The sequence below is a fragment of the Streptomyces sp. AK02-01A genome, assembly GCF_033795305.1.
Lineage (GTDB): Bacteria > Actinomycetota > Actinomycetes > Streptomycetales > Streptomycetaceae > Streptomyces.
In genome coordinates this window covers 1-50,239 of record NZ_JARBAE010000048.1, presented here as the reverse complement: position 1 = coordinate 50,239, position 50,239 = coordinate 1, and the positions used below count along the sequence as shown (strand labels likewise).

Sequence of the window (50,239 nt, the reverse complement as noted above, 5' to 3'; positions counted from 1 at the left end):
ACCCGCGCCGGCGCACCCGCCTGGTCCGTCTCCGGCCAGGCCGGCGACTTCACCGGCGGACTGTCCGGCAAGTACCTCGGCTGGACCCCCTCCGTCCTCGCCGAAGGAGCCGGCGCCCAGCCCGGAACCACCACCGCCCCCGGCATCGACACCGGAAACGGCCTCGCCGACTCCGCCACCCTCGGCTCCGCCACAACCGGCCACACCAAGGGCACCGCAACCCTCGGAGCCACCCTCGACCTACGCCTGCCCACCACCACCCAACCCGGCACCTACACCACCACCCTCACCCTCACCGCACTCAGCTGACCAACACACCAACACACCAACACACCAACACAACCCCGCACAGCCGCCACTCCAGGCGGCCCACCGGGGCCGTGAGACATCGCGTGCGGCCGACCGCGCTCCTTTCAGGGCGCGGTCGGCCGCTCGACGACGACGGAGAGAAACCATGACCAGGAGATCCGCCACACCGGCCGTACCGCGCCACATTCTCGCCGCCATGCTGATGGCGCTCGTGACACTGCTGTGGACTCCGCCGAAGGCCACGGCCGCACCGACGACGACGGCATCCACGCCCGTGGCGGCAGGAGACCAGATCTCCTGGGGCGCCGCGCCCGCGGACACGCCTGTCGGCACGGGCCGTAACCGCTTCACCTACACCCTCGCACCCGGCTCTCGTGTCACCGACGCCATAGCCGTGGTCAACCGCAGCGACACCACCATCAAGCTCCGGGTCTACGCCAGCGACGCCTTCACCACTCCCAGCGGCGGCATCGATCTCCTGCCCGCGGACAAGAAGCCGAGCGACGTCGGCTCCTGGATCACCATGAGGTCCAGCACCCTCACACTGAAGAGCCAGAAGTCGGCGGTCGTGCCCTTCACCCTCACGGTCCCCGCCAAGGCCACACCCGGTGACCACTCAGGTGGCGTTGTGACCTCACTGATCACCAAGACCGACGGGAAGACCGTCCGGCTGGACCGCCGGCTGGGCTCCCGCCTCTACCTCCGGGTCGCGGGACCGCTCTCGCCGGCCCTCACCGTCACCGATGTCCACACCGCCTACCGCGGCACCCTCAACCCGGTCGGCAGAGGCAGCACACATGTCACCTACACCGTCGCCAACACCGGAAACGTCCGGCTGAAGGCCCACCAACTGATCAGGACAAGCGGACTGTTCGGCCTGATCAGCCAGAACGCCCGCGTCGCCGACCTGCCCGAGGTCCTGCCCGGCAGCTCACTGACCCGTACCGTCACCGTCACCGGCATCTGGCCCGCCTTCCGGCTGGACACCGACGTCATCCTGCGGCCGATCGCCTCGGACGACCTGCCTCCTCTCCAGGCAGACGAGGCCACCGCGTCCCACTCGCTGTGGGCCTGGCCCTGGGGGCAGTTGATCGTGCTGGCGGCCGTCATCGCAGCCGCATGCGGCTGTCCGCTACTGCGCAAGCGGCGCAAGCGCAAGGTCGAACAGGCCATCTCCGACGCCGTCACCAAGGCACTGCGCAGTTCCACCACCGAGGCGCGGTCGTCCCAGGACCAGCCCTCTTCACACTGACGGTCCGGCCACACCCCGGAGGAACCCTGGACCGGCTCTGTCACCCGTGCGCGGGCATGCCTGTCCGTGCCTGGAGCCGGTCGAGCACCGAGCCGTACACGTAGAGGAATTCCTGCCGAATCTCCCAGGTTTCGCCGTCTCTCACAGGGAGCGACCAGAGCTGCTCTCCGGAGTCCGGGCTCATCGCGACCAGCTCCTTCCTCGTCTGATCCTCGCTGATCCATGTCGCGTAGAGCGTGTCGTTCCCCGCTATGACAGGTATTCCCATGGCCTGCCTTTCCCAGGATCCGCGCGCCGCTCCAGTGGCGTCATCGAGCAACAGGAGCCGCACCCCGGTGCCGGATCCGTCCGCGGCGGCAGGCCCCGTGAACTCAGCGGTGAACAGCAGCTCTCTGTAGAGAAGAGGCTTGTGGGGTACGGCATCTCCGCGCAGCGCACGAGACCAGATCTCGCGGCCGGTGTGCGCGTCGAGCGCGATGAACCGCCCGTCGGCCACCGCGTGTACCTTGCCTCGCTCGCTCAGTGCCGTCTCGGGCTCAAGAGTGTTGAAGGTACGGGTCCACAGTTCGGCGCCGTCGGAGACCCGCAGTGCGGTGAGCCGGCCCTCTCGGCCGGGCAGGGTGTTGGTACCCACCAGAATCCCATTCCGGACCGGGGCTCCCGAGGGGTAATTCATCTCGACAGGTCTGCTCCACAACAACTGCCCGGTGGTGGGGGCGATGGCGTGGACTCGGCTGTTCCAGTCCGCGTCGACGCACATGATGAGAACCGAGTCCTCCAGAGGCATCACTCGACTCATGTTGGGAACCGAGGCCTCCCATACGGCTTTTCCCGTGGCTGCCCGCAGGGCGCGTACCCGCGCTGTACCGATGTCCGGAGGCGCGCTCGCCTCGCCGTTCTCCCCGTAGATCACCAGGTCCCGCCACCGAGTGAAGTACGGGGCAGCGGAGGTGGGGCGGGACCACAGTAAAGTGCCGTCAGACGCATCCAGAGCGAGAAGTGCGGGTAGGCCGGAGCCCGACCTGACCGTCACGACCACTCCATCGCCCAGTAGCGGCGTGTCCTGCTCGACATCGTTGTGGCGGACGACCTCAGGCGGTGGCGTGTACCGCCAACGCTCCTTCCCCGACACGTTGTCGAAGGCGCGGATCCGGCCGCCCCATTCGGCGCTGTAGAGCATCTTGTCCCCAAGAGCGGGAACCGCGGAGTTCGGGGCACGTTTCACAGGCCAGCCTGGCGCCGTCCCGGCGGGTTCCGCGCTCGGGGTCAGCGGAATCACCCTGAATGGAGGCTCATCCTTCCCGGTAAAGGTCGCTTTCCCCTGTCCGGAGCGGTAGAGCCAGGTCCCCGCGCCGAGCGCCGCCGCCATGGCGCCGACCACGAGGAGCCGTCGCGAGAGCCCTTGGCGGCTCCGCCGCGTGCGGTCGTTCTCGTCCGCGCCCGTATCCATGCCTACGGGTGCTCCGCCCCTGCCCGCGTCTGTTCCGCGGCGGTCCGAAAGGGAGCACCGTCAAAGTCAACCGTATGAGTCTCCGGGTTCTCCCCGGCGACGGCCCAGACCAGTTGGAGTTCCCATGCGTAGTAGCCGTCTTCGGCCACCGCCAGGATTCTCAGACTCTCGGGGTCGTCGCTCGACATGGTGAGCGGGAGCTGCAGAGGACGGGCACGGTCCGCGCCGAGCTGGTCGAGTTCGGCGCCCGCCATCGCCTCGGCCCCCAACGCGACTTGGTCCGGCCACCTCTGATACATCTCCCGTACCGAGACGGCCCGGCCGACCGGGAGTTGGCGCAGAGGAATGCTGAAGGAATGGTAGTAGCCCGGGCCACCGCAGCCGGGACGGAACGGTTTCAGCCGCGGAGTCTCCTTCCGGCTGATCACCTTGACCCGGATGTCATGAAGTGTCGCCTTCTTTCCGGTGGTGGATGTATCGAGATAGAGAGTGAACGTGTTCTGGGCTACGGCGTCATGCTTCTTCAACCAGGCGATAAGGCTCTCGGTCTGCCAGTCCCCGTCCGCGCGCTGCCGGAATTCGTCGAGTGCCGCGCCGTATCGCCCGGGAGGTATGGCCCACTGCTGGTCGCACGGAGAGACGACCGGCAGAGCCACTATTTTGACCTCGGCCTTCCCGAGACCAAAAGCGTCTTCTACCCATGAACTCAGAGCGGTGCCCCACGGTCCGTAGAGAGACCCAAGGACCAGAAGAAGCCCGCTTCCCAGCAAACCGGCGATGATGTCCCATCTTCGCGACGGCTTGTCCTCCCGCTCCGGCGAAGCTCCGCCGGGACCTGGGTCCCTCGGCTGAGACGGATGCCTCTGGCCGCTGCCGGAGGTTGTCGACGGCGTCCGGGTGGGCGGGACGGCCGCCGGGCCCTCCGAGGGCGGGCCGGGAGGTACGCCAGGAGGCGCCCATCCGCTGGACGCCTGGGCCTGCCGGTCCGACGCACCGTCATCTTCCGTTTCACGAGCCATCGTTGCCCCGCCCCCTCGGTCGACAACTGGGCATCCTAAGGGCTCGCCGGGAATCAAGATGCCGCTTGCCGTCCTGTTCGGCAGCAGCGGAATGCCCTCGGTGGGCCGTGGTGGGTGTGGTCGAGCAGCATGAGGCGATGCATCTGAATCGACCGCCGCCTCGCGAGTTGAAGATCATTGATACGGCTTCGCTGCTCGGCCTGGAGGAGCGGGCGCCCGAACTCAGCCTTAACCAACACTTGGATCGGGCGTGCGTGCTGGAGAATGCGGCGCCCGACGGAGCCCACTACCTGCGGGTGGGAGCACTTGAAAGCCGCGACTATTCTCCGGTGGTTCCGTCGATCCGCTCGCGGAGCAGGTCGGCGTGGCCGTTGTGACGCGCGTACTCCTCGATCATGTGGGTGAGGACATAGCGGAGGGAGAACACCTCAGCACGCCATTGAACGGTGGCGTCGAGGGACTCGGCGGCTTCCACGATCGCTTGGGAGCGCGCGGACGCTGCTCGCCAGACTGCGAACGCTTCGTCAGGATCGGCTGCCTCGCTGTCGAACTCGGCGAACGTGCCATGCACTGTCCCCGGCCAGTAGGCCCGCACATCTTCGCCGTTCCATACGACCTGAAACCAGCTCCGCTCGACCTCGGCGACGTGGCGGATCAGCCCGAGCAGGGAAAGCCCCGACGGCGGAACCGCCTTCTCCCGCAACTGCTCGGTGGTCAGCCCCGCGCACTTCAGGGCCAGAGTCTCGCGCTGGTACTGCAGGAAACCGGTCAGCGAGGTGCGCTCGTCGGCCGTCCGCGAAGGTTCGGTCCGCTGGTGATCACTCATCCCGGCATCATGCCAGGGGGCTACTGATGCAGCTCGGCCGTTGAGGACGAGGGCGGTAAGCCCGCCCGAGTCGCGTCGAACGACAGCGGCCCACGCGCCCGCCCTGCCGCACGGCCGAGGTCACAGGACCCGCTCGCCCGATGGTGAGGCCCGAGGCGCAGCGCACGGCGAGCGCGCTCGCTCAGCGTAACGGCGATACCAGGCCCGGCTCGTAGGCGACGATGACCAGCCGGACCCGGTGACGGGCCGCCGGCCTGGTGAGCAGCCGACCCACGTGGGCCTTGGCCGTGGGCGGGCTGATGAGACCTCAGATATGGGACAGCCCTCGGTCGGCGACGCCCGGCACGCACGCTCGCCGCGTTGTCGAAGCCGTCCGAGTGCGTCCAGTACGAGGACAATCCTCCGCCTTGCGATCGCACGCGCCGGACGCCGTCGGCCCCACCCTCCGGGCAGACGGCGCCACTTGCGCAACACGTCCTAGAGTGCCGCGAGGGGCATTAGTACGGCTGGGCCCGCGCCGCGAAGGCCGGTGCCATCTTGTCCTGCGAGGTGCGTGGGAAGGAGACCTTCTTCGGATTTCCGTCCGAGACGTACCAGTTCTTCCCGGCGGCGAGCTTGTCCAGCCAGCGCGACGAACCGAACTCCGCGTCCTGGTCCTTGGGGCCCGCCGAACGGATCCGTGGGATCGCGTTGGGTGTGAAGGCATTGGCGAACGGCGAGACTGACGGGTTGGCCCCGACGAGGTACACACCGTCGTAGCGGTAGCCCGTTCCCCGCGCGGCGACCTCGGCCGGCTGAGGCATGGCCCCGAAGGGCAGGGCGAGGGACGTGACCCGGGTCCCGGGCGCGGCCTTCTCGATCGCCTGCTGTCCGGCGGCGATGGCTCCCGAGGCGCCCGCCTGGTCCAGGGAGCGCAGGTTCTGGTGGCGGTCGGTGTGGTTGCCGACCTCGTGTCCGTGCGCCTTCAGCCAGGTCAGCGCCCTGGCGGAACCGGTGGCCGAGAAGGCGTCCGCGTTGACGAAGAAGGTCGCCACCGGCTTGAACGCCGGATACTTCTTCGCCGTCTCCGCCAGGATGGCGACGGCCGTGTCCGGTGCCGGATTGCCGTCCTGGCCGAGGCGCATCTGGCTGTTGGTCGAGTCGTCGAACGTGAGGACCACCGGGTGCGTTCCGGCCGGGATGTCGATGCGGCCCGTCTGGAAGTCCCGGGCGGTGACCGGCACGTACTTTTCCCGGGCGAGGCGCTCCAGCTCGGCCCGGAAGTCGGCCGGGGTGCGGTCGTAGACGCTGGCCGGTTTCTCGGTGAGCTGGTGGTACATCAGCACCGGCACCTGGCCGAGCTCGTCGGCGCCGACCTCCGCCGGGTTCTTCAGGGCGACAGGGCTGGACGCCGCCGGTGAGGCGACCGGTGACGACCCCGGGGAGCAGCCCGAGGCGAGCAGAGCGGCGCCTGCCAGGGCGCAGAGCGGGACGAGTGGGTGGCGCATGAGGGACCTCCAAGGCGAACGTGTCGCGCCATCCCTACCGGCCGCGGGAGCCCCCGTACCGCACCGTCCCCTGGATGGCGCAGTCACCACGCCGGGCCCGAACTCGGCTGTTCGTGTGAAATCCGGTCAGAACAGGAGGACCGACACGCCGTGCGGCAATCAATGGAGAGACCACCCGGCCACAGCACGAAGGGCGCCATGATGGCTAAGAGACACATACCGCACTCCGACTACTCCTACCGCCACCGCCGGCCGGCCCGCCGGCGCGCCCTGATAGCGACGGCCGTAGTGCTCGCACTGGGCGGAGTGGGCTGGACCTTCTTCGTATCGGGACCGGGCGTGCAGGGTCTCGCCGACGGCGCCGTCCTCGACGGGCGCAGGGCCGCACGGGTCAGCGCCTACCTCGACGCCAAGGCGGCCGGCGCTCAGGAGAAGGTGCGCGCCACCCTCGACGGAGCGGTGGTCGCGGTCAAGCCCGAGGGTGCCCGTCTGAAACTCGCCCTCCCGCCTCTGGCCGAGGGCCGTCACACCCTGGTGGTGGAGGGCGCGAGCAGTCTGCCCTTCGCCTCGTACCGGGAGGTCGTGGACTTCATGGTGGACACCACCGCTCCCGACCTGAAGGTGGCCGAACCCGACGTCAAGAACGTCACCGGACCCGTGACCATCACCGGCAAGGCCGCCACCGACGCCAAGGTGACCGTCGACGGCAAGGAGGTTTCCGTCGACAAGGCCGGCGCCTTCAAGATCACAGTGCCCAAGGGCACACCCGTCGTGCAGTTCACCGCGGTGGACCGGGCCGGAAACACCACCACCAAGGCCGTGTCCGCCCGGGGCCGTCGTCCCATGATCCGCGCCGCGCACATCACCGCCATCGGCTGGGGCAACGACACCCTGCGCGGCAACATCCTCGCGCTGGTCCGCAGCGGCAAGCTCAACGCCGTACAACTGGACGTCAAGGACGAGGACGGCGAGGTCGGATACGCCTCCCAGGTGCCGCTGGCCCGTCAGATCGGCGCATCCAAGGGCTACTACGACGCCCGCAAGGCGATCGCCGAGATCCACGCGGCAGGCGCCCAGGTCATCGGCCGCATCGTCGCCTTCCGCGACCCCAAGCTCGCCACGGCCGCCTGGAAGGCCGGCAAGCACAACCAGGTCGTGCTGACGCCCGAGGGTCAGCCCTACGGCGCCGGCGGCCACTACGGAGCCCTGGCCTTCACGAACTTCGCCGACGTCACGGTCCGCAAGTACAACCAGGACCTCGCCGTCGAAGCGTCCAAGCTCGGCTTCGACGACATCCTCTACGACTACGTGCGCCGCCCCGACGGACCGCTGTCGAAGATGCGCTTCCCGGGCATCGGGACCGCCACACCGGAGCAGTCCATCACCTCCTTCGTCGCCGACACCCGGACCGCGATGCGCCCGCACGCCAAGTACCTCGGCGTCTCGGTCTTCGGCATAGCCGCCACCCGGCCCACCGAGATCGCCCAGGACATCGCCGCCCTGGTCAAGGTCAGCGACTACATCGCGCCGATGGTCTACCCGTCCCACTGGGGCCCGGGAGAGTACGGCGTAGCCAACCCCGACACCGCTCCGTACGCGATCGTGCAGCGCTCGCTCGCCGACTTCGCCCGCCAGGCGAAGGGCACCCAGACCGCGATCGTCCCGTGGCTCCAGGACTTCTCGATGGGCAGCACCTACGGGCCGACCCAGGTGGCCGAACAGATCAAGGCCGCGGCGGCCAACAAGATGGACTCCTTCATCCTCTGGAACGCCGGTGCCCGCTACCAGGGCGCGGCGCTCCAGCAGATCGCCGCTCACTGACGCGGCAGACGAGAGCCGTGTTCCCGGCATAGATGGTGGCAGGGGCGGACTCGCGGCAGGTCGCGAGTCCGCCTCTCCGGCCGGTGAGACGCGTCCCAGGATTGCCCGGTGCGAAGCGGACTACAGGTTGTAGCCGCCCGACACCTCGATGTTCTGGGCGGTGACCCAGCCGCTCTCCGCGGAGAGCAGGGTGGCGATCATCGCGCCGATGTCGTCGGGTTCGCCGACCCGGCCGAGAGCGGTCTTCGCCGCGAGGACCGGGATGACCTCAGGAAACCGGTCGAAGGCGTCGTCGGCGATCCGGGTGCGGGTCGAACCCGGCGAAACGGCGTTGACGCGGATGCCTCGCGTGCTGAACTCCTTGGCCATGTAGCGGGTCAGTACGTTCAGGCCGCCCTTCATCGACGCGTAGGCCGAGTAACCGGGCTCCAGGCCGGACGCCATGGCCGAGTTGCTGCTCGTGTTGACGACGGCCCCGCCGTCCTCCATCCGCGGCAGCAGGCTTTGGGTCAGGAAGTACGGACCCTTGAGCAGGACCCGCATCAGCCTGTCGAACGTTTCCTCAGTCGTGTCCTCCAGCAACGACGTATGCGCGAAGCCGGCGTTGTTGACCAGGTAATCGAATGTGTCGCGCTGCCAGGTGTCGCGCAGCACGCCGACCACGGACTCGTGGAAGGCCGGGAAGGTGCCCGTCTCACCGACGTCCAGCTTCAGTGCGACGGCCGTGCCGCCTTCCTTCTCGATCGCGGCCGCCGTTTCCAGCGCTCCTCGCGGATTGTTGCTGTAGGTCAGAATCACTCCGGTGCCGCGCCTGGCGATGTGAATCGCCGCGCTCCGCCCGATACCGGAGCTGGCGCCGGTGACGACCGCGACCTTCATGCTGTTCCTCCTGTTGTGGTGGAGCCTCTGCCGATGCCCGGTGTGGACACCGACAGGACGGTGGTGACATACGAATTGCTCTGAGTGGCTCGGCAGTTGTGCTGCCGGGATGTCCAAGGACGCCGGACGGGACCTGATCCGTCGGTGTCCTGTGCTCGATGGCGCGGCGCTATACGGCGGAAGCCGGGGTCAGGACGCGCCTGAGCCAGTCGTCGCGTGTCCGGCGCGCCCCGGCCGAGATCCGGGCCTGTGGATAGAGCGCGTCGAATCCGTGGAACCCGCCGGCCCAGACGTGGAGTTCCGCCTGGCCGCCGGCCGCCCAGATCCGGCCGGCGTAGGCGATGTCCTCGTCGCGGAAGACCTCGGCCGAGCCGGCGTCGATGTAGGTGGTCGGCAGGCCCGAGAGGTCGTCGGCCACGGCGGGCGAGATGTAGCCGGACACCTGCTCGTCCGTGCGGCCACCGAGCACGGATCGCCATCCGAACTCGTTCATCTCGCGGGTCCAGACGCCGGGCGTGCCGGAGTACTGCCGGCTTGAGGTGGTGATGTTGCGGTGGTCGAGCATGGGACAGATCAGCATCTGGGCGGCGACCGCCGGAGTGCCGAGGTCGCGTGCCATCAGAGCGACTCCGGCGGCGAGGCCACCGCCGGCGCTGGCGCCCGCGACGATGATGCGGGCGGGATCAATGCCCAGGTCGTCGGCGTGCTCGGAGATCCAGAGCAGGCCCTGGTAGCAGTCCTCGACCAGGGTCGTGCCGGTGGCCTCCGGCGCCAACCGGTAGTCCACGGAGATGACGACGGCGCCGAACAGGTCGAGCCACTCCAGCGGGATGTCGATCTGCGAGAAGCGATCTCCCATGATCATTCCGCCGCCGTGCATCCAGTAGACGCACGGCGCCGCGGTGGAGCGCTCGGTCCCGGCGGGACTGAAGATCGACAGTGGGATCCGCGCACCGTCCGCGCCGGGCACGGTGACCTCGCGCCGGTCGACCGAGCGACCTTCGAGAAGCGGCTCGACCGGCGTCGGCGGGAGCAGACGAAGCTGCGCGAGTACGTCGGGGCTGAGCCGGGTCATCAGCGGCATGTCGGCGAGCAGCGCGCGCAGCTCGGGGTCCAGGTCGGGGCGTGCCAGGGTCATGGTGGCCACCTTTCGTGTGCGGGGTCGAGGGCCGCGGGGCCGTCGGACCGGATGGAGGAGCGAGGAAGGACGGGCCGATCGGTCCACGGGTCTCAGAAGGCGGCCTTGCCGCGGACCGGGACGTAGTCGGTGTACTCGGACTCCTTGGCCAGCATTCCGTCGATCCGCGACACGATGCTCTGAGCGGCCTCGCCGGCGAAGATCCGGTGATGGTCCTCCTCGCTGGTCCAGCCCTCGGTGATGTGGACCACGTCGGGGTTGGACGCCGAGCGGCTGACGAGGTAGACGACGCAGTATTCGCTCGCGCCGGGACTTCCTTCGTCCAGGCCGGTCAGCAGCAGGTCGACGAGCTGATCAGCCAGTCCGGGCTTGGCGGTCAAAGTGGCGTTGAATCCGTAGGTGGCGATCACGGCTACCTTCTTCTGCGGTCGGCGGAATGTGCGTGTGCGGTCCTGGAGCGGGAGCTCTTTGGTCCCGCCCTGGGCTCCAGTGATTCCATTCAACCCGCCTGACCTGCGGAAACGATAGAACGATGCTCGCGAGGACTTGCACGATTCTCTTCCGCCTGGGAGCAGGCGACCGGTGGTGTGCTGCAATGAAGGCATGTACCTCGACGAGCTCCGCACCTTGCTGGTCCGGCACGCGCGGCCCGACTGGACCACCGCCATCGACGGCGTACTCATCTCGAAGGTCGAGCGGTCCGATCCACCGGCGCCGTCGATGTCCGGCACGGTGCTGGCGGTCATCGCGCAGGGCGCCAAACGCCTCGCGCTGGGCAACCGGGTTTTCGAATACCACGCCGGGCAGTACCTCGTCGCCTCGGTCGACCTGCCCGTCACCGGCCAGTTCACCGAGGCCAGTCCCGAGTATCCGGCGATCGGGTTCGGGCTCACGCTGGAACCGTCCGCCGTCGCCGAACTGCTGCTGCAGGCCGGGCCGGGAGACGCTCCGCGCGCCGGCGGAAGCGCGGTGCCGGGCATCGCGGTCAGCGACGCTCCGGACGCGCTGCTCGACGCCGTGGTCCGGCTGCTGCGCCTGCTCGACGAGCCGCGCGACCGGACGGTGCTCGCGCCGCTGGTCAAACGCGAGATCCTGTGGCGGCTGATCACCGGTGAACAAGGCGACATCGTGCGCCAGCTCGGGCTCGCCGACAGCAGCCTCAGCCATGTCGCGCGCGCGGTGCGGTGGATCCGCGAGCACTACGCGCAGCCGTTCAAGGTCGAGGATGTGGCGCAGCTCTCCGGCATGAGCGTCTCCGCCTTCTACCGCAACTTCCAGGCGGTGACCGCGATGAGCCCCATCCAGTTCCAGAAGCAGATCCGGCTCCAGCAGGCCCGGCTGCTGCTGGCCACCCGTCCCAACGACGTCACCGGAGTCGGTCACCGGGTCGGCTACGACAGTCCGTCGCAGTTCAGCCGGGAATACCGCCGCCAGTTCGGCGCACCGCCCAGCCAGGACGCCGCCGGCCTGCGCCACGCCGTGCCCGCCACCGCGGGTGTCCTTCCCTGACGTATCACGCGTACGGCGAGTTACGCGTACGACGAGTTACGTTTCAGTCCTGCGCCGACGGGTGCGCGCGATGCGGTGTGGCCGGCTCGCTGGTCCAGGCGGCGAGCAGGCGCAGGGCCTGCTCGGAGGGCGTGCCGGGTTCGGCGGTGTAGATGCCGAGGACCTGGTCGTGGTCGCCGGTGACGTCCAGGGCTTCGTAGTCGAGAGTGAGGTCGCCGACCAGCGGGTGGTGGAAGTGCTTGGTGCCGTAGGTGCGGCGCTGGATGTCGTGGTCGGCCCACCAGGTGCGGAAGTCGGGATCGCGCAGCGAGAGCTCGCCGATGAGCTCGGCGAGCTGAGGGTCGTGCGGGTGCTGGCCGGCGTACAGGTGCAGGGCGGCGACGCTGGTGCGAGCGATGCCTTCCCAGTCCTGGTAGAGGGTGCGGGCGCCTTCGTCGAGGAAGATGAAGCGGGCCATGTTCCGCTCGCGGTGGGGCAGGGCGTCGAAGTCGGTGTAGAGGGCGCGGGCCAGCGCGTTGGAGGCGAGGATGTCCGTCCGGCGCCCGACGACCAGCGCCGGGACCTCACTCAGGGTCTCCAGGATCCGGTACAGCCCGGGTCGGACCCGCTGCGGCGCCAGTGGGCGGGGCCGCGTCCGGGCGGGCCGGGCCACGGCGAACAGATGGCTGCGCTCGTCTCCGGTCAGCCGCAGCGCGCGAGCGATGGCGTCGAGCACGGCCTCGGAGGCGTTGACGTTGCGGCTGCGCTCCAGCCGTACGTAGTAGTCGACGCTGACGCCGGCGAGCTGCGCGACCTCCTCCCGGCGCAGCCCCGGCACCCGGCGGACCGTCGGTGCGGGCGTCAGGCCGGCCTGCTCGGGAGAGATCTTGGCGCGGCGGGTGCGCAGGAACTCTCCGAGCTCGCTGCTCCGGCTGCTCGGCGTGGGCCGGTGGTCATCCATGTCTTCACGTTACGGCGCCGACCGCGTCGGCCTCGACCGTAAAGGGGTACTGCCGGACCCCCGGCTGGGCCATGCCTCTTCCGGCGCTCTGACCAGCCGCTTCTGGTGCTTGTCTGGAAACAGAAGGGCACGATTTCCTCCTGCCGCCGGGCGGCGGGACGCACAGAGAGGCCAATCCCATGACCGACCACGGACGCGTCACCACTCCGTTCGGCGCACGGACCACCGCCGCGGAGGTCGTCGCGGGCGTCGATCTGGCCGGCCGCCGCGCGGTGGTCACCGGCGGCTCCTCGGGCATCGGCGTGGAGACCGCGCGGGCCCTGGCCGCCGCGGGCGCCGAGGTCACGCTGGCCGTCCGCGACACCGAGGCAGGTGCGAAGACCGCCACCGACATCACCGGCACCACGGGCAACGGCCGGGTCCTGGTCGCGCCGCTCGATCTGTCCGACCAGGAGTCGGTCGCCGCGTTCGTGACCGCGTGGCAGGGCCCGCTGCACATCCTGGTCGACAACGCAGGCGTCATGGCCACGCCGGAGACACGCACCGCCGAGGGCTGGGAGCTGCAGTTCGCCACCAACCACCTCGGCCACTTCGTCCTCACCACGGGCCTGCGCGAGGCCCTCAAGGCGGCCGGGGACGCCCGGGTCGTCGTGGTCAGTTCGGTCGGCCACATCAACGGCGAGGTCCTCTTCGACGACATCAACTTCGAGCACCAGCCGTATGACGCGTGGGCCGCCTACAGCCAGTCCAAGACCGCCAACATCCTGTTCGCTGTCGAGGCCGCCAGGCGCTGGGCGGCCGACGGCATCAGCGTCAACGCCCTCAACCCCGGCCGGATCGCCGACACCAGACTCTCCCGGCACATCGGCTCGGCCATCAACGCCCCGGCCTCCTTCGAGCCCGGACGGAGCGACGGTGTGTCGGTGAAGAACACCGAGCAGGGCGCCGCCACCTCCGTACTGCTCGCGGCCTCACCGCTGGTCGAGGGTGTCACCGGCCGGTACTTCGAGGACTGCGACGAGGCCGGCCCGCACCAGCCGGGCATCCGCCGCGGCGTGGCCGCCTACGCTCTCGACGCGCGGAAGGCGGCGCGCCTGTGGCAGGTCTCCCTCGACATGATCGACGCCGCCCGCCGCGGTCACTGACCAGTACCGGACCCGCCCGCCTGTGAGCGCCACCGGTCGCACCTGACGGCACACCACCGAGCCGCCTCGTAAGAGCGGTGACGCAGGTCACGTTTTACCTGTTGCTTACCTTGTTGCTCCCTCGACATGATCGCATTTGGTCACCAATGGCTCTGACAAGGACTCAACTATGCGTTTACATAGGTGAATTGGATCCATAGCCGCCATCCTCGGCCTCACCGTCGCCGGAATGGCCGCCACCACCGGCACCGCACACGCCGCCTCCTACAACGGCGCCTGCGGCTCCGGCTACAGCGTGATCGACTCCATGGACACCTACGACGGTCACACGTTCCTCACGTACAACAGCTCCAACGGCTACAACTGCGTCGTCACCGTCAGCGACTATCCGGGCACCGCGATGTTTCTGGACGCCCGACTGCGGCTCTCCAGGAACGACACCGTGTGGAGGGCCAACGAGATGAACGCGGGCACCTTCAGCTACTACGCGGGTCCTGCCGAGGCCCTCTCCCGAGGACGGTCAGCGGAGAGCCGTGGGGTCGGAGAGGAAGTGGATGCCGGTGAGGCGTTCGCTTTCGGTCCACAGGAAGGCGCCCTCGGCAGGGTCGTCGGCGCCGCGCGGCAGCGGGACAGGCTTGGGACTGCCGGCGGTCTGGTCGCGGCCGGCCGGCGCGATGAACTGGCCGCTGTGGGCGTCGAGGCTGGTGGCGGCGTAGAGCGAGGGCCAGGCCGCGCCTTCGGCCGAGCCCATCACGGTGCGCGAGGTCAGGGCGACGATCAGCTGTGACAGCGGACCCTGGCTGTGGCGCTGGAGGTTTGTCATGGCGGAGCCGGGATGGACCACGAGGGCCTCGATACTGGTGCCGGTCAGGCGGCGGGCGAGTTCCTGGGTGAAGACGACGTTGGCGCGCTTGGACTTGGCGTACGCGCTCATCGCTCCATAGCGGCGGTCGCTCATCAGGTCCTCCAGGCGTCCCATGCGCCAGGTCGCGGCGATCGCGCTGACCGTGACGATCCGTGCGGCCGGTGACCGGAGCAGGGCCGGCATCAGCCCCGCGGTGAGGGCGAAGTGCCCGAGGTGGTTGGTGCCGAAGGTCAGCTCGAAGCCGTCGCTGGTGGTGCGGCGCTCAGGGATGTTCATCACGCCCGCGTTGTTGAACAGCAGGTCGATGGTCTCCGTCTCGGCCAGGCGCTTACTCGCCTGCTGGAGCGAGGCGAGGTCGCCGAGATCGATGACCGCGGTCGTGATCTTCGCGTCCGGCTGCTCGCCTCGAAGCCCGGCGGCAGCCTCGTCGAGCTTGTTCTGGCTGCGGCCGGCGAGGATCAAGCGGGCGCCGTGGCGGGCCAGCACGCGGGCGGTCTCCAGGCCGATGCCACTGTTGCCGCCCGTGATCAGAGCGGTCCGGCCCTGCTGGTCGGCGATCGCGTCCGGCGTCCAGGGTGCGGCAGAGGCGCGGGAGGTGGAATTCATGGTGTGTCCTTTCGAGTCTGTGTTCGTCCGACGGCGGGGCTGAGGCATGCCGTGCCCGGATCGCCTCTCGGCCGTCGGATGTCGGCGGGTCGGTTCCGCGCCGGGCCGGGGCACGGATCGAGCCTCGGCGGGATCCGTGTCTCCGCCGGGGCCGGCCGCGTCCGGGCCCGCTGAGGCGCTGTCAGTTGTGCAGTAGCGCGGCGACGTTCTTGGCCGCGTCGGCGCCGTCCCGCGTTCCCAGCGTGACCGCCAGCGGCTTGATCTTCGGGTTCAGGGCGTCACGAATGAGCTTGTCGGTGCCTTCTCCGCCGGTGATCCGGACAACCTTCAGGCCCTCGTCTTCGAGCGTGGAGAGGGCTTCCTCCTCCACCGTGTTCGACAGGTTGGGCGTGGGCATGCCGATGTAGATGATGGCGTCGAGCTTCTTCTCCTTGACCAGACCGGCGGAGAAGGTGGCACGCGGCGCGTCGGTGTAGTGCTGTCCGTCGATCTCGATGGCGGGCAGGAAGCCGGGAACCGCCGCGGAGGAGGCGACCGCGGCGGCGAGAGGGACGTCGTCGCTCTTCTTCCACAGCACGGTCTCGCCGGTCCCGGCATTGACGGAGGTGGCCCGGAAGTCGAGTGCGGGCCATTCCTTGTCCGGGAGCGCCGAACCGACGTAGGCGACCAGGTCCGGGCCGGAGATGAGGGTCTTGGCCTTCATCGCCAGCGCTCCGATCCTCCTGCCCCGTTCCTCGATGGTTCCCTGGGTGGAGCTGAGCGCGGCGATGACGTCCTTGGGTAGGGGATCGCCCTTACCGGCCGGTACCGGTGCGGAGACACCCTTTCCGGCACGCTGGGCTTCGACGACCTGGCCGAGGTCGTCCACCGCGCTGAAGTAGGCCCCGGCGATCGCGCCGGCCGAGGTGCCGACGACGACATCGACGGTGTCGCGGGTCAGCCGCGCCTTGTCGTCCAATGCGGCGAGCACGGCGGTTTCCCAGGCGACGCCACTCTCGCCGCCGCCTCCGAGGATGATCCCGACGCGCGGCCGCTCCGGCTTCGACGCGGTGCCGGATGTGCCGGACGGCGTGGAGGCGGGAGACGAGCACGCGGTGACGACCAGCGCCACGGTGGCCAGCGCCGCGGTCGTACCGAGGACGCGTCCCAGAGGGCGGCGAGCGGTCTTCGTAGTCATCTGCTTCTTCCATTCTTCGCTGGTGAGACGCGCGGCCACGCACCACGTCATGGCACGCACTGCCCATCGGGCCGCACTCGGTCGTTCCTGTCGACCAACCGGATAGTTAAATTGAAGCGAGAGTGTCGCCGGATGTCAACTAGCCGGTTAGTCGCATGCTCTGGGTCGCCAAATGCCAAGTCCCGACCGGTGGATCGGCCGCTTAGGTGACTGGGCTGAGCGTCAGACGAGGAAAGCTGCCGCAGTGCCCGGTCGGGCGGAGGCGGGATGGGTCAGACGGGCCTAGGACGGGTCTGACACATAGCGCCGTCCGCCCGGAGGGCGGGGCCCGCGACGTCTGGTGCGTGCGATCCCAAGGCGGAGGATCATCCGTGCACTGGACGTACTCGGATGACTCCGACAACGCGGTGAGCGTGCGTACCAGGCGTCGCAGGCCAGGCGGGATGTGTCAGACAGGGCCTAGGCTGGTAGCGCCTCGGGGATCGTTCGGGAGCCGCGGAAACCGGAGGTTTCAGTGGTGCGACAGGCGGAGCGCGCATACGAATACATCGTCGTCGGAGGCGGAACGGCCGGGTGCGTACTGGCCGCGCGGCTCTCGGAAGAGCCCGCGGCACGCGTTCTGCTGATCGAGGCCGGGCCCGAAGAGATGCCGGAAGCGGCGGTCGTTCCGCACACATGGACGAACCTGATCGGCAGCCCGGCCGACTGCGGCGATCTGGTGTTCGATGAGACGACCAACCGGTCCACCCTGCTCTCGCGTGGCAGAGGGCTCGGCGGTTCGACCGACATCAACGGCATGGTGTTCGTGCGCGGGCACCGGAGCGGCTATGACGTCTGGCCCGACCAGGGCGCTCCGGGATGGGGATTCGACGACCTTCTGCCCTTCTTCAAGCGGTCCGAGAACGCCATCGGCCGGGACGCCGCGGTGCGCGGAACCGACGGCCCGCTCACCGTACGGGCCGCCGCCGACCACAATCCCGTCACCGCCGCACTGCTCGACGCGGCCCGCGAAGTCGGCCTGCCTCAGGCCACCGATCCCAGCAGCGGTCTCGAAGAGGGCCTCGGCCTGCACGATTTGGCCATCGCGCGGGGCTGTCGTGTCACCGCCGCCGGCGCGTATCTGACGCCCGAGGTCCGGAGCCGGGACAACCTGACCATCGTGACCGACGCACTGGTGAACCGGGTGCTCGTCGAAGACGGCCGGTGCACCGGAGTCGAGTACGCAGCCCAGGGCCGAGGTCACACCGCTGTCCACACCGCTCTGTCGGCAGGAGAGGTCATCCTCACGGCAGGCACGGTCGGCAGCGCCCATCTGCTCCTGCGCTCCGGGATCGGCCCCGCGTCCCATCTCCGGGACGTCGGGCTCGACCCGATTGTCGATCTCCCGGGCGTCGGCGCGAATCTGCACGACCATCCGCTCACCGGTGTCTCCTACGAAGCGGCACAGCCGGTCCCGCCAGGGCGGAACAACCACGCCGAGGCGAGCGGAATCATCCGCGATCCCGAGCACACGGAGTACCTGGGTCCGGGCGGCCGACCGCGCCCGACTCTGCAATTCATCATGTTCAGCAATGCCCGCCATCTCCCGCCCTACTTCGGGCCCGAGAACGGCTACACGATCGCCTTCTCCGTGATGAACCCGAAGAGCCGGGGTGCGGTCAGGCTCACGGGCCCGGCACCGGACTCCGCCCCACTCGTCGAGCCGCGTTATCTCAGCGACCCGCGTGATCTCGACAGTATGCTCACCAATCTGCGGATCGCACGGGAGATCGGCGCGGCACACGCGCTGGACCCGTGGCGGCTACGAGAGGTCCATCCCGGCCCGGAGATCACCGGCGACGGCGCGCTCCGCGACTACCTCAGGGACAGTTACTGCCCGTACTGGCACGCCGTCGGCACCTGCCGTATCGGCACGGACGCCATGGCCGTCGTCGATCCTCACCTCCGCGTCCACGGCACCACCGGTCTCCGGGTCGCCGACGCGTCCGTCATGCCGTCCGTTCCCGCGGCCAACACCATGCCGGCCGTCTACGGCATCGCGGAACGGGCAGCCTCGCTCATCGCCGCCGATCAGTACTCCACGGCCGCTCCTCAGCGCTGATCGCCAGGGCCGTCGGGGCGTCCGGTTGTGCCGTGGAGCGCCAAGCGCGGCCGCGCGACGGCCTGAGAAAACACCTCTCGACGCCGACAGTTGGCCTGGCGAACTTGACCGGGTGTCGTCCGACTGGGCGGCCGGCGTCGGCCCTGGCCGGATCCCCGAAGTGCCGCTGGACGACGAGGCGTTGAGCGCGCTCGTCACCGAGGAGCCGCGCACGACGGCCGCCGAGACCGGCGACACCGAGCTGTGGGCCCGCGCCGACCGCGCCGCCCGTGGACCGACCCACGCCTTCCACGCGCGGAGCGCCTCCCGCCTCCCGCCTAAGCCCACCGTAAGTCGGCCTTTAGACGTGCTCCGCACGATGACGCCGGGAGCCGATGAACCTGAGGAAGGACCGCAATGGACGTCCCGGATATCCATATACGCTCGGTCGGAAGCGCTCTTCCCGGCCCGCCCATCGACAACTCCGCCCTGGCCCGCCGCTTCGGCATGGACACGCTGTGGGAGCAGTGGGTGGACGCGTTCATCGGTACCCGCTCCCGGCATCTGGCGATCGACCTGGACTCCGGAGAACTCGCCGTCTCTCTCACGGAGCTGGCAGCGGAGGCGGGCAGTCGCGCGCTGGCCGCGGCCGGGCTGGAGCCGGGTGAGATCGATGTGCTGGTCATGGGCACCGCGACCCCCGACCAGTTGATGCCGGCCACCGTCAATCTCGTCGCCGACCGCCTCGGTATCAACGACGTACCGACCTATCAGCTGCAGTCCGGCTGCTGTGGCGCCGTGCAGGCACTGGACGTCGGCCGTCGGATGCTGCAGTCGGCCGGGCACACCAACGCGCTGGTGCTCGGCGGCGACGTGTGTGCCCAGTTCTTCGACCTGGGCGCCGACCTGATGAGTCTGCGGCCGGAGGAGCTCGTCAACGCGGTGCTCTTCGGGGACGGGGCCGGGGCGGCCGTGCTCACCACCGAGCCCGCCCCGGGGCGCCCCGCCATCCGCCGGGTGCTCAACCGGCTCACCGGGCTCGGGCAGCAGCCGGGACAGGTCCTGCGGTGGTACGGACCGGCTCAGGGCAAGCCCCCGGAGGGGGCCGGGGTCGCCGAGGACTACAAGGCGATCGAGGAGCGGGTGCCGGTGATGGCCGCGGAGATCCTGGCGGAGCTGCTGGAGTCGCTGGACTGGAAGCCGGACGACGTCGGCTATCTGCTCCCGCCGCAGCTCTCCGGCCGGATGACCGGAAAGATCGTCAAGCGGCTGGACCTGCCGGGGGCCCGGGAGATCACCTGTGTCGCGGACACCGCCAACACGGGCAACGCGCTGCCGTTCCTCCAGCTCGAACGCCTCGTCGGTGCGCTGGGGCCCGGCGAGCGTGCCATCGGCATCGCCGTCGAGTCCAGCAAGTGGATCAAGTCCGGCTTCGCCCTGGAAGGGGTCTGAGCGTGTCCACCACCACGACCGCCGGGCCCGCCGAGGCGGCGGAGGAGCTGCGCTCCCTGTTCCGCTCGGGCCGTCTCGCCGCCGCCTACCGTGACCTGCCCCGGCTGCTGAAGGAACTGTCCGAGGATCAACTGCTGCCCGCCGGACAGCTTTTGAGCAGAATCGAGGTCGACGAGGTGCTGCGGGCGCATCCCGGCCAACCGACGATCACGATCGCGGTCACCGGCCACGGCACGCTCTCCTCCCTCGTCCCGGCGCTGACCGTGGAACTCGCCCGGCACGGAGTGCTGTTGCGGCCCTTCGTCGGTGAATTCGACTCCTATGTCTTCGATCTCGCGGACCCCGGCAGCGCGCTGTACGCGGCCGCGCCGGCCCTGGTCGCCTGCGTACTGGACGCGAAAGTCGTCTTCGACGAGGTGCCACTGCCCTGGACGCCGGCGGACGTGGCCCGGGCCCTGGACGACAAGCTGCGTCTCATCGAGCAGTTGGCCGCCCGCTTCGAGTCGGACGGCCGCGGCACGCTGCTGCTCAATACCCTGCCGCTGCCGTATTCCTTCGCCGCCCAGCTCGTCGACCACCGCTCGCGTGCCGTCCTCGGCGCCGTCTGGCGCGAGGCCAACGCCCGGCTGCTGAGGCTGGCCGAGCGCAACCAGGCCGTCGTGGTGCTCGACCTCGATCCGCTGATCGCCGAAGGAGTGCCGGTCAGCGACCCCAGGATGAGCGTCTACGCCAAGGCCCATCTGTCCACGGAGCTGCTGGCCCGCTACGCCCGCGAGGCCGCGCACCTGGCCCGCGGGCTGCTCGGCCGTACGAAGAAGGTGCTGGTCGTCGACCTGGACGAGACGCTGTGGGGCGGGATTCTCGGGGAGGAGGGGCCGGACGGCATCGAGGTGGCCGGCAGCTACCGCGGCGAGGCGTTCCGGTCCTTCCAGCGTGTCGTCAAGCAACTCACCTGCCAGGGCGTACTGCTGGCCGCGGTGAGCAAGAACGAGGCCGAGACGGTGCGCCAGGTGCTGCGCGACCACCCTGACATGGTGCTCCGCGAGGACGACTTCGTCCGCGTCGTCGCCAACTGGCGGCCCAAGTCGGAGAACATCAGGGAGCTGGCCCAGGCGCTCAACCTGAACGCCGACAGCTTTGTGTTCATCGACGACAGCCCCTACGAACGCGGCCTGGTGTCAAGGGAGTTGCCCGAGGTCGCGGTGATCGCGGTGGACGGGGAGCCGGCGCTGCACGCCGCGCGGCTGCTGGCCGACGGCTGGTTCGACACCCGCGAGGTCACCGAGGCGGACCGCGGCCGTACCGAGAAGTACCGCGAGGAGCTGGTGCGCGCGGACTTTCTGCACACCTTCTCCTCCCTCGACGACTATCTGCGCGAACTGGAGGTGACGGTACGACTCGCGGCCGTGGCCGAGCGGGAGCTGCCCCGCGTCTCCCAGATCACCCTGCGCACCAACCAGTTCAATCTGACCACCCGCCGACTGCAGCAGGCGGAGGTACGGCGGCTGGCCCAGGGCCCGGACACCCGGGTGCTGGCCATCCACTCCGCCGACCGGTTCGGCGACAACGGGCTGGTGGGCGTGGTCTTCACCCGCACCGTCGGCGAGCGGCTGCACATCGACAACTTCCTGCTCAGCTGCCGGGTCTTCTCCCGCGGCATCGAGCAGGCGTGTCTGGCGGCCGTGCTGCGGCAGGCCGCCGGCTCCGGGGCCCGCGCCGTCGTCGGTACGTACCGCAAGTCGGCGAAGAACGGCGTGGTCAAGGACTTCTATCCGCGTCATGGTTTCACTCCCGTCGACCGCACCGCGCTCGCGGAGCCGGGCGAAGCCGCTGGAGCGGTGGACGACGACGATGCCACGGAGTTCTTCGTACACCGCCTTGTCGATCCACCGGCCGTGCCGGACCACATCAGCTTGACCGCGAGCTTCGAAGGGGACGCCTGGTGAACAGTATCGATGAGCTCATCGCGCTGCTGCGTGACGAGTTGGGGCTGCCGATCGGCCCTGAGGACGCCACGCGGAGCCTGGACGAACTGCCGGGCTGGGACTCGCTGCATCTGCTGTGGCTGATCACTTCGCTGGAGAAGCGGACCGGCCGCGCGATCTCCATCCCCGATGTGCTGGAGGCCGGCAGTCTCGCGGCGGTGTACCGGCTGGCGGTGGCCGTATGAGTACCGCACCCGTCGCCCGGCAGCGCCGCCACACCCTCTACTTCCTGGACGAGATACGCGGCCACAAGCCGGTGTTCCTGGACACCGAGGTCGATATGACCCGGATCGAGGAGCACCGCACCGCCGGCCGCCGGGTCTCCACTCTCAGCTATGTGCTGTATGCGGCGTCCCGGGTGATCGCCGCGCATCCCGAGGCCAACGCGGCCATCCATGGCCGGCTGCTGCCGAAGATCGCCCGCTACTCGTCGGTGAGCGGCAAGATCGCGCTGGACAAGCGCGTCGGCGGCCGACGGGTGGTGCTGGCCGCCGTACTGCCGCGCCTGGAGGAGACCGCTCTCCACGAGATCCAGCGACAGGTGGAGCACTACCGCGACGGCGACCCCGCGACGATGCCGGAGTTCGCCGGGGTGCACACCCTGCACCGGCTGCCCTGGCCGGTGGCGCGGCTGGCCTACGCCCGTACGGTACGGCCGCTGTCCCGGCGCGCCGGGAAATTCGGGACGCTCGCCGTCAGCTCGCTCGGCCACCGGCCGGTGGACGGGTTCCACTCGGTCGGCGGCACCACCGTCACGCTGGGCCTCGGCCAGGTCACCGACCGGCCCGTCGTGCGCCGCGACGCCGTGCGGATCGCGCCGGTCATGCGGCTCAACCTCACCTTCGACCACCGGGTGATCGACGGTGCGGAGGCCGCCGACATCCTCGGCGAGATCAAGACGGCGCTGGAGGGCTTCCAGGAGGACGCGCCGCCCGCCGCGGCGGCGCAGGCCGTGGCGGCCGGGAAGGGAGGCGAACGGTGAACGACGTCGACGAGCTCAAGGAGTTCGTGATCGTGCACACCCGGGCCCAGAACCTCGACCCGGGGCGCTGCCGGGCGCTGCTCCGCCGGATCGACAACGACCATGACGGCGCGACCGGTTCGTGGGCCGCGGAGTGGAGCCGGGACGCCGCCGACCTGGAGCGAACCGGCGATCTCCTGGAGGCCTGCCGCTACTACAACATGGCCCGCTTCCCGTACGTGGACGGCGCCGCGCGCGGCGCGGCCCTGGACAACTGCGTACGCACCTTCGACCGGTGGCGGCAGGACCACCCGGACATCCAGCGGCTCGATGTGGAACTGGACGGCGGCAGGGTGCGCTGCTGGACGTCCGGTCTGTCGCAGGCCGGCCCGCGGCCGTTGCTGCTGTTCATGGGCGGCATCGTCACCATCAAGGAGCAGTGGGCACCGGTCCTGGTGCAGGCCCGTCGGCTCGGTATGGCCATGGTCGTCACCGAGATGCCCGGCGTCGGTGAGAACACCCTGAGCTATGACGAGAACAGCCCGCGGATGCTCGGCGCCGTCCTGGACGCGCTGGCCGACCGCGCGGATGTCGGACACACCTACGCCGTCGCGCTCAGCTTCAGCGGCCATCTGGCGCTGCGCCACGCCCTGGACGACCGCCGGATCCGGGGCATCGTCACCTCGGGCGCGCCGGTCAGCGACTTCTTCACCGACACGATATGGCGCCGGGCGCTGCCCCGGGTCACCGTCGACACCCTCGGCCATCTCGCCGGCATCAAGGGAGAGGAGGCCCTGGCCCGGATGACCGGCTGGGCCCTGACGGATTCCGAACTGGCCTCGCTGGACATCCCGGTGGCCTATCTGGCCAGCCGGCGGGACGAGATCATCCCGCCGGGGGAGACTGTCCGGCTGCGCCGGCAACTGCGCCATCTCGACATCCTGGAGAACGACGACGTGCACGGATCACCCCACTACGCGGCCGAGGCGCGGCTGTGGACGATTCTGTCGGTGCTGCGCATGCGCCGGGTGCGCAACCTCCAGCGGGTGGCCCTCGCCACTCTGCTGAGGCTGCGGCGCGCCCGGCGCCGGCCGGCCGGAGCGGGCGCGTGACCGGCGCGGGCCGCGAGGGAGTCGCCCCGGTCGGCGCCGGCTTCGAGAACTATCTCGCCGTGTCACCGCCGGACGACGGCAGGCTCCGGCTGTTCTGCTTCCACCACGCGGGCGGCGGCGCCACGGCCTACGCCTCCTGGCAGCGTGAACTGGGCCCCGATGTAGTGGTGCTGCCGGTCCAGCTCCCAGGCCGGGAGACCAGGGCCAGGGAACCGCGGATCACGGACATGGCCGAGCTGACCGGTGTGCTGAACCGGGTACTGGGCCCGGCGCTGCGCGCACCGTTCGCGTTCTACGGCCACAGCATGGGAGGCGCGGTCGCCCACAACCTGACGCTGTCGCGTCAGCGGCGCGGTGAACGTCTCCCCGAACGGCTGCTGGTGGGTGCCTGTCCGGCGCCGCATCTGCCCGCCGTCCTCGCCTCCACGAAGGCGATGTCGGACGAGGAGATGGCGCGGGTGCTCATCGGTATCGGCGGGATGTCCGAGATGATGCTGCGTTACCCGGACTGGCTGACCGCGGCCACCGATCAGGTCCGTGACGACCTGCGGGTCTGCACCAGCTACGAGCGTACGGATCTGCCGCGACTCGCCTGTCCGGTCGAGGTGTTCTCGGGGACGGACGATCCGCTGCTGCCGGCCGGGGACGCCGCGGCATGGGAGTCGCACGCTCCGGCCGGCTACCGGCTGCACCGGGTCCCCGGCGGGCACTTCTTCTTCCGTGAGTCGCCCGAGGAGTTCTTCCGCGCGCTGCGCGGCGCTGTGGCCCGTATGGCCACCGTGGCGCGTTGAGCGGCCCGCGGAGGGCCGGTGCCCATGGGCGGGCACCGGCCCATTGAAAAGCGGAGGCACCCTCCGTATTGTGGGGCCATGCGATGTCAAGGTGGGCGCACCACGCGTCCGGCGACGGCGAAGGGCGGACCCGCATGCCGAACCATCAATCCTCAGCGCTGCGCGCACCCGAGGCGGACGCCTCCGTGGACCCGGCCGACTTCCGGCGGGTGATGGGCCACTTCGCGACCGGCGTGGTCGCGGTGACCGCACGCGATCCGCTCGGTGGCGAGCCGGTGGGCCTGGCGGCCAACTCCTTCACCTCGGTCTCGCTCTCGCCGGCCCTGGTCTCCCTGTGTGTGGCGCACACCAGTACGACCTGGCCGCGAATACGCCGCGGTGGCCGCTTCTGCGTCAATGTGCTGGCGGAGCGTCAGCGGGCCGCCTGTGCCCAGCTCGCGCGCAGCGGGGGCGACAAATTCCGCGGTCTGGACTGGGCGGTCGCGCCCGGCGGCCTGCCCGTCCTGTCCGGCGCGCTGGCCCGCCTCGAATGCTCGGTCAGCGCCGAACATCCCGCGGGCGATCACGTCATCGTCGTGGCCCGGGTCCACGCGATGGAGGCCGGACCGGTCGGTGACGACGGACCGCTGCTCTTCTACCGCGGTGGCTACGGCGGATTCCGTGACTGAGCGCTGAGTGCAGAGCACTGTGTGGCCGTCCGCTCCGGCCGGCCGCCCCTGCGTACGCGCCAAAGGCGGTAAATGGCCGGTAAGAACCGCTTTAGGCCCCTTGGGCAGGCTGTTCCTCGTCCTCATCGGTCCAGCCGACGCGGTGAGGCCGCGAGGGAAGGAGCATTCGGATGTCCGTGAACGAGGTCAGTGTCCTGCTGTGCGGAGGCCCTCTGGAAGGTGTCCCTGAGCACGAGCGACTGGTCCGGGTCAGTGACCCGCGGGAGACCTTCAAGCTCTTCAAGGGAAACCGCTACGAGCACTTCCTGCCGTCCTCGGAATCGCGCGTGGTCAGCGGCCGGGAAGTGCCGGTCTTTCTCTGGAGCCACCGCACCTTCGTGGCTGAATAGCCGCCCTTAGACCGGCTTTAGACGCGCTGCCCACCATCAGGCAGATGAAGAAATGGACCTTGGGGCGCTCGCCGGACGGCGGCGGACGGGCCGGCACCCTGCTCGCGCTCGCACTGCTCGCGGGTGCGCTGGGCACCGGCTGCGGCACGGAAAGCGGACGGACGGCGGGGACGGGACTGATGGTCGCGGTGGAGGCCGAACCGGAATGTCTCGACCCACAGGTGAGCCCCATGGACGTCACCGCGCTGGTGGACCGGAACATCTTCGACTCGCTGGTCGACATCACGCCCGACGGCACGGTCCACCCATGGCTGGCCGACCGGTGGACGGTGTCCAAGGACGGCCTGACCTATACCTTCCACCTCCGGGCCGGAGTCACCTTTCACGACGGCACACCGGTGAACGCGGCGGCGGTCAAGGCCACCCTCGACCATGCCGTCGACCCGGCGACCAAGTCCAACTACGCCGCGGGGCTGATCAAGGGCTACACCGGTGCCAGAGCGGTCGACGAGCACACCGTACGGATCACACTCAGCCGCCCCAACGCCGCGTTCATGCAGGCGCTGAGCACCGCCTACCTCGGCATCCAGTCGCCGCGCTCGATCCGCGAGAACAAGGGCCGGCTCTGCACCAACCCGGTCGGATCAGGACCGTTCCGGTTCACGGGCTGGGCCAAGGGACGCGAGATCACGCTTCAGAAGTTCCAGCGGTACGCGTGGGGCCCGGCCTCCGCCCAACACACCGGGCCGGCCCGGATCGACGGTGTCACCGTCTCCTTCATCGCCGAGAACAGCGTGCGCTACGGCGCGCTGGCCAGCGGGCAGGCCGATGTGATCGACGCGGTGCCACCGGAGCGGGTCAAGTCCCTCAAGAGCGAAGAGGACCTGCGCTACCAGCGCTTCGAAGCACCCGGTGGGGTCTATGCGCTCTTCCTCAACACCGAGGGCGGACCGCTCGCCGACGAACGGGTGCGCCAGGCGCTGCGCAGCTCCGTGGACGCCGGCGCTCTGGTGCGGGCGGTCTACTTCGGCCAGTACCGGCGGGCCTGGAGTCCGCTGAGCCCGTCGACACCGGGATATGAGCCGAAGACCCAGGACTCCTGGGCGTACGACCCCGGCCGGGCGGGCCGGCTGCTGGACGAGGCCGGCTGGACCGGCCGGGACGACGACGGCTACCGCACCAAGGACGGCCGCACCCTCACCCTGCGCTGGCCGGCCACCGCCAGCCTCCAGGCCGCCCAGCGCAACAGCCTGGCCCAGGGCATCCAGGCGCAGGCCAAGCAGGCCGGCATCAAGATCGACTACGCGACGAAGGACGTCGGCACATACACGACCGAAGTCCTCGAACGCCGGCTGGACATCTACGCCAGCAGCAACATCCGCGCCGACGCCGACATCCTGCGCACCAACTTCGCCTCGGACCAGAAGCCGCTGCAGGGCGGTGGCAACATCTTCCACGCCGCCGACCGGCGGCTGGACGGCTGGCTCAACGGCGGGAGCACCGCTCTCGACAAGGAGTCCAGGGCCGTCGAATACCGAGCGGCACAGCGCTACCTCGTCGACCGGTCCTTCGTCATCCCGATGTATGTGCCCGCCCACCTCGTGGGCAGCTCCGGCCGGGTCCGCGGCATCACCGCCGACGGCCAGGCATACCCACGGTTCTACGACGTCACCCTGGAGGAACGATGAAAGGCGGGACCGAAGGAGGGAGGGCGGCGCGTATGAGCGGACCCGCACGCTGGCTCGTGCGGCGGCTGGCACTGTCCGTGCTGGTCGTGTTCGGCGCCTCCACTCTCGCCTTCTTCGCACTGCATCTGGTGCCCGGCGATCCGGTCCGCACGATGCTGGGCCCGACGATGTCCAGCCCGGAGCTGGTCGCCCAGGTCCGCCACGACCTCGGGTTCGACCGGCCGCTGGCGGTCCAGTACGGGATGTTCCTGGGCCGGTTGCTCCAGGGCGACCTCGGCACCTCCTACCAGAACCAGAGCTCTGTGTCGGATTTGCTGACGACCCAGCTCGGCTCCACCGTCGAACTCGCGCTGGCCGGATTCGGCATCGCCTTCGTGGCGGCGCTGGCGCTGGCCGTCGCCACGGCGGGCCGCCGCCCGGCGGTGCGCAGGCTGTCCTCGCTGCTGGAACTGGCGGCCACCTCCAGCCCGAGCTTCTGGGTCGGGGTGCTGCTGCTGAGCCTGTTCTCCTTCCGGCTGCGGATCTTCCCGATCGCGGGCGAGGGAGGACCCGGCGCGCTGGTGCTGCCCGCGGTCACGCTGGCCCTCGGCATGGTCGGCGTCTTCGCCCAAGTGATGCGCGACGGCATGGAACGCGCTCTGGAGGAACCCTTTGTGCTCAGTGCGCGCGCCCGCGGTACCGGTGAGACCCGGATCCGCGTCCGGCATGCCCTGCGGCACACGATGGTGCAGATGGTGACCCTCGCGGGCTGGTCGGTGGGGTCCCTGCTCACGGGCGCGGTGATCATCGAGACGGTCTTCAGCCGCCAGGGCGTCGGCCGCGTCCTGGCCACCGCCATCGAGAACCGGGACCTGCCCGTGGTGACCGGGATCGTGGTGGTCTCCGCGCTGGTCTTCGCACTGATCAACCTGGCCGTCGACGGCCTGTACCGCGTCCTCGACCCGCGGGTGGGGGAGGTGACGGCATGACGGCCATACAACAGGTGTCCGCGCTGCCCCGGTCGCGCACTCGTCGGATCCGGCCGGGCACCGCGCTCGCCTCGGCCATTCTCGTCCTGCTGGTCGTCGCGGCCTTCGCACCCGGCCTGCTCGCCGGCTACGACCCCGAGGCGGTCGACCCGGCGAACGCCCTCGCTCCCATGAGCGGCGACCATCTCTTCGGCACCGACCAGCTCGGCCGCGATGTCTTCAGCCGGGTGGTGTACGGAGCGGGCCCCTCGCTGTCCATCGGTGTCGGAGCGACGATGTTCGCGGTGGTGGCCGGAGCGCTGCTCGGGGTCGTCGCGGCGACCGGCGGCCGGGTCGTCGACGAGTGCGTCATGCGGGTCACCGACGTCCTCATCGCCTTTCCCGGGCTGTTGCTCGCGCTGCTGATGGTGGCGGTGCTGGGTCCCAGTTCGTTCAACGCCGCGCTGGCGATCGTCTGTTCGGTACTGCCGGGCTATGTGCGGCTCGCCCGTGGCCAGGCGTTGGTGGTGCGGCGCTCCGACTTCGTACGCGCCGCGGTGACGCTGGGCAGGCCCGGCTGGGACATCGGACTGCGGCATCTGCTGCCCAACGCGCTGCCGCCGCTGATGGTGCTGTCGCTGGTCAACGTCGGCACCGCCATCGTCGCCGGCTCCTCGCTCAGCTTCCTGGGCATGGGGCCCAAGCCGCCGGCGCCGGAGTGGGGCGTGATGCTCTCGGAGGGCCGGGACTTCCTGGACAGCGCCTGGTACGCGGCGTTCTTCCCCGGAGCGGCGCTGGCCGTCTCGGTGATGGCCCTCAATGTCGTCGGCCGCCGGCTGCAACACCGCTTCGAGGGGAGACTCACCGATGTCTAGCCAGAGCGGCCGGCCGCCGGCAGGCCGAGGAGCTACCGCGCTGCTCACCGTCGAGGGGCTGCGGGTGTCGTTCGCGACCGGTGGCGTCCGTACGGACGCGGTGCGCGGTATCGGCTTCACACTGCACGCAGGGGAGTGCCTGGCGATCGTCGGGGAATCGGGATCCGGTAAGAGCGTCACGGCCCGCACCCTGGTCGGACTGACCGGGCCCGGCTCCCATGTGCGGGCGGACCGCCTGGAGTTGGCCCGTCCTGAGGCGGGTGCCGCGGCGTGGGACCTCGCCGCACTGTCCGCGCGTGACTGGCGCGCGGTGCGCGGGCGCGGGATCGGGCTGGTGCTCCAGGACGCCCTGGTCTCCCTCGACCCGCTGCGGCGCGTCGGCGCGGAGGTCGCCGAGGCGCTGGAGAACCACACGGCCTTGCGGGGCGCCGCCCGCAGGGAGGCGGTGACCCGCTTGCTCACCCAGGCCGGCGTGCCCGAGCCCGAGCTGCGCGCCCGGCAGTATCCGCATGAGCTCTCCGGCGGGCTGCGGCAGCGCGCCCTGATCGCGTCCGCGATGGCCGCCGCGCCGGCCGTGCTGGTGGCGGACGAGCCGACCACGGCGCTGGACGTGACGGTGCAGGCCAGGATCCTGGAATTGCTCGCCGAGCAGAAGACGGCAGGCACGGGCGTGCTGCTGATCAGCCATGACCTCGCGGTGGTGGCGAAGCTGGCCGACCGGATCGCCGTGATGTACCAGGGCGTCTTCGTGGAGGAGGGCCCGGTCGAAGAGGTGCTCCGAGCGCCGGCCCACCCGTACACCAGGGAGCTGCTGGCCTCGGTGCCCGCCCGGCGGGCCAAGGGCGCACGGCTGTCGGTGCTCCGCACCCACCCGGCGGCCGACGGGGCGGCGCGGTCGGACGGCTGCCGCTATGCCGCCGGGTGCCCGCTGGTCACCGACGAGTGCCGGGAGGCCGAGCCGCCCCCGGTCCCGGCCGGGCCCGGCCGGCTCGCACGGTGCCGGCACCTCGGCCGTGCGCAGCCGGTGCCGGAGGCCGCCCAGGCGCTGCCCCTCGGGGCCGTCACGCCCGCCGCGGAACGGGAGCTGGTCCTGGAGGTCGACGGAGTCACCAAGCGTTACCGCGGACCCGGCCGCACAGTGCGGACCGCGGTCCAGGACGTCTCGTTCGTGCTGCGCGCGGGCGAGTCCCTGGGCGTACTGGGCGAGTCGGGGTCCGGCAAGTCGACGCTCGCGCAGTTGGTCATGGGGCTGTTGGAGCCGGACGCCGGAGCCGTGCGGCTGCTGGGACGACCGTGGTCGGGGCGGCCCGAGTCCGAGCGTCGCGCGCTGCGCCGCCGCATTCAGCTCGTCCAGCAGGATCCGCTGAGTTCGTTCGACCCGCGCCACACCGTCGAGCGGATCCTCGGGGAGGCGCTGGGCGCCCCGGGGCGCCGGTCGGCGCGCGCGACGCGGAGCCATGCCGCCGAGCTGCTCGACCGGGTCGGCCTCGACGCGGGGCTGCTGGGCCGGCGTCCCCGGCAGCTCTCCGGCGGCCAGCGCCAGCGGGTCGCGATCGCCCGCGCGCTGGCACCGAAGCCCGAGGTCATCGTCTGCGACGAGCCGGTCTCGGCCCTCGACGTGTCGGTACAGGCGCAGATCCTCGATCTCTTCAACGGTCTGCGCGCCGACCTCGGTGTCTCGCTGGTGTTCATCTCCCACGACCTCGGAGTGATTTACCACACCAGCGACCGGGTGATCGTCACCCGGGCGGGCCGGGTGGTGGAGCACGGGCCCGTCGAGGAGGTGTTCCGCACGCCCCAGGAGGCGTACACCAAGGAGCTGTTGTCGGCCCTGCCCCAGCCGGAGACCCCGTTCGCCGCGGACCGGGCACGGGCGTAGGGGGAGCCGATGAACAACTCCGGCCGCCTGCGCGCCTGGTGGGATTCGTTCGCGGCGGCGACGGGCCGCGGACTGATCGGCCTCGGCGGCTACTGGTGGACGGGTTTCGGCCTGCCTCCGCTGGAGACCTTCTGCACGGGTGCGTGCGGTACACAGGGGTGCGGGGAGTCCGACTGCCGGAGCCCTGCCGCGTGCGGACCGGCGCCGAGCCTGGAGCGGCCGCCGGACGGGCACCCCGAGCGGCTCTGCGGCGACCAGCCGCTGACGGCGAATGAACTGGTGCTGTGGGAGGGGATTCTGGGCAAATGACCGATCATTTCCCGCCGTTGACCACTGTCGTCGGTCGGGGATGCGGCAGAAATGACGTATGGCGTTGTGTCGCCAACTCGTCAACCGTGGCTTCCCGAGGAGGATCCCCATGTCGAAGATATCCGCGGACGATGTCGTCGAGATCCATCAGGTGCTGGGCCTGTTCACCCATGTGATGGACAACATGGAGCTGGACGCGCTGCATCTGGTGGTCACCGAGGACGTGGTCATCGACCCCGTGGGGGAGGGCGAGTCCGACCCCGAGCCCATCCGCGGGCGGGAGACCTTCCGTGGCCTGGTGGCCCTGCGGACCGGGGCGGCGGCCGACCATCACACGCTCGACCCGGTCGTGCTGGTCGACGAGGACGGTACGGTACGGGCGCGCAGCCGCTTTCTGGCGGTGGGGCCCGACGGCTCGGTGAGCAATGGCGAATACCGCGATGTGCTGCGCCGTACCCCCGAGGGCTGGCGGATCAGCTACCGCCGGGCCTTTCACCGCAAGCCGCTGGTCGTGGCCCCGTCGGCGGGGCTGCCCAGTGGTGCGTGGGGGGCGCGCAGCGGGAATGTGCCCACGCTGTCCTGATTGCGTGGCGCCACCGGCATTGTCAAGCGGAGGATGCCTCCGTATAGTCCTCGGGGAGGGCTCGAAGTCGTGTTCCCCCGCTCTATGGGACGAGTTTCTCCGGTTGCCCGTTCCCTGCCCCGGCTCGGGCGGACGCGCGCCTCGCCAAGCATCCCGACCGCATGCCGTACCGACGGAGACACTGATATGAGCGAATCGCGGCGAATACCGCTGTCCGTGCTCGACACCGCCCCGGTGTTCGAAGGGTCCACTCCTACGCAGGCCCTGCGCGGCTCCCTCGCCCTCGCCCCGGAGGTGGAGCGTCTGGGCTATACGCGGTATTGGTTCGCCGAGCATCACAACACGCCCAGCCTGGCCACCTCCTCGCCGGCCGTTCTCATAGGCCGGGTCGCGAGCCTGACCAGCACGCTGCGTGTCGGCTCCGGCGGCGTCATGCTGCCCAATCACCCGCCGCTGGTGGTGGCCGAGCAGTTCGGCACCCTGGAGGCCATGCATCCGGGACGGATCGACCTGGGCATCGGGCGGGCGCCGGGTACCGACCCGGTCACCGCCAGGGCGCTGCGCAGGGACGCGGCCTTCGACTTTCCGCAGCAGATAGCCGAGCTGGTCGAGTACTTCACCTCGTCCGGCCCCGGCCGTCCCGCCTCCGGCATCGCGGCCATCCCCGCCCATGAGAATCAGCCGCCCGTCTGGATGCTCGGATCCAGCCCCAACAGTGCGCGTTTCGCAGGGGTGTTGGGGCTGCCGTTCGCCTTCGCCTTCCACTTCAGCCCGCATGCGGCCGAGGCCGCGCTCGCCGCCTACCGCGATGCCTTCCGTCCCTCGGCGCATGTCGACCGTCCGTACGCGATCCTCGCCGGATTCGGGATCGTGGCGGAGAGCGACGACGAGGCCGAGTGGCTGGCCGGGCCGGTGAAGCTGTTCACGGCGCGTGGCCGGCTGAACCCCCACGGGCTCTTCCCGCGCCCGGAGGAGGCGGCCGCGTACACCTACTCCAGCGGGGAGAGCGCGCTGATCCGGGAGTTGTTCGGCCCGCAGTTGATCGGCTCGCCGGAGACCGTGCGCAAGCAGACCGTCGAACTGCTGGCCCGCACCGGGGCCGACGAGTTGATGATCGCGACCTCGGTCCACGACCACACCGCACGGGTGCGCTCGTATCAACTGCTCGCCGAGGCGCTGGCCCCGGAGGGCATCGGTGGCGGCCCACAGGCCGGTGCCGAGGCGCGCAACGGCCGGACAGCCCTGAGGACGTCGCCGAACAGGCCGTAGGCCATCCCCGGTACGCAGGGTCCCTGCCCCTCTCCCCCCGTCGGGCAGGGGCCCTGTGCTGTCCGGAGGGTCCGGGCCCCTGGGCGTTCAGTGTGTGCGCAGCCCCTCCATGGTCAAGGTGAGCAGCCGTGCGGCCAGTGGTCCGCTCTCGGACCTGGACGTGGTGGTCTCCTCCGCCGCCCAGGCCACGGAGTTGGCCAGCGTGTAGAGCTCGGCCGCTGTGACGTCCGGCCGGATCTGTCCCGCCTGCTGTGCCCGGTGGAGGAGTTCCGCTCCCGCGGTGAGCACCGCGCCGCAGGACGGGGACAGCGGCGATTCCTCGTCGCGTACCCCGAGGAGCAGCGCGGCCGCCAGCCCCCGGTATCGCGTCGCGTGCAGCGCCACCGACCGGAGCCAGCCCAGCAGCGCGTCGGCGGGAGCGGGGTTGTCGAGCAGCAGGACCGCCTCGCTGTGCAGCGCTTCGAGGCGGTCGTGCAGGACGGCCTGGAGCAGCGCCTGCCGGGTGGGGAAGTGGCGGTAGAGGGTGCCGATGCCCACACCGGCCCGGCGCGCGATCTCTTCCAGCGGCGCGTCGGTGCCGTATTCGGCGAAGGCGTCCCTGGCGGTGGTCAGCAGTCGTTCGCCGTTTCGGCGGGCGTCGGCCCGCTGGGGACGGGACGGGGTGTCCGGTGCGGGGGAAGGGGTCATCGGAACTCTCCTGAGCCGGTTGCGAATCGGAGGCTGCCTCCGTATGCTACTTGACCTGAGGGTTCCTCAGATTACTGCGCAGTGTCCAGCCCCTCCGCCCGCATCGCGCTCCACAGGTTCCGCCTGCGGCGCAGCGCTGCCGCGCTGCCTATGACGTCAGTGGCCGGGCACGCACCCGCGCCGCACTTCCCGCTTCCCCGTCACGTGTTGTTCGTTGGAGGTAATTCGATGTCGACCACCCCGACATCCTCGGTGTTCCCGGCCGCCGGTGGCTCACCCGATGTCAAGCAGCGCACCGGCCTCGTGCTCGCTGTCATCGTCATCTCGCAGCTGATGATCATCCTCGACACCACCGTGGTGACCATCGCCCTGCCTGACATCCAGGAGAGCCTGAACCTCTCCGCCACCAGCGGCTCCTGGCTCATCAACGCCTACACCCTCGCCTTCGGCGGACTCCTGCTCCTCGGCGGCCGGGCCGGCGACATCCTGGGCAGAAGGCAGGTCTTCATCGCGGGCATCGCCATCTTCACCGCCGCCTCACTGCTCGGCGGCTTCGCCCAGAACGCGGGCTGGCTGCTGGCCTGCCGCGCGCTGCAGGGCCTCGGCTCCGCACTGGCCTCGCCCACCGCGCTCGCGCTGATCGCCACCAACTTCGAGGAGGGCCCGCCGCGCAACCGCGCCTTCGGCCTCTACGCCGCGGTCTCCGGCGCCGGCACGGCCATCGGCCTGATCCTGGGCGGCCTGCTCACCGAACTCGTGTCCTGGCGCTGGGTGCTGTTCATCAATGTCCCCATCGGTGTGCTGGTGCTGCTCGGCGCGCTGTCCATCCGTAACTCCGAGCGCGTCGCCGGCCGCTTCGACCTCAGTGGAGCGCTCGCCTCGACGGCGGGTGTCACCGGTCTGGTCTATGGGTTCATCCGCATCTCCGAGGAGGGCTGGAGCGACGGAGTGGCCCTCGGCGTCATCGCGCTGGGTGTGGTGCTCCTCGCGGTCTTCGTCGCCATCGAGCAGAAGGCCCGTCAGCCGATCACACCGCTGCGGCTGTTCGCCAACCGGAACCGCGCCAGCTCGTACCTGATCATGCTGCTGCTGGTGGCCAGCATGCTCGGCATGTGGTTCTTCCTGACGCAGTTCCTCCAGGAGGTCCTCGGCTTCAGCCCGATCAGGGCCGGCATCGCCTTCCTCCCGCTGACCGTCGCGATCCTGGGCTTCACCCAGGCCTCCACCAAGCTGATCGCCCGCTACACCCCCAAGGCGCTGATCGCCACCGGCGCCGCCATCATGCTCGTCGGCATGACCTGGTTCACCCGGATCTCCGCCGACAGCAGCTACCTCTCCGGCGTACTCGGCCCGATGCTGCTGCTCGGCGTCGGACTCGGCCTGCTCTTCGTCCCCGCGACCGCCACGGCCATGTCCGCCGTCGCACCCGAGGACAACGGCGCGGCCTCCGGCCTGGTCAACGTCATGCAGCAGATCGGCGGTTCGCTGGGCCTGGCGATCCTCGTCACCGTCTTCGGTACCGCCACCCGCAACTCCGCCCAGCACATCCCGGCGGGCTCCACCGCGGAGGAGGCGGAGAAGTTCGTGCTCTCCGACGCGATCTCCACGGCCTTCACCGCCGGTGTCATCTTCAGCGCCGCCGTCCTCCTCGTGGCCCTGCTCGCCATCAGCACCAAGAAGCAGCGGGCCGCTCCCGACGAGGTGGCCGGAGCCACCGCCTGATCCACCCGCGACCCTCGTGCGCAAGCCCGGCTTTGGCGTGAGCGAAGGCCGGGCTTAGCCCGCCCCTCCACTGTGGTGCCGACAGCAGATCGGCAGCGACAGGGAGGGGCGGAGCAGCATGTCTGTGCAGCAATCCACCGAACGGGACGGCGAGAAACCGGCCGGACCGGCCCCCGGCAGCCGGCTGCCGTCCCTGACCGGACTGCGATTCGTCGCCGCTGCTCTGGTCTTCCTGCACCACGCCATCTACACCAATGTCTTCGCCGACCCCGATGTGGTGCGCGTATTCCACGATCTGTTCATCAACACCGGACAGATGGGCGTCGCCTTCTTCTTCGTCCTCAGCGGATTCGTCCTGACCGTCGCCGCGCGGCCGGGCGACACCACCCGCCGCTTCCTGCGCCGCCGACTGGTGAAGATCTATCCCAACCACGTCGTCACGTTCCTGCTCGCCGCCGTCCTCATCATCCCGGCGCTGCACTGGACCGAAGTGGTTCCCAATCTGCTGCTCGTGCAGACCTGGTGGCCGCGGTACGAGAACCTCTTCAGCGGCAACCCGCTCAGCTGGTCGCTCGCGTGCGAGGTCTTCTTCTACCTCGCCTTCCCGCTGCTGCTGCGCGGAATCCGGCGGATCCGCCCCGAACGGCTGTGGTGGTGGGCCATCGGCACCATGACCGCCATCGTCGCCGTCACCCTGATCGTGGCCCTCGCGGTACCCGCCACGCCCGCGATGCCCGACGGCCAGCCCGTGGGACTGGTCCAGTTCTGGCTGATCTACACCTTCCCGCCGGTGCGCGCCCTGGACTTCCTCCTGGGCATGCTGCTCGCCCGGATCGTGCTGAGCGGCCGGTGGATCCGGCTCGGTACCCTCCCCGCCGCCGCGCTGGTCCTCGTCGCCTACCTCGCCGGCATGCGACTGCCGTACATCTACGGCCTCAACGCGCTGACCATCGTCCCGCTGGCGCTCCTGGTCGCCGCGGCCGCCACCGCCGACCGTGAAGGCCGCACGGGTCTGATGGGCAGCCGCCCGGCGGTCTGGCTCGGCGAGATCTCCTACGCCTTCTATCTGATGCACGGCATGCTGCTGATCTGGGGCCGACAGCAGCTCGGCACCGACAACGTCTACGGCCTGCCCGCGGGCATCGGACTGCTGCTGCTCGCCCTCGCCGGGACAGTGCTGGCCGCCGCCGCCCTGCACGCGTTCGTCGAGCGCCCCATGATGCGCCGCTTCAGCTCCCCGCGCCGCGCCCCAGCCCCTGCCCCCACCGAGCCCGGCTTTAGGCCGCGCCAAGAAGTCCCTTAGCGCCCGTGAAGGCGCTGCTTAGCCGCGCCGCACAGGGTGGAACCACGCGGATGAACGGCACGCACATCACAAGGAGCTGACATGCCGGAAACGGTGCAGAAGGACGAGGCGGCGGCCCAGGCGCCGAAGGATCTGGAAGAACGGATCCGTCGCTGGAGCGTCTTCCAGCCATGGCTCCAGGAGGATCCCATCCCGTTCTGGAAGGAACTGCGCGAGCACGGGCCGGTCGTACGGTCCGAAGAGTTCGGCGGCTTCTGGATCTTCACCCGTCTTGAGGACATCGAATGGGCCGCCCACCACCCCGATATCTTCTCCAGCAATGAGCCGACCATCCCCTACCGCACGATGTTCCGGCACAAGCGCATCCCGATCGAACTCGACGGCACCGAGCACACCGAATGGCGCCGTACCCTCGACGCCGTCTTCAGCACCTCCCTCGTCGACCACTTCACCCCCCAGATCACCGAGGCCGCCGCCGGTCTGGTCGACGCGATCGTGGCCGAGGGCCGTACCGAGCTGATCGACGAGTACGCCTTCAAACTCCCCGCCGAATCCTTCCTGATCACCTTCGGCGTCGGCCGTGAAAAACTGCCCGAACTGCTCGAACGCCGCGACTGGGTGCAGCGCAACTGGCTCAACGCCACCTCGGACGAGGAGCTGTTCGACGCCGCCGCCCCGTTGCACGACTTCATCCGCGCCTCCGTGGAGCGCCGCCGCGCGGAGGGCACCGCCGGCCGCCAGGACGTCATCAGCCGGCTGCTGGAGTCCACCTACGACGGCCGCACACCCACCGACGACGAACTCGTCAACGCGCTCGTCGACTCCATGATGGCCAGCCTCGACATCACCAACGCCATGCTGGGCCTCGCCTTCCTCCAGCTCGCCGAGCGCCCCGAGCTCCAGGCGCGAGTCGCGGGCGCCACCCCCGACAAACTTCCCGCCATCGTCGGCGAACTCGCCCGCCACGAACCCGTCATGTCCACCGCCCGCGTCCTGACCCAGGACATCGAACGGCACGGCATCACCCTCCACAAGGGCGAGCGGGTCTTCCTCTCCTGGGGCATGGCGGGCCTGGACCCCGAGGTGTTCGAGAACCCCGACGAGATCGACTTCGACCGCCCGCAGGAGCGCGTCCCCTCCTTCGGTATCGGCGCCCACCGATGCCTGGGCGAAAACCTGGCCCGGCGGATCTTCGCCGTCGCGCTGCGCGAATGGCACGCCAGGATCCCCGAGTACCGCGTGACAGAAGGCACCTCGCCCACCCACTTCTACAGCGGGCTGCGCCGTCTCGGCAGCCTCGACATCAGCTTCGGCTGACGGCCCCGACCGGCCCCATGGACCCCCGCCGCGCCGCCCAGAACCGGACCGGACCCGAATCACCGAGGAGTAACCCATGAGCAGCCCTGTCCTGATCGCCGGCGGCGGTCCCACCGGTCTGATGCTCGCCGGTGAGCTGGCGCTGGCCGGCGTGCGGAGCGTGGTGCTGGAGAAGCTGGCCACACCTCCCAAGGAGTCGCGTGGCATGACCCTGCACGCGCGGGCCATCGAGACGCTCCAGCAGCGCGGCCTGTGGGACCGCTTCCCCAAGGAAGACATCCCCGAATGGCACCGCGTCCACTTCTCCCTCTTCTGGCTCGACCTGGACGACCTCGGGGAGCACGAGTACACCCTGCTGCTGCCGCAGTGGCGCACCGAACGCTTCCTGGAGCAGCGCGCCCTCGAACTCGGCGTCGACATCCGCCGCGGCCACGAGGTGCTCGGTTTCGAGCAGGACGCGGACGGCGTCACCGTACGCGTGGCCACCGCCTCCGGCGAAGAGGAACTGCGCGGCAGCTATCTCGTGGGCTGTGACGGCGGCGGCAGCACCGTACGCAAACTGGCCGGCATCGACTTCCCGGCCAGCGGACACACCTACTACGGCGTCGTCGGCGATGTCGAGATCCCCGATGGCGGCAGCGACCATGTCGCCCCCGGCCTCTACCCGGCCGGCACCTTCGGCATCACCGTCACCTCTCCCGGCCAGCACCGTCTGACCGCCATCGAGTTCGACGGCAACCCGCCGCCCAAGGGGACGCCGGTCACCCTCGACGAACTGCGGGGCGCCATCCGACGGGTCATCGGCGACGAACCGAAGATCGACAAGGTGCACTGGCTCTCCCGCTTCGTCAACACCACCCGCCTCGCCGCGCACTACCGCGCCGACCGGGTCTTCCTCGCCGGCGACTCCGCGCATGTGCATTTCCCCGCGACCGGCCAGGGCCTCAACGTGGGCATGCAGGACGCCATGAACCTCGGCTGGAAGCTCGCCGCCGAGATCAACGGCTGGGCCCCGGACGGCCTGCTGGACACCTACCACAGCGAACGGCACCCCGTCGGTCGCGAGGTCTGCATGAACACCCAGGCCCAGATGGCCCTGATGCACCCGCTCGACCGTGTCGGCCCGCTGCGTGAACTCTTCGGCGAGCTGGTCAAGTTCGACGAGGTCAAGCGTTACCTCGTCAATATGGTCACCGGCCTCAGCAGCCGCTACGCCATGGACTACGCCGACCGGCCGGGCGACGGACCCGAGGCCCATCCGCTGCTCGGCCGCCGCGTCCCCGACGCCCCGCTGGAGACCGAGGGCGACGGCCCGGCCACCGTCTCGCGGACACAGCACGCCGGTCGTCCCGTGGTGCTCGACCTCAGCGGCGGCACGGCGGAACTCGGCGACCTCACCGCCTGGTCCGACCGCGTCGAGGTGGTGACCGCCGCCCCCACAGCCAAGATCGACGCAGCGGTCCTGGTCATCCGCCCCGACGGCCATGTCGCCTGGGCAGACCGCACCGGCTCCGACACCGAGGGCCTGCACCTGGCGCTGGCCGCCTGGTTCGGGCCGTCCACGGCCACCAGCGGCCGGTAGCACGTCCTGGCCACACGCCCGAATCACGTCCCCCGTACCACGGAACTTGAAGCGGATGGATGCCCCCATGGCGAACGAGGACAAGCTTCGCGACTATCTGAAGCGCGTCACAGCCGACCTCGCGCAGACCCGTAAGCGCCTGCGCGAGGTCGAGTCGGAACGAGCGGAACCCCTTGCCATCATCGGCATGGCCTGCCGCTACCCCGGGGGCATCGCCTCACCGGAGGATCTCTGGCGCCTGGTGGCATCCGGTGGCGACGCGATCGGTGACTTCCCCGAGGACCGCGGCTGGGATCTGGACCGGCTCTACGACCCGGACCCGGCCCACACCGGCACCTCATACGCCCGGGAAGGCGGCTTCCTCTACAACGCCGCCGACTTCGACCCCGAGTTCTTCGGCCTGAGCCCCCGCGAGGCACTGGCCACCGACCCGCAGCAGCGGCTGCTCCTGGAAGCCTCCTGGGAGGCCGTGGAGCGGGCCGGTATCGACCCGACCACTCTGCGCGGCAGCCGCACCGGCGTGTTCGCCGGCGTGATGTACAACGACTACGCCTCGCGGCTCCACGAGATGCCGCCCGGCCTGGAGGGCTACCTCGGCAACGGCAGCGCCGGAAGTATCGCCTCGGGCCGGGTGGCCTACGTCCTGGGCTTCGAGGGGCCGGCCGTGTCCGTCGACACGGCCTGCTCGTCTTCCCTGGTCGCTCTGCATCTGGCCGGTCAGGCCCTGCGCAACGGCGAGTGCGATCTCGCGCTGGCGGGCGGCGTCACCGTCATGTCCACCCCCTCGACCTTCATCGAGTTCAGCCGCCAGCGCGGCCTCGCTCCCGACGGCCGCTGTAAGCCGTTCGCGGCGGGCGCCGACGGCACGGGCTGGGGTGAGGGCGTCGGCCTGCTGCTGGTCGAGCGTCTCTCGGACGCGCGCCGCCAGGGCCACGAGATCCTTGCCGTGGTCCGTGGCTCGGCCACCAACCAGGACGGCACCAGCAGCCAGCTCACAGCCCCCAACGGCCCTTCCCAGCAGCGGGTGATCCGGCAGGCCCTTTCCGGTGCGGGTTTGTCGGCGGGTGATGTGGACGCGGTGGAGGCGCATGGTACGGGGACGCGGCTGGGTGATCCGATCGAGGCGCAGGCGTTGCTGGCGACATACGGCCAGGAGCGTGCGCCCGAGCGGCCTTTGTGGCTCGGCTCGGTGAAGTCGAACATCGGTCATACGCAGGCTGCGGCGGGTGTGGCGGGGATCATCAAGATGGTGCTGGCGATGCAGCGCGGGATGTTGCCGAGGACGCTGCACGTCGATGAGCCGTCGCCGCATGTGGATTGGTCGGCGGGGGCCGTTGAGCTGTTGACGGAGGCGCGGGAGTGGCCGGAGACGGATCGTCCGCGTCGGGCGGCTGTCTCGTCGTTCGGTATCAGCGGTACCAACGCGCACATCATCCTTGAACAGGCGCCGGTGGTCGAGGTGGTCGACGGTGCCGCTGTCGAGGAGGACCAGGGCCCCGTACCGCTGCTGCTCTCGGCGAAGACCGACGACGCCCTGCGCGCCCAGGCCCGTCGGCTGTCCGCCTTCCTCGGGCAGGACGAGAAGCCGGGCCTGTCCGAGCTGGGACACGCGCTGGCGACCCGGCGTGCCGCCCTCGACGAGCGTGCGCTGATCGTGGCCACATCCGGAGAGGACCTGCGAAGCGGGCTCCGGGCGCTGGCTGAGGGCGAGGCCGCGGCGCACACGGTGCGGGGATCGTCCGGCAGCGGCGCGGGGCGTACCGCCTTCGTGTTTCCCGGCCAGGGCTCGCAGTGGGTCGGCATGGGCGCGGAGCTGTGGGCGGCCTCCCCGGTCTTCGCGGAGTGGATGGAGCGCTGTGAGGCGGCGCTGAGGCCTCACGTGGACTGGTCACTGTCCGAAGTGGTGCGCAGTGGTGGTGCGTTGGATCGGGTGGAGGTGATTCAGCCGGTTTCGTGGGCGGTGATGGTGTCGTTGGCGGAGTTGTGGCGGTCGGTGGGTGTGGTGCCGGATGCGGTGGTGGGGCATTCGCAGGGGGAGATCGCGGCTGCCGCGGTGTCGGGTGCGTTGTCGTTGGAGGATGCCGCGCGGGTGGTGGCGTTGCGTTCGCAGGTGATCGCCCGGGAGCTGGCGGGGCTGGGAGGTATGGCCTCCATCCCGCTGCCGGTCGACACCGTACGCCAACGCCTCGCCGATGAACCTGAGATCAGTGTGGCCGCCGTCAACGGACCGGGGTCGACGGTGGTGGCCGGCGATGCGGCCGCTGTCGACGGTCTGGTGGCCGCATTGCGGGCGGAGGACGTGCGGGCCCGGCGGATTCCGGTGGACTACGCGTCGCACTCCGCTCATGTGGAGCGTATCGAGGCCGAGTTGGCGCAGGTATTGGCCTCGGTCGAGCCACGGGCGCCAAGGGTGCCGTTCCTGTCGTCGGTGACGGGTGAGTGGATCGGTTCGACCGATGTCGACGGCGGTTACTGGTATCGCAATCTGCGTCGGACGGTCGAGTTCGAGACGGCCGTACGGACCCTGGTGGCGGAGGGGTTCGGCACCTTCGTCGAGTCCAGCGCACACCCCGTGCTGTCGATGGGGCTGGAGGAGACCGTCGAGGACACCGGTGGCCGGGCCGTCGTCGTCGGCTCGCTGCGGCGGGACGAAGGTGGCTGGGGACGTTTCCTGACCTCCGTCGGGCAGGCGTGGGCCCGAGGCGTGGCGGTGGACTGGCCGGCCGTGCTGCCGCCGACCGCGGGGCACCGTATCGACCTGCCGACCTACCCCTTCCAACGGCAGAGCTACTGGCTGAACGCCACATCGCAGGCGGGTGATTGGACGACGGCCGGACTGACCGACGCCGATCATCCGATGCTGTCCGCCGCCCTCGAACGCGCCGACAGCGATGGAGTGGTGTTCACCGGCCGGCTGTCGCTCGACACCCACCCTTGGCTCGCCGACCACGAGGTACTCGGCCTCTCTCTCGTCCCCGGATCGCTGTTCCTGGAGCTCGCGCTGCACGCGGGTGAGCGGATCGGCTGCGAGCGTGTCGAGGAACTGACCCTGCACGCGCCGCTCGTTCTTCCCGAGCACGGCGGCGTTCAGCTTCAGGTCACCGTCGGCGAGCCGGACGGCGAGGGCAGACGTCCCCTCGGAGTGCACGCGCGCCCGGAGGGCGGCCGGGCCGATGACGGCGCACAGGAGTGGACCCGCCATGCCGAGGGGCTGCTCGGTCCCGTCGCTCCGATGGCCCAGGACGCCGCCCCGGACGCGGCGCAATGGCCGCCGCGTGCCGCACAGCCGCTGCCCGTCGACGGCTTCTACACGGCGCGGGCAGCCGACGGCTACGGCTACGGACCGGCGTTCCAGGGCCTGCGGGCCGCCTGGCGGCTCGGCGAGGAGATCTACGCCGAGGTGGCACTGCCCGAGGAGGCGACGGACGGTGTCGCAGGCTTCGGCCTCCATCCGGCGCTGCTCCAGACCGCCCTGCACGCCCTTCAGCTCTCGGCCGCCGAGCGCCTCGGGCCGGGGCAGGCCGACGGCCCGGTGGTGCCGTTCATCTGGACGGGGGCGACCCTGCGGGCGTCCGGCGCCACCGCACTCCGGGTCCGGATCGCGCCGACCGCCGAAGCGGACACGGTGTCCCTGGAGGCGTACGACCTCACCGGCGCCCCCGTGGCCTCGCTGGCGTCGCTGACGCTGCGCTCGGTGCCGAGGGAACAGCTCGTACGGCTCGCGCGGAACGGGGCGGACGGCCGGAACGGCGATGCGCTGTTCGACTTGGGCTGGGTGCCGCTGCCCACAACGCGGGCCGTACGGTTCGGGTCCGAGAGCCGGTGGGCGGTGCTGGGCGAGGCCGAGGGGAGCGCGATCGCGCCACAGCTCAAGGCGGACGGGCTGGAAGTGGTGGAGTACGACGCGCTGCACGACATCGGGGACGAGGCGCCGGCGGTCGTACTGCTGCCGCTGGCGAGCCCGGCGGCCTACGGTGACGCCGCGGTGAATGGCGATGACGGTGGTGAAGACCTCGCCGCGCGGACACATACGCTGCTCTTCGAGGTGCTCGACACCCTTCAAGTGTGGCTCGCGGACGAGAAGTTCGAGCGGTCCCGGCTGGTGGTCGTCACCCGGGGCGCGGTGGCGGGAGCGCCGGAGGAGCGGATCACGGATCCGGCCGCCGCGGCGGTGTGGGGGCTGCTGCGCTCGGCGCAGACGGAGAATCCCGACCGCTTCCTCCTCCTCGACGCCGATCCCGAGCACGGCTCCCTCGCCGAAGCCGTCACCGCGGCCCTGCACGCGGGGGAACCCCAACTCGCGGTGCGCTCCGGCCGGATGTACGTGCCGAGGCTGGCCCGGATCACGGCTGAGCCGACCGCCGGAGGCGCGCACTTCGGCACCGGCACGGTCCTGGTGACCGGCGCCATGGGCACCCTCGGTGCCTTGGTGGCCCGGCATCTGGTGACCGAGCACGGTGTACGGCGGCTGCTGCTGACCAGCCGGCGTGGCCCCGCCGCCGAGGGCGCTTCCGAGCTCAGGGCGGAGCTGACCGCTCTGGGAGCGCGCGTGCGTGTGGTGGCCTGTGACATGGCGGAGCGGGAGGCGGTGGCCGCGCTGCTGGCGTCCGTACCGGCCGAGCATCCGCTGACGGCCGTGGTGCACACCGCTGGAGTGCTGGACGACGGCATCGTCGCGGGACTGACCCACGAGCAGATGGCGTCGGTGCTGCGGCCGAAGGTGGCCGCGGCCTGGCATCTGCATGATTTGACACGGGAGTTGGACCTGGCGGCCTTTGTGCTGTTCTCCTCGGCCGCCGGCACCCTTGGCAGCCCGGGGCAGGCCAACTACGCGGCCGCCAATGCCTTCCTCGACGGCCTCGCCCACCACCGACGGGCCACCGGCCTGCGGGCGCTCTCGCTCGGCTGGGGGCTGTGGGCGGACGACAGCGGCATGACCAGTGCCATGGGCAGTGCCGATGTGGCCAGGATGGCCCGCTCCGGCGTGGCGCCGATGGCCGCGGAGGCGGGACTCGCGCTCTTCGACGCGTCCCTGTCGGCAGACCGGGCGTTCCTGCTCGCGGCGCGGATCGACACCGCGGCCCTGCGGGCCGCCGCCGCTTCCGGGCCGACGCCCGCCGTCTTCCGCGGCCTGGTCCGCGCCACCTCCCGCCGGGTCGTACGCGACGTGAGCGGACACCCAGGAACCGCCGGCTCCGCCTGGGCGCGGGGACTCGACGGCCTCGATGTGGCCCAACAGCGCGAAAAGGTACTGGAGTTGGTGCGAGGTGAGGTGGCGGCGGTACTGGGGCACAGCAACCCGCGGAAGGTGGATACCGGCCGGGGGTTCAAGGACCTCGGCTTCACCTCGCTGACCTCCGTGGAGCTGCGCAACCGGCTCGCGGCGGCCTCCGGACTGCGGCTGCCGACGACCCTGGTCTTCGACCATCCCACCCTCGAAGCACTCGCCGAGCGGCTGCGCGGCGAACTCGCCCCCGACGGCCAGGACGCCGACACGTCCCTGCTGGCGGAGATCGAACGACTGGAGCGGGCCCTGCTCGACCGGTCCGCCGCACCCACCGCCCCGGCATCCTCCGGGCCCGACGGCACGGGTGTCGACGACGCCACCCACGAAAAGATCGGCGCCCGGCTGCAGGCCCTGCTGTGGAAGTGGAACGACCTGCTTGTGACACCCGAAGACACCGCCCCGGACGACGACCTGACCGCGGCGACCGACGACGAACTGTTCGACGCCCTCGACGACGAGCTCGGCATCTCCTGAAAAGCAGTCATCTCCTGAAGCAGTCGGACCTGACACAGACCTGGCCACCTTGAAGGGGTTTGCCGCCATGGCTCAATCGGCACAAGAGGAAAAGCTCCGCGACTACCTCAAGCGGGCGACGACGGAACTGAAGCAGGTCAAACGGCGGCTGCGGGACGTCGAGGACAAGGACCAGGAGCCGATCGCCATCGTCGGGATGAGCTGCCGGTTCCCCGGCGGGGTGCGCTCCCCCGAGGACCTGTGGCGATTCATCGCCGCCGACGGCGACGCCATCGGCGACTTTCCCACCGACCGTGGCTGGGACCTGGCCGATCTCTACGACCCCGACCCGGACAAGCCCGGCACCACCTACGCCCGCGCCGGCGGGTTCGTGACCGGCGCGGACCGCTTCGACGCCGACTTCTTCGGCATCAGCCCGCGCGAGGCCGAGGCCATGGACCCGCAGCAGCGGCTGCTCCTGGAGACATCCTGGGAGGCGATCGAGCACGCCGGCATCGACCCGGCCACGCTCAAGGGCAGCCGGGCCGGTGTCTTCGTCGGCACCATCGCCCAGGACTACGCCCGCCGCCCCCAGGAAGTCCCCGACGGCTACGAGGGCTATCTGCTGACCGGCAGCACCACCAGCGTCGCCTCCGGCCGGGTCGCCTACACCTTCGGCCTCGAAGGGCCGGCCGTCACCGTCGACACCGCCTGCTCGTCCTCCCTGGTGGCGCTGCATCTGGCCATCCAGTCGATACGCAACGGCGAATGCGAGCTCGCCCTCGCCGGCGGTGTCACGGTCATCACCGCCCCGGGCATCTTCACGGAGTTCAGCCGCCAGCGAGGGCTCTCCGAGGACGGCCGCTGCCGCTCCTTCGCCGCCGCCGCGGACGGCACCGGATTCGCCGAGGGCGTCGGGCTGCTGCTCGTCGAACGCCTCTCGGACGCCCGGCGCAACGGGCACCCCGTACTCGCCGTCGTCCGTGGCAGCGCCGTCAACCAGGACGGCGCCAGCCACGGCCTGACCGCGCCCAACGGCCCCTCCCAGGAGCGCGTCATCCGGCAGGCGCTGCGGAGCGCGCGGCTGTCGCCGGCGGACGTGGACGCGGTGGAGGCACACGGCACCGGCACCGGCCTCGGCGACCCGATCGAGGCGCAGGCCCTGCTGGCGACCTATGGACAGGGCCGGCCCGAGGACGCGCCCTTGTGGCTCGGCGCCGTCAAGTCCAACATCGGGCACACCCAGGCGGCGGCGGGTGCGGCCGGGGTCATCAAGATGGTGATGGCCCTGCGGCACGGACTGCTGCCCAGGACTCTGCACGTGGACCGGCCGACACCCCATGTCGACTGGTCGTCGGGCGCGGTATCGCTGCTGACCGAGCCGGTGCCCTGGCCGCGGTCCGCGGACCGCCCGCGCCGAGCGGGGGTGTCGTCCTTCGGCATCAGCGGCACCAACGCGCATGTCATCCTCGAACAGGCCCCGGAGGACGCCCCGGAGGACGCCCGGCCGGCCCCTGCCGCGACCGCACCCGCCGCACGTACGCCGCTGCTGCCCTGGGTCCTGTCCGCGAAGACCCCGGCCGCGCTCTCCGGCCAGGCCGGACGTCTCCTGGAGCGGCTGGCCGCCGAGCCCGCCGCGGCCGACAGCGCCGACATCGCGTTCTCCCTGGCCACCTCGCGCACCCGCTTCGACCACCGCGCGGTGGTCCTGGCCGAGGACCGCGACGGATTCGTCCGGGGGCTGGAGGAGCTGCGCGACGGTGCCTCCTCCGCGACCGGGCTCGTCCTGGGCCAGGTCCCCGACGAGACGGGCAGGACGGCCTTCCTCTTCACCGGCCAGGGCAGCCAGCGCCCCGGCATGGGCCGTGAACTCCACGCCGCCTTCCCGGCGTTCGCGGAGTCCTTCGACCAGGTGTGCGCGGCACTCGACCCGCACCTGGAGCGTCCGCTGCGCGAGGTGATCGACACGGAACTGGTGCACCACACCGCGTACACCCAGCCCGCGCTGTTCGCGCTGGAAGTGGCGCTGTACCGGCTGGTGGAGTCCTGGGGCGTGGTGCCCGACCTGATGATCGGCCACTCGATCGGCGAACTGGTCGCGGCCCACCTCGCCGGAGTGCTGACCCTGCCGGACGCCGCCCGGCTCGTCGCCGCACGCGGAAGGCTGATGCAGGCACTGCCGGAGGGCGGCGCCATGACGGCGGTGGAAGCGACCGAGGACGAGGTGCGCGACCGACTCCGCCCCTGGGCCGGGCGGGCTGATGTGGCAGCGGTCAACGGGCCTTCGGCCACGGTCGTCTCAGGTGACGAGGAGGCCGTCCTCGCGGTGGGCGCGGACTTCGCCGCAGCGGGCCGGCGCACGCGCAGGCTCCGCGTCAGCCATGCCTTCCACTCCTCGCACATGGACGCGATGCTGGACGAATTCCGGGCCGTCGCGGCCGAGTTGGCGTACGCCGAGCCTCGCATTCCGGTCATCTCCAACGTCACCGGCAGCCCGGCGCTCCCCGGTGAACTGGGCTCGGCGGACTACTGGGTGCGGCATGTCCGTGACGCGGTGCGCTTCCGCGACGGCGTCGCCGCGCTGCGCGCCGAGGGCGCCACCGCCTTCGTCGAGATCGGCCCCGACGCCGTGCTCACCGCGATGGCGGCCGACTGCCTCGCCGCGCACACTCCGGAGACCGGCGAACACCACCTTGCCCACACCGTCGCCCTCCAGCGCGGCGACCGCCCGCAGCCGGAGACCGTGCTCACCGGCATCGCCCAGGCCTTCGTCCACGGCGTGCATGTCGACTGGCCCGCGCTCCACGCCGGCCGCGCCACCCGGCAGGTGGAACTGCCGACCTACGCCTTCCAGGGTGTGCGGCACTGGATCGACGTCACCGCCCCGGCCGGCGACCTCACCGCGGCGGGTCTGACCTCGGCCGGACATCCGCTGCTCGGCGCCGCGGTGTCCCTGGCCGACGGCGACGGTCTCCTCATCACCGGGCGGCTTTCCCTGCGGACCCATCCCTGGCTCGCCGACCACACCGCCGCCGATATCACCGTCCTGCCCGGCACGGCCTTCGTCGAACTCGGCCTCAGGGCAGCCGATCTGGTGGGCTGCGACGGCATCGAGACGCTCGACATCACCACCCCGCTGCCGCTGCCGGAGCAGGGCGCCGTGGAGATCCAGCTCGCCGTCGGCCCGGCCGACGACTCCGGCCGCCGGACGCTGCGCATCCACTCCCGCGCCCAGGAACCGGCCCCGGCCGCGCCGGAGGACGAGGCCGAGCGGGGCGAGTGGACCCGGCACGCCTCCGGCGTCCTCGCACCGGCCGGCCGCACAACGCCGCCGGAATCGGAGAGCGGCGCCTGGCCGCCGCCGGGAGCCGTACCGGTGCCGGTGGCCGGTGCCTACTACCGGCTGGCGGCGGAGGGGTATGGCTATGGCGCGGCGTTCCAGGGGCTGCGGGCGGTGTGGCGGCGGGGTGAGGTGACGTTCGCGGAGGTGGTGTTGCCGGAGGAGGCCGCCGACGGCGCGGAGGGCTTCGGCATCCATCCGGCGCTGCTGGACGCGTCGCTGCACGCCCTGCTGCTCGACCGTGCCGAGGGCGGCGGCGCCACGGACGACACGCTGCCGCTGCCGTTCTCCTGGACGGGGGTCACACTGCACGCTTCCCGGGCCCGGACCCTGCGGGTGCGCGTCACACCTGTCGCGAACGCCGGGGACGCCGCGAACGCCGCAGCGGTGGTCTCCCTCGCGATCAGCGACCCGGCCGGCACACCCGTCGCCACGGTCGAGGCGCTGCGTCTGCGGGAGGTCCCCACCGACCGGCTCGTCGCCGGTGCCACCGCCCGCCACCGCGACGGGCTGTTCCACCTGGACTGGACCCCGCTCCCGCTGCCCACCGGCACCGCCGCGACCGCCGCGACCGCCCCGGACGCCGTCTGGCCGCGGCTCTCCGAGGCCGCGGACCTCGATGAGGTACCCGACGTGGTGGTGCTGCCCGTGGCGGCGGCCGATGGTGAGGACCTGCCGACGCGGGTGCGGCAGACCCTGACGGGTGTGCTCGGCGCGGTACGGATATGGCTGGACGACCCACGCTTCGAGGAGTCCCGGCTCGTCGTGGTCACGCGAGGCGCGGTCGCGGTGGGACCGGAGGACTCGGCCGCCGAGCTGTCGGCCGCGCCGGTGTGGGGCCTGCTGCGCTCGGCACAGTCCGAGCACCCCGGCCGCATCATCCTCGTGGACGTCGACACCGACGACGACGGCGCGCACACCCTCCTCGCCCGTGCGGTCGCCACGGGCGAACCCCAACTCGCCCTCCGCGCCGGCGCCGTGCACGTACCCCGGCTGGCCCGACTGCCCGAACCGCCCGCCCAGGACATCGCGCTCGACCCGGCGATCGCGGATGTCGGTGATGGCTGGACTTTGGTGACGGGGGCGACTGGGACGCTTGGTGGGCTTGTTGCGCGGCATTTGGTGGTGGAGCGTGGT

Annotated in this window: 37 protein-coding genes and 1 pseudogene; 27 read left to right on the top strand and 11 right to left on the bottom strand. The window is 70.5% G+C overall.

The window, feature by feature from the left end; all coding sequences use genetic code 11:
* Together PV679_RS30745 and PV679_RS30740 are read left to right on the top strand one after the other, a co-directional pair.
* Positions 1-309: pseudogene (locus PV679_RS30745) on the top strand (metallophosphoesterase); the annotation flags it as partial.
* Between the two features lie 145 nt (positions 310-454).
* Positions 455-1,561, top strand: coding sequence for a WxL protein peptidoglycan domain-containing protein (locus PV679_RS30740; protein ID WP_319683915.1), 1,107 nt, complete (start codon positions 455-457; stop codon positions 1,559-1,561).
* 40 nt (positions 1,562-1,601) lie between these two features.
* On the opposite strand, the gene PV679_RS30735 is transcribed toward PV679_RS30740, so the two are convergent.
* The 4 genes from PV679_RS30735 to PV679_RS30720 all read right to left on the bottom strand — a co-directional run bounded on the left by PV679_RS30735 (position 1,602) and on the right by PV679_RS30720 (position 6,343).
* Positions 1,602-2,930, bottom strand: a complete 1,329-nt coding sequence (locus PV679_RS30735) for a PQQ-binding-like beta-propeller repeat protein (RefSeq protein ID WP_319683914.1) — start codon at positions 2,928-2,930, stop codon at positions 1,602-1,604.
* A gap of 83 nt (positions 2,931-3,013) precedes the next feature.
* Entirely contained in the window at positions 3,014-3,781 is a 768-nt protein-coding gene (locus PV679_RS30730; protein ID WP_319683913.1) for a hypothetical protein, read from the bottom strand.
* Positions 3,782-4,349: 568 nt separating this feature from the next.
* On the bottom strand, positions 4,350-4,856 hold the full coding sequence (locus PV679_RS30725) for a DinB family protein (RefSeq protein WP_319683911.1): 507 nt from the start codon (positions 4,854-4,856) through the stop codon (positions 4,350-4,352).
* A 497-nt stretch (positions 4,857-5,353) separates the two neighbouring features.
* Positions 5,354-6,343, bottom strand: coding sequence for a polysaccharide deacetylase family protein (locus PV679_RS30720; RefSeq protein ID WP_319683909.1), 990 nt, complete (start codon positions 6,341-6,343; stop codon positions 5,354-5,356).
* 198 nt (positions 6,344-6,541) lie between these two features.
* On the opposite strand from PV679_RS30720, the gene PV679_RS30715 reads away from it, so the two are divergent.
* Positions 6,542-8,164 (top strand): putative glycoside hydrolase, encoded by a 1,623-nt coding sequence (locus tag PV679_RS30715; protein WP_319683907.1) that lies wholly within the window; start codon positions 6,542-6,544, stop codon positions 8,162-8,164.
* 120 nt (positions 8,165-8,284) lie between these two features.
* On the opposite strand, the gene PV679_RS30710 is transcribed toward PV679_RS30715, so the two are convergent.
* The 3 genes from PV679_RS30710 to PV679_RS30700 form a co-directional block, all read right to left on the bottom strand.
* Entirely contained in the window at positions 8,285-9,043 is a 759-nt protein-coding gene (locus tag PV679_RS30710) for an SDR family oxidoreductase (RefSeq protein ID WP_319683906.1), read from the bottom strand.
* Positions 9,044-9,212: 169 nt separating this feature from the next.
* Entirely contained in the window at positions 9,213-10,181 is a 969-nt protein-coding gene (locus PV679_RS30705; RefSeq protein ID WP_319683905.1) for an alpha/beta hydrolase, read from the bottom strand.
* 92 nt (positions 10,182-10,273) lie between these two features.
* Complete coding sequence (locus tag PV679_RS30700; protein ID WP_319683904.1) at positions 10,274-10,591, bottom strand: putative quinol monooxygenase; 318 nt, start codon at positions 10,589-10,591, stop codon at positions 10,274-10,276.
* 193 nt (positions 10,592-10,784) lie between these two features.
* Here PV679_RS30700 and PV679_RS30695 point away from each other — a divergent pair, with 193 nt between their 5' ends.
* Positions 10,785-11,690, top strand: a complete 906-nt coding sequence (locus PV679_RS30695; protein WP_319683903.1) for an AraC family transcriptional regulator — start codon at positions 10,785-10,787, stop codon at positions 11,688-11,690.
* 43 nt (positions 11,691-11,733) lie between these two features.
* Here the strand turns inward: PV679_RS30695 and PV679_RS30690 are convergent, their stop codons facing one another.
* Positions 11,734-12,630 carry a helix-turn-helix transcriptional regulator gene (locus PV679_RS30690; protein ID WP_319683901.1) on the bottom strand — a complete coding sequence of 299 codons (897 nt, stop codon included), beginning with the start codon at positions 12,628-12,630 and terminating at the stop codon, positions 11,734-11,736.
* 179 nt (positions 12,631-12,809) lie between these two features.
* Between PV679_RS30690 and PV679_RS30685 the strand changes: the two genes are divergently transcribed.
* On the top strand, positions 12,810-13,775 hold the full coding sequence (locus PV679_RS30685; RefSeq protein ID WP_319683899.1) for an SDR family NAD(P)-dependent oxidoreductase: 966 nt from the start codon (positions 12,810-12,812) through the stop codon (positions 13,773-13,775).
* Positions 13,776-14,295: 520 nt separating this feature from the next.
* Here the strand turns inward: PV679_RS30685 and PV679_RS30680 are convergent.
* Together PV679_RS30680 and PV679_RS30675 are read right to left on the bottom strand one after the other, a co-directional pair.
* Positions 14,296-15,246 carry an oxidoreductase gene (locus PV679_RS30680; RefSeq protein ID WP_319683898.1) on the bottom strand — a complete coding sequence of 317 codons (951 nt, stop codon included), beginning with the start codon at positions 15,244-15,246 and terminating at the stop codon, positions 14,296-14,298.
* Between the two features lie 181 nt (positions 15,247-15,427).
* On the bottom strand, positions 15,428-16,423 hold the full coding sequence (locus PV679_RS30675; RefSeq protein ID WP_319683897.1) for a patatin-like phospholipase family protein: 996 nt from the start codon (positions 16,421-16,423) through the stop codon (positions 15,428-15,430).
* Between the two features lie 517 nt (positions 16,424-16,940).
* Here PV679_RS30675 and PV679_RS30670 point away from each other — a divergent pair.
* The 16 genes from PV679_RS30670 to PV679_RS30595 all read left to right on the top strand — a co-directional run bounded on the left by PV679_RS30670 (position 16,941) and on the right by PV679_RS30595 (position 33,411).
* Positions 16,941-18,524 (top strand): GMC family oxidoreductase, encoded by a 1,584-nt coding sequence (locus PV679_RS30670; RefSeq protein WP_319683895.1) that lies wholly within the window; start codon positions 16,941-16,943, stop codon positions 18,522-18,524.
* A 396-nt stretch (positions 18,525-18,920) separates the two neighbouring features.
* Positions 18,921-19,955: a 3-oxoacyl-ACP synthase III family protein gene (locus PV679_RS30665; RefSeq protein WP_319683894.1), complete on the top strand. Its 1,035-nt coding sequence runs from the start codon at positions 18,921-18,923 to the stop codon at positions 19,953-19,955.
* A complete protein-coding gene (locus tag PV679_RS30660) occupies positions 19,952-21,901 on the top strand; it encodes an HAD-IIIC family phosphatase (protein WP_416069839.1) in 1,950 nt (649 codons plus the stop codon). Before PV679_RS30665 ends, PV679_RS30660 begins: the two co-directional genes overlap by 4 nt.
* A complete protein-coding gene (locus PV679_RS30655; protein WP_319683891.1) occupies positions 21,898-22,125 on the top strand; it encodes an acyl carrier protein in 228 nt (75 codons plus the stop codon). The genes PV679_RS30660 and PV679_RS30655 overlap by 4 nt, the downstream gene beginning before the upstream one ends.
* On the top strand, positions 22,122-22,922 hold the full coding sequence (locus PV679_RS30650; RefSeq protein WP_319683890.1) for a 2-oxo acid dehydrogenase subunit E2: 801 nt from the start codon (positions 22,122-22,124) through the stop codon (positions 22,920-22,922). Before PV679_RS30655 ends, PV679_RS30650 begins: the two co-directional genes overlap by 4 nt.
* On the top strand, positions 22,919-24,013 hold the full coding sequence (locus PV679_RS30645) for an alpha/beta hydrolase (RefSeq protein WP_319683889.1): 1,095 nt from the start codon (positions 22,919-22,921) through the stop codon (positions 24,011-24,013). Before PV679_RS30650 ends, PV679_RS30645 begins: the two co-directional genes overlap by 4 nt.
* The gene (locus tag PV679_RS30640; protein ID WP_319683887.1) at positions 24,010-24,804 is read left to right on the top strand and encodes a thioesterase II family protein; all 795 of its coding nucleotides are present in this window, start codon (positions 24,010-24,012) and stop codon (positions 24,802-24,804) included. The genes PV679_RS30645 and PV679_RS30640 overlap by 4 nt, the downstream gene beginning before the upstream one ends.
* Before the next feature lie 134 nt (positions 24,805-24,938).
* Positions 24,939-25,472: a flavin reductase family protein gene (locus PV679_RS30635; RefSeq protein WP_319683886.1), complete on the top strand. Its 534-nt coding sequence runs from the start codon at positions 24,939-24,941 to the stop codon at positions 25,470-25,472.
* A 170-nt stretch (positions 25,473-25,642) separates the two neighbouring features.
* Positions 25,643-25,861, top strand: coding sequence for a DUF5988 family protein (locus tag PV679_RS30630; RefSeq protein WP_319683885.1), 219 nt, complete (start codon positions 25,643-25,645; stop codon positions 25,859-25,861).
* Positions 25,862-25,905: 44 nt separating this feature from the next.
* Positions 25,906-27,549: an ABC transporter substrate-binding protein gene (locus PV679_RS30625; protein WP_319683884.1), complete on the top strand. Its 1,644-nt coding sequence runs from the start codon at positions 25,906-25,908 to the stop codon at positions 27,547-27,549.
* Between the two features lie 32 nt (positions 27,550-27,581).
* Entirely contained in the window at positions 27,582-28,517 is a 936-nt protein-coding gene (locus PV679_RS30620) for an ABC transporter permease (protein ID WP_319683883.1), read from the top strand.
* Positions 28,514-29,371: an ABC transporter permease gene (locus PV679_RS30615; protein ID WP_319683881.1), complete on the top strand. Its 858-nt coding sequence runs from the start codon at positions 28,514-28,516 to the stop codon at positions 29,369-29,371. Before PV679_RS30620 ends, PV679_RS30615 begins: the two co-directional genes overlap by 4 nt.
* Positions 29,364-31,250, top strand: a complete 1,887-nt coding sequence (locus tag PV679_RS30610) for an ABC transporter ATP-binding protein (protein ID WP_319683880.1) — start codon at positions 29,364-29,366, stop codon at positions 31,248-31,250. Before PV679_RS30615 ends, PV679_RS30610 begins: the two co-directional genes overlap by 8 nt.
* A gap of 9 nt (positions 31,251-31,259) precedes the next feature.
* Positions 31,260-31,559, top strand: coding sequence for a DUF6059 family protein (locus tag PV679_RS30605; RefSeq protein ID WP_319683878.1), 300 nt, complete (start codon positions 31,260-31,262; stop codon positions 31,557-31,559).
* A gap of 109 nt (positions 31,560-31,668) precedes the next feature.
* Positions 31,669-32,142, top strand: a complete 474-nt coding sequence (locus PV679_RS30600) for a nuclear transport factor 2 family protein (RefSeq protein WP_319683876.1) — start codon at positions 31,669-31,671, stop codon at positions 32,140-32,142.
* A 186-nt stretch (positions 32,143-32,328) separates the two neighbouring features.
* Positions 32,329-33,411: an LLM class flavin-dependent oxidoreductase gene (locus PV679_RS30595; RefSeq protein WP_319683874.1), complete on the top strand. Its 1,083-nt coding sequence runs from the start codon at positions 32,329-32,331 to the stop codon at positions 33,409-33,411.
* An 87-nt stretch (positions 33,412-33,498) separates the two neighbouring features.
* On the opposite strand, the gene PV679_RS30590 is transcribed toward PV679_RS30595, so the two are convergent.
* Positions 33,499-34,098 (bottom strand): TetR/AcrR family transcriptional regulator, encoded by a 600-nt coding sequence (locus tag PV679_RS30590; protein WP_319683873.1) that lies wholly within the window; start codon positions 34,096-34,098, stop codon positions 33,499-33,501.
* A 228-nt stretch (positions 34,099-34,326) separates the two neighbouring features.
* Here PV679_RS30590 and PV679_RS30585 point away from each other — a divergent pair, with 228 nt between their 5' ends.
* The 6 genes from PV679_RS30585 to PV679_RS30560 all read left to right on the top strand — a co-directional run.
* On the top strand, positions 34,327-35,820 hold the full coding sequence (locus PV679_RS30585) for an MFS transporter (protein WP_319683872.1): 1,494 nt from the start codon (positions 34,327-34,329) through the stop codon (positions 35,818-35,820).
* Between the two features lie 118 nt (positions 35,821-35,938).
* Positions 35,939-37,123, top strand: a complete 1,185-nt coding sequence (locus tag PV679_RS30580; protein ID WP_319683870.1) for an acyltransferase — start codon at positions 35,939-35,941, stop codon at positions 37,121-37,123.
* A gap of 81 nt (positions 37,124-37,204) precedes the next feature.
* Positions 37,205-38,440: a cytochrome P450 gene (locus PV679_RS30575; protein ID WP_319683869.1), complete on the top strand. Its 1,236-nt coding sequence runs from the start codon at positions 37,205-37,207 to the stop codon at positions 38,438-38,440.
* 76 nt (positions 38,441-38,516) lie between these two features.
* Positions 38,517-40,022, top strand: coding sequence for an FAD-dependent monooxygenase (locus PV679_RS30570; RefSeq protein WP_319683867.1), 1,506 nt, complete (start codon positions 38,517-38,519; stop codon positions 40,020-40,022).
* 67 nt (positions 40,023-40,089) lie between these two features.
* Entirely contained in the window at positions 40,090-45,783 is a 5,694-nt protein-coding gene (locus PV679_RS30565) for a type I polyketide synthase (RefSeq protein ID WP_319683866.1), read from the top strand.
* Positions 45,784-45,850: 67 nt separating this feature from the next.
* Positions 45,851-50,239, top strand: a 4,389-nt coding sequence (locus PV679_RS30560) for a type I polyketide synthase (protein ID WP_319683865.1), incomplete at its 3' end; no start/stop codon positions are given.

What these genes read in the sequence shown, in the direction of transcription:
- PV679_RS30690 (WP_319683901.1), bottom strand. Translation starts at nt 12,630, where the DNA reads ATGGATGACCACCGGCCCACGCCGAGCAGCCGGAGCAGCGAGCTCGGA.
- PV679_RS30600 (WP_319683876.1), top strand. Translation starts at nt 31,669, where the DNA reads ATGTCGAAGATATCCGCGGACGATGTCGTCGAGATCCATCAGGTGCTG.
- PV679_RS30585 (WP_319683872.1), top strand. Translation starts at nt 34,327, where the DNA reads ATGTCGACCACCCCGACATCCTCGGTGTTCCCGGCCGCCGGTGGCTCA.
- PV679_RS30580 (WP_319683870.1), top strand. Translation starts at nt 35,939, where the DNA reads ATGTCTGTGCAGCAATCCACCGAACGGGACGGCGAGAAACCGGCCGGA.
- PV679_RS30610 (WP_319683880.1), top strand. Translation starts at nt 29,364, where the DNA reads ATGTCTAGCCAGAGCGGCCGGCCGCCGGCAGGCCGAGGAGCTACCGCG.
- PV679_RS30720 (WP_319683909.1), bottom strand. Translation starts at nt 6,343, where the DNA reads ATGCGCCACCCACTCGTCCCGCTCTGCGCCCTGGCAGGCGCCGCTCTG.
- PV679_RS30565 (WP_319683866.1), top strand. Translation starts at nt 40,090, where the DNA reads ATGGCGAACGAGGACAAGCTTCGCGACTATCTGAAGCGCGTCACAGCC.
- PV679_RS30725 (WP_319683911.1), bottom strand. Translation starts at nt 4,856, where the DNA reads ATGAGTGATCACCAGCGGACCGAACCTTCGCGGACGGCCGACGAGCGC.
- PV679_RS30605 (WP_319683878.1), top strand. Translation starts at nt 31,260, where the DNA reads ATGAACAACTCCGGCCGCCTGCGCGCCTGGTGGGATTCGTTCGCGGCG.
- PV679_RS30685 (WP_319683899.1), top strand. Translation starts at nt 12,810, where the DNA reads ATGACCGACCACGGACGCGTCACCACTCCGTTCGGCGCACGGACCACC.
- PV679_RS30695 (WP_319683903.1), top strand. Translation starts at nt 10,785, where the DNA reads ATGTACCTCGACGAGCTCCGCACCTTGCTGGTCCGGCACGCGCGGCCC.
- PV679_RS30625 (WP_319683884.1), top strand. Translation starts at nt 25,906, where the DNA reads ATGAAGAAATGGACCTTGGGGCGCTCGCCGGACGGCGGCGGACGGGCC.
- PV679_RS30575 (WP_319683869.1), top strand. Translation starts at nt 37,205, where the DNA reads ATGCCGGAAACGGTGCAGAAGGACGAGGCGGCGGCCCAGGCGCCGAAG.
- PV679_RS30715 (WP_319683907.1), top strand. Translation starts at nt 6,542, where the DNA reads ATGATGGCTAAGAGACACATACCGCACTCCGACTACTCCTACCGCCAC.
- PV679_RS30665 (WP_319683894.1), top strand. Translation starts at nt 18,921, where the DNA reads ATGGACGTCCCGGATATCCATATACGCTCGGTCGGAAGCGCTCTTCCC.
- PV679_RS30630 (WP_319683885.1), top strand. Translation starts at nt 25,643, where the DNA reads ATGTCCGTGAACGAGGTCAGTGTCCTGCTGTGCGGAGGCCCTCTGGAA.
- PV679_RS30675 (WP_319683897.1), bottom strand. Translation starts at nt 16,423, where the DNA reads ATGACTACGAAGACCGCTCGCCGCCCTCTGGGACGCGTCCTCGGTACG.
- PV679_RS30650 (WP_319683890.1), top strand. Translation starts at nt 22,122, where the DNA reads ATGAGTACCGCACCCGTCGCCCGGCAGCGCCGCCACACCCTCTACTTC.
- PV679_RS30635 (WP_319683886.1), top strand. Translation starts at nt 24,939, where the DNA reads ATGCCGAACCATCAATCCTCAGCGCTGCGCGCACCCGAGGCGGACGCC.
- PV679_RS30710 (WP_319683906.1), bottom strand. Translation starts at nt 9,043, where the DNA reads ATGAAGGTCGCGGTCGTCACCGGCGCCAGCTCCGGTATCGGGCGGAGC.
- PV679_RS30705 (WP_319683905.1), bottom strand. Translation starts at nt 10,181, where the DNA reads ATGACCCTGGCACGCCCCGACCTGGACCCCGAGCTGCGCGCGCTGCTC.
- PV679_RS30570 (WP_319683867.1), top strand. Translation starts at nt 38,517, where the DNA reads ATGAGCAGCCCTGTCCTGATCGCCGGCGGCGGTCCCACCGGTCTGATG.
- PV679_RS30620 (WP_319683883.1), top strand. Translation starts at nt 27,582, where the DNA reads ATGAGCGGACCCGCACGCTGGCTCGTGCGGCGGCTGGCACTGTCCGTG.
- PV679_RS30740 (WP_319683915.1), top strand. Translation starts at nt 455, where the DNA reads ATGACCAGGAGATCCGCCACACCGGCCGTACCGCGCCACATTCTCGCC.
- PV679_RS30615 (WP_319683881.1), top strand. Translation starts at nt 28,514, where the DNA reads ATGACGGCCATACAACAGGTGTCCGCGCTGCCCCGGTCGCGCACTCGT.
- PV679_RS30595 (WP_319683874.1), top strand. Translation starts at nt 32,329, where the DNA reads ATGAGCGAATCGCGGCGAATACCGCTGTCCGTGCTCGACACCGCCCCG.
- PV679_RS30680 (WP_319683898.1), bottom strand. Translation starts at nt 15,246, where the DNA reads ATGAATTCCACCTCCCGCGCCTCTGCCGCACCCTGGACGCCGGACGCG.
- PV679_RS30590 (WP_319683873.1), bottom strand. Translation starts at nt 34,098, where the DNA reads ATGACCCCTTCCCCCGCACCGGACACCCCGTCCCGTCCCCAGCGGGCC.
- PV679_RS30735 (WP_319683914.1), bottom strand. Translation starts at nt 2,930, where the DNA reads ATGGCGGCGGCGCTCGGCGCGGGGACCTGGCTCTACCGCTCCGGACAG.